52 protein-coding genes and 3 tRNA genes (2 of these 55 cut by a window edge) are annotated in these 55,611 nt (G+C 72.2%); 30 read left to right on the top strand and 25 right to left on the bottom strand.

All coding sequences use genetic code 11. The annotated features are described in order from the left end of the window. The 5 genes from AC3EO4_RS11985 to AC3EO4_RS11965 all read right to left on the bottom strand — a co-directional run. Positions 1–75 carry the start of an RlpA-like double-psi beta-barrel domain-containing protein gene (locus tag AC3EO4_RS11985; RefSeq protein ID WP_379568260.1) on the bottom strand. The gene continues 375 nt to the left of window position 1, outside the view, so the window shows 75 of its 450 coding nt (coding positions 1–75); it begins with the start codon at positions 73–75; the stop codon falls past the left edge of the window. Positions 76–206: 131 nt separating this feature from the next. Next, positions 207–1,148 (bottom strand): ROK family protein, encoded by a 942-nt coding sequence (locus AC3EO4_RS11980; protein WP_431895380.1) that lies wholly within the window; start codon positions 1,146–1,148, stop codon positions 207–209. Then, a complete protein-coding gene (locus AC3EO4_RS11975; RefSeq protein ID WP_379568264.1) occupies positions 1,145–2,323 on the bottom strand; it encodes a sugar ABC transporter permease in 1,179 nt (392 codons plus the stop codon). Before AC3EO4_RS11975 ends, AC3EO4_RS11980 begins: the two co-directional genes overlap by 4 nt. Next, positions 2,320–3,039, bottom strand: a complete 720-nt coding sequence (locus AC3EO4_RS11970; RefSeq protein WP_379568266.1) for an ATP-binding cassette domain-containing protein — start codon at positions 3,037–3,039, stop codon at positions 2,320–2,322. The genes AC3EO4_RS11975 and AC3EO4_RS11970 overlap by 4 nt, the downstream gene beginning before the upstream one ends. Then, positions 3,040–4,128, bottom strand: coding sequence for a sugar ABC transporter substrate-binding protein (locus AC3EO4_RS11965; protein WP_379568268.1), 1,089 nt, complete (start codon positions 4,126–4,128; stop codon positions 3,040–3,042). A 113-nt stretch (positions 4,129–4,241) separates the two neighbouring features. Here AC3EO4_RS11965 and AC3EO4_RS11960 point away from each other — a divergent pair, with 113 nt between their 5' ends. The 8 genes from AC3EO4_RS11960 (at position 4,242) to AC3EO4_RS11925 (ending at position 12,091) form a co-directional block, all read left to right on the top strand. Further along, positions 4,242–5,405: an ROK family transcriptional regulator gene (locus AC3EO4_RS11960; RefSeq protein ID WP_379568270.1), complete on the top strand. Its 1,164-nt coding sequence runs from the start codon at positions 4,242–4,244 to the stop codon at positions 5,403–5,405. Between the two features lie 143 nt (positions 5,406–5,548). Beyond that, positions 5,549–6,070, top strand: coding sequence for a SigE family RNA polymerase sigma factor (locus tag AC3EO4_RS11955; RefSeq protein WP_379568272.1), 522 nt, complete (start codon positions 5,549–5,551; stop codon positions 6,068–6,070). Further along, on the top strand, positions 6,067–7,293 hold the full coding sequence (locus AC3EO4_RS11950) for a hypothetical protein (protein ID WP_431895377.1): 1,227 nt from the start codon (positions 6,067–6,069) through the stop codon (positions 7,291–7,293). Before AC3EO4_RS11955 ends, AC3EO4_RS11950 begins: the two co-directional genes overlap by 4 nt. Before the next feature lie 114 nt (positions 7,294–7,407). Then, positions 7,408–7,758: a YciI family protein gene (locus tag AC3EO4_RS11945; protein WP_431895375.1), complete on the top strand. Its 351-nt coding sequence runs from the start codon at positions 7,408–7,410 to the stop codon at positions 7,756–7,758. Continuing rightward, positions 7,755–8,096, top strand: coding sequence for a YciI family protein (locus tag AC3EO4_RS11940; RefSeq protein ID WP_431895372.1), 342 nt, complete (start codon positions 7,755–7,757; stop codon positions 8,094–8,096). Before AC3EO4_RS11945 ends, AC3EO4_RS11940 begins: the two co-directional genes overlap by 4 nt. Next, a complete protein-coding gene (locus AC3EO4_RS11935; protein ID WP_431895370.1) occupies positions 8,077–9,270 on the top strand; it encodes an RNA polymerase sigma factor in 1,194 nt (397 codons plus the stop codon). The genes AC3EO4_RS11940 and AC3EO4_RS11935 overlap by 20 nt, the downstream gene beginning before the upstream one ends. Before the next feature lie 498 nt (positions 9,271–9,768). After that, a complete protein-coding gene (locus AC3EO4_RS11930) occupies positions 9,769–10,422 on the top strand; it encodes a lysophospholipid acyltransferase family protein (RefSeq protein WP_379568282.1) in 654 nt (217 codons plus the stop codon). 76 nt (positions 10,423–10,498) lie between these two features. Then, positions 10,499–12,091 (top strand): penicillin-binding transpeptidase domain-containing protein, encoded by a 1,593-nt coding sequence (locus AC3EO4_RS11925; RefSeq protein WP_431895367.1) that lies wholly within the window; start codon positions 10,499–10,501, stop codon positions 12,089–12,091. Here the strand turns inward: AC3EO4_RS11925 and AC3EO4_RS11920 are convergent. Further along, complete coding sequence (locus tag AC3EO4_RS11920; RefSeq protein WP_431895365.1) at positions 11,977–13,074, bottom strand: carboxymuconolactone decarboxylase family protein; 1,098 nt, start codon at positions 13,072–13,074, stop codon at positions 11,977–11,979. The genes AC3EO4_RS11925 and AC3EO4_RS11920 overlap by 115 nt on opposite strands. Positions 13,075–13,476: 402 nt before the next feature. On the opposite strand from AC3EO4_RS11920, the gene abc-f reads away from it, so the two are divergent. Beyond that, positions 13,477–15,060, top strand: coding sequence for a ribosomal protection-like ABC-F family protein (gene abc-f / locus AC3EO4_RS11915; RefSeq protein ID WP_379568287.1), 1,584 nt, complete (start codon positions 13,477–13,479; stop codon positions 15,058–15,060). A 294-nt stretch (positions 15,061–15,354) separates the two neighbouring features. Here abc-f and AC3EO4_RS11910 read toward each other — a convergent pair whose 3' ends face one another. Further along, complete coding sequence (locus AC3EO4_RS11910; RefSeq protein ID WP_431895363.1) at positions 15,355–15,642, bottom strand: DUF3040 domain-containing protein; 288 nt, start codon at positions 15,640–15,642, stop codon at positions 15,355–15,357. A gap of 131 nt (positions 15,643–15,773) precedes the next feature. On the opposite strand from AC3EO4_RS11910, the gene AC3EO4_RS11905 reads away from it, so the two are divergent. The 4 genes from AC3EO4_RS11905 to AC3EO4_RS11890 all read left to right on the top strand — a co-directional run bounded on the left by AC3EO4_RS11905 (position 15,774) and on the right by AC3EO4_RS11890 (position 22,734). Next, on the top strand, positions 15,774–17,873 hold the full coding sequence (locus tag AC3EO4_RS11905) for an intein-containing Rv2578c family radical SAM protein (protein WP_431895361.1): 2,100 nt from the start codon (positions 15,774–15,776) through the stop codon (positions 17,871–17,873). Positions 17,874–17,946: 73 nt separating this feature from the next. Continuing rightward, the gene (locus AC3EO4_RS11900; RefSeq protein WP_379568293.1) at positions 17,947–18,069 is read left to right on the top strand and encodes a hypothetical protein; all 123 of its coding nucleotides are present in this window, start codon (positions 17,947–17,949) and stop codon (positions 18,067–18,069) included. Between the two features lie 75 nt (positions 18,070–18,144). Then, positions 18,145–21,246 carry a S41 family peptidase gene (locus AC3EO4_RS11895; protein ID WP_431895359.1) on the top strand — a complete coding sequence of 1,034 codons (3,102 nt, stop codon included), beginning with the start codon at positions 18,145–18,147 and terminating at the stop codon, positions 21,244–21,246. Between the two features lie 120 nt (positions 21,247–21,366). Next, entirely contained in the window at positions 21,367–22,734 is a 1,368-nt protein-coding gene (locus AC3EO4_RS11890; protein ID WP_431895357.1) for a glycosyltransferase family 4 protein, read from the top strand. On the opposite strand, the gene AC3EO4_RS11885 is transcribed toward AC3EO4_RS11890, so the two are convergent. Both AC3EO4_RS11885 and AC3EO4_RS11880 read right to left on the bottom strand, forming a co-directional pair. Next, on the bottom strand, positions 22,700–23,602 hold the full coding sequence (locus AC3EO4_RS11885) for a S1C family serine protease (protein ID WP_379568299.1): 903 nt from the start codon (positions 23,600–23,602) through the stop codon (positions 22,700–22,702). The two genes, AC3EO4_RS11890 and AC3EO4_RS11885, sit on opposite strands and share 35 nt — an antisense overlap. A 46-nt stretch (positions 23,603–23,648) precedes the next feature. Next, positions 23,649–23,819, bottom strand: a complete 171-nt coding sequence (locus AC3EO4_RS11880; RefSeq protein ID WP_431895356.1) for a hypothetical protein — start codon at positions 23,817–23,819, stop codon at positions 23,649–23,651. Positions 23,820–23,914: 95 nt separating this feature from the next. Here AC3EO4_RS11880 and AC3EO4_RS11875 point away from each other — a divergent pair, with 95 nt between their 5' ends. Continuing rightward, positions 23,915–24,661, top strand: coding sequence for an HNH endonuclease family protein (locus AC3EO4_RS11875; RefSeq protein ID WP_431895355.1), 747 nt, complete (start codon positions 23,915–23,917; stop codon positions 24,659–24,661). Here AC3EO4_RS11875 and AC3EO4_RS11870 read toward each other — a convergent pair. Further along, a complete protein-coding gene (locus AC3EO4_RS11870) occupies positions 24,624–25,442 on the bottom strand; it encodes an SGNH/GDSL hydrolase family protein (RefSeq protein ID WP_431895353.1) in 819 nt (272 codons plus the stop codon). The genes AC3EO4_RS11875 and AC3EO4_RS11870 overlap by 38 nt on opposite strands. 176 nt (positions 25,443–25,618) lie before the next feature. Between AC3EO4_RS11870 and AC3EO4_RS11865 the strand changes: the two genes are divergently transcribed. Then, the gene (locus AC3EO4_RS11865) at positions 25,619–26,836 is read left to right on the top strand and encodes an isochorismate synthase (protein WP_431895352.1); all 1,218 of its coding nucleotides are present in this window, start codon (positions 25,619–25,621) and stop codon (positions 26,834–26,836) included. A gap of 4 nt (positions 26,837–26,840) precedes the next feature. On the opposite strand, the gene AC3EO4_RS11860 is transcribed toward AC3EO4_RS11865, so the two are convergent. Together AC3EO4_RS11860 and AC3EO4_RS11855 are read right to left on the bottom strand one after the other, a co-directional pair. Continuing rightward, on the bottom strand, positions 26,841–27,464 hold the full coding sequence (locus tag AC3EO4_RS11860) for a YigZ family protein (protein ID WP_431895351.1): 624 nt from the start codon (positions 27,462–27,464) through the stop codon (positions 26,841–26,843). A gap of 59 nt (positions 27,465–27,523) precedes the next feature. After that, a complete protein-coding gene (locus AC3EO4_RS11855) occupies positions 27,524–27,847 on the bottom strand; it encodes a cupin domain-containing protein (RefSeq protein WP_379568309.1) in 324 nt (107 codons plus the stop codon). 71 nt (positions 27,848–27,918) lie between these two features. On the opposite strand from AC3EO4_RS11855, the gene AC3EO4_RS11850 reads away from it, so the two are divergent. The 6 genes from AC3EO4_RS11850 (at position 27,919) to AC3EO4_RS11825 (ending at position 32,528) form a co-directional block, all read left to right on the top strand. Beyond that, positions 27,919–28,866, top strand: coding sequence for a helix-turn-helix domain-containing protein (locus AC3EO4_RS11850; RefSeq protein ID WP_379568311.1), 948 nt, complete (start codon positions 27,919–27,921; stop codon positions 28,864–28,866). A gap of 140 nt (positions 28,867–29,006) precedes the next feature. Beyond that, entirely contained in the window at positions 29,007–29,345 is a 339-nt protein-coding gene (locus AC3EO4_RS11845) for a YciI family protein (protein WP_431895350.1), read from the top strand. 7 nt (positions 29,346–29,352) lie between these two features. Beyond that, the gene (locus AC3EO4_RS11840) at positions 29,353–30,564 is read left to right on the top strand and encodes an RNA polymerase sigma factor (protein ID WP_431895349.1); all 1,212 of its coding nucleotides are present in this window, start codon (positions 29,353–29,355) and stop codon (positions 30,562–30,564) included. A gap of 39 nt (positions 30,565–30,603) precedes the next feature. Then, positions 30,604–31,410, top strand: a complete 807-nt coding sequence (locus AC3EO4_RS11835) for an alpha/beta fold hydrolase (protein ID WP_431895347.1) — start codon at positions 30,604–30,606, stop codon at positions 31,408–31,410. A gap of 21 nt (positions 31,411–31,431) precedes the next feature. Further along, positions 31,432–32,001 carry a TetR/AcrR family transcriptional regulator gene (locus tag AC3EO4_RS11830; RefSeq protein ID WP_379568319.1) on the top strand — a complete coding sequence of 190 codons (570 nt, stop codon included), beginning with the start codon at positions 31,432–31,434 and terminating at the stop codon, positions 31,999–32,001. Then, complete coding sequence (locus tag AC3EO4_RS11825; protein ID WP_431895345.1) at positions 31,998–32,528, top strand: hypothetical protein; 531 nt, start codon at positions 31,998–32,000, stop codon at positions 32,526–32,528. Before AC3EO4_RS11830 ends, AC3EO4_RS11825 begins: the two co-directional genes overlap by 4 nt. 90 nt (positions 32,529–32,618) lie before the next feature. Here AC3EO4_RS11825 and AC3EO4_RS11820 read toward each other — a convergent pair whose 3' ends face one another. After that, positions 32,619–33,980: a virginiamycin B lyase family protein gene (locus AC3EO4_RS11820; RefSeq protein WP_431895344.1), complete on the bottom strand. Its 1,362-nt coding sequence runs from the start codon at positions 33,978–33,980 to the stop codon at positions 32,619–32,621. Further along, on the bottom strand, positions 33,977–34,195 hold the full coding sequence (locus AC3EO4_RS11815) for a hypothetical protein (RefSeq protein WP_431895342.1): 219 nt from the start codon (positions 34,193–34,195) through the stop codon (positions 33,977–33,979). The genes AC3EO4_RS11820 and AC3EO4_RS11815 overlap by 4 nt, the downstream gene beginning before the upstream one ends. A 90-nt stretch (positions 34,196–34,285) precedes the next feature. Here AC3EO4_RS11815 and AC3EO4_RS11810 point away from each other — a divergent pair, with 90 nt between their 5' ends. Next, complete coding sequence (locus AC3EO4_RS11810; protein ID WP_431895340.1) at positions 34,286–35,401, top strand: epoxide hydrolase family protein; 1,116 nt, start codon at positions 34,286–34,288, stop codon at positions 35,399–35,401. Between the two features lie 201 nt (positions 35,402–35,602). Beyond that, entirely contained in the window at positions 35,603–38,542 is a 2,940-nt protein-coding gene (locus AC3EO4_RS11805) for an AfsR/SARP family transcriptional regulator (protein WP_431895338.1), read from the top strand. An 84-nt stretch (positions 38,543–38,626) separates the two neighbouring features. On the opposite strand, the gene AC3EO4_RS11800 is transcribed toward AC3EO4_RS11805, so the two are convergent. After that, entirely contained in the window at positions 38,627–39,037 is a 411-nt protein-coding gene (locus AC3EO4_RS11800; RefSeq protein WP_379568331.1) for a MarR family winged helix-turn-helix transcriptional regulator, read from the bottom strand. A gap of 63 nt (positions 39,038–39,100) precedes the next feature. On the opposite strand from AC3EO4_RS11800, the gene AC3EO4_RS11795 reads away from it, so the two are divergent. Next, positions 39,101–39,529: a MarR family winged helix-turn-helix transcriptional regulator gene (locus AC3EO4_RS11795; protein ID WP_379568333.1), complete on the top strand. Its 429-nt coding sequence runs from the start codon at positions 39,101–39,103 to the stop codon at positions 39,527–39,529. On the opposite strand, the gene AC3EO4_RS11790 is transcribed toward AC3EO4_RS11795, so the two are convergent. Continuing rightward, on the bottom strand, positions 39,526–40,431 hold the full coding sequence (locus AC3EO4_RS11790) for an arginase family protein (RefSeq protein WP_379568335.1): 906 nt from the start codon (positions 40,429–40,431) through the stop codon (positions 39,526–39,528). The two genes, AC3EO4_RS11795 and AC3EO4_RS11790, sit on opposite strands and share 4 nt — an antisense overlap. Positions 40,432–40,583: 152 nt before the next feature. Continuing rightward, positions 40,584–40,928: a MerR family transcriptional regulator gene (locus AC3EO4_RS11785; protein WP_379568337.1), complete on the bottom strand. Its 345-nt coding sequence runs from the start codon at positions 40,926–40,928 to the stop codon at positions 40,584–40,586. Positions 40,929–41,081: 153 nt separating this feature from the next. Between AC3EO4_RS11785 and AC3EO4_RS11780 the strand changes: the two genes are divergently transcribed. Further along, complete coding sequence (locus AC3EO4_RS11780) at positions 41,082–42,488, top strand: MFS transporter (RefSeq protein WP_431895335.1); 1,407 nt, start codon at positions 41,082–41,084, stop codon at positions 42,486–42,488. Between the two features lie 21 nt (positions 42,489–42,509). Here AC3EO4_RS11780 and AC3EO4_RS11775 read toward each other — a convergent pair whose 3' ends face one another. Continuing rightward, positions 42,510–43,115, bottom strand: a complete 606-nt coding sequence (locus tag AC3EO4_RS11775; RefSeq protein WP_379568341.1) for a TetR/AcrR family transcriptional regulator — start codon at positions 43,113–43,115, stop codon at positions 42,510–42,512. An 80-nt stretch (positions 43,116–43,195) separates the two neighbouring features. On the opposite strand from AC3EO4_RS11775, the gene AC3EO4_RS11770 reads away from it, so the two are divergent. Then, the gene (locus AC3EO4_RS11770; protein WP_431895563.1) at positions 43,196–43,603 is read left to right on the top strand and encodes a VOC family protein; all 408 of its coding nucleotides are present in this window, start codon (positions 43,196–43,198) and stop codon (positions 43,601–43,603) included. On the opposite strand, the gene AC3EO4_RS11765 is transcribed toward AC3EO4_RS11770, so the two are convergent. Together AC3EO4_RS11765 and AC3EO4_RS11760 are read right to left on the bottom strand one after the other, a co-directional pair. After that, a complete protein-coding gene (locus tag AC3EO4_RS11765; protein WP_431895333.1) occupies positions 43,596–44,453 on the bottom strand; it encodes an aldo/keto reductase in 858 nt (285 codons plus the stop codon). The two genes, AC3EO4_RS11770 and AC3EO4_RS11765, sit on opposite strands and share 8 nt — an antisense overlap. Further along, complete coding sequence (locus AC3EO4_RS11760; protein WP_431895331.1) at positions 44,438–45,280, bottom strand: NAD-dependent epimerase/dehydratase family protein; 843 nt, start codon at positions 45,278–45,280, stop codon at positions 44,438–44,440. Before AC3EO4_RS11760 ends, AC3EO4_RS11765 begins: the two co-directional genes overlap by 16 nt. Positions 45,281–45,360: 80 nt before the next feature. Between AC3EO4_RS11760 and AC3EO4_RS11755 the strand changes: the two genes are divergently transcribed. Then, positions 45,361–46,245 carry a LysR family transcriptional regulator gene (locus AC3EO4_RS11755; RefSeq protein ID WP_379569172.1) on the top strand — a complete coding sequence of 295 codons (885 nt, stop codon included), beginning with the start codon at positions 45,361–45,363 and terminating at the stop codon, positions 46,243–46,245. A 108-nt stretch (positions 46,246–46,353) separates the two neighbouring features. Here AC3EO4_RS11755 and AC3EO4_RS11750 read toward each other — a convergent pair. The 3 genes from AC3EO4_RS11750 to AC3EO4_RS11740 all read right to left on the bottom strand — a co-directional run bounded on the left by AC3EO4_RS11750 (position 46,354) and on the right by AC3EO4_RS11740 (position 46,605). Continuing rightward, a tRNA-His gene (locus AC3EO4_RS11750) sits at positions 46,354–46,425 on the bottom strand. 2 nt (positions 46,426–46,427) lie between these two features. After that, positions 46,428–46,501, bottom strand: a tRNA-Leu gene (locus AC3EO4_RS11745). A gap of 33 nt (positions 46,502–46,534) precedes the next feature. Further along, positions 46,535–46,605, bottom strand: a tRNA-Ala gene (locus AC3EO4_RS11740). 495 nt (positions 46,606–47,100) lie between these two features. Between AC3EO4_RS11740 and AC3EO4_RS11735 the strand changes: the two genes are divergently transcribed. Both AC3EO4_RS11735 and AC3EO4_RS11730 read left to right on the top strand, forming a co-directional pair. Next, a complete protein-coding gene (locus AC3EO4_RS11735) occupies positions 47,101–49,122 on the top strand; it encodes a hydantoinase/oxoprolinase family protein (protein ID WP_379568347.1) in 2,022 nt (673 codons plus the stop codon). Beyond that, entirely contained in the window at positions 49,119–50,747 is a 1,629-nt protein-coding gene (locus tag AC3EO4_RS11730) for a hydantoinase B/oxoprolinase family protein (protein WP_431895328.1), read from the top strand. Before AC3EO4_RS11735 ends, AC3EO4_RS11730 begins: the two co-directional genes overlap by 4 nt. A 47-nt stretch (positions 50,748–50,794) precedes the next feature. On the opposite strand, the gene AC3EO4_RS11725 is transcribed toward AC3EO4_RS11730, so the two are convergent. After that, the gene (locus AC3EO4_RS11725) at positions 50,795–51,637 is read right to left on the bottom strand and encodes an NAD(P)-dependent oxidoreductase (RefSeq protein WP_431895327.1); all 843 of its coding nucleotides are present in this window, start codon (positions 51,635–51,637) and stop codon (positions 50,795–50,797) included. Between the two features lie 53 nt (positions 51,638–51,690). Between AC3EO4_RS11725 and AC3EO4_RS11720 the strand changes: the two genes are divergently transcribed. After that, positions 51,691–54,600: an AfsR/SARP family transcriptional regulator gene (locus AC3EO4_RS11720; RefSeq protein ID WP_431895325.1), complete on the top strand. Its 2,910-nt coding sequence runs from the start codon at positions 51,691–51,693 to the stop codon at positions 54,598–54,600. On the opposite strand, the gene AC3EO4_RS11715 is transcribed toward AC3EO4_RS11720, so the two are convergent. Beyond that, positions 54,597–55,611, bottom strand: the 3' portion of a protein-coding gene (locus AC3EO4_RS11715; protein WP_431895323.1) for a PucR family transcriptional regulator. It continues 827 nt past the right edge of the window; the window shows 1,015 of its 1,842 coding nt (coding positions 828–1,842); its start codon lies off the right edge, out of view; it ends in the stop codon at positions 54,597–54,599. The two genes, AC3EO4_RS11720 and AC3EO4_RS11715, sit on opposite strands and share 4 nt — an antisense overlap.

The following is a 55,611-nucleotide window of genomic DNA, read 5'->3' as shown; positions in this document are numbered from 1 at the left end:
GCAGAACCACGAGACTTCCCCTAGAACGGGGCCGAGTAAGTCGATGGGCGGGTCGGTGGGCTTGCTGCGCGCCATGCGCGTCCTCCTTGGGTGGGCTTCTGACGGTCCCCCGATGAAGGTGCAGCTGGTGTCTGAAACTTTCCGACTCGATCTATGAGTACCATGTAAGTAAGTTTCGTCAATGCCCAAATCCGGCCGCCCGACGATCACGCGTGCCGTACGGGATGCGGCTCCGCCGCGGCGCGGGCCAGCGCGAAGGCGCCGAGCAGCGGGGCGTCGTCGGCGAACCTGGCCGGCCTCACCTCGGGCGGGAAGGGCACCACCCTGCGCAGCTCGGCCACCAGGCGGGGCATGATGCGGTCGGCCGCGCCCATCATGCCGCCGCCGACCACCAGGCGTTCGGGGTCGAGGGCGACGCAGAGGTTGGCGACGCTCATGGCGAGGGTGGCGAGCATCTCCTCCACCAGCTCGGCCGCGCCGAGCCGTTCGGCCGGCTCGGCGTCACGGACGGGCGCCGGGTGGCCGGCCAGCCCGAAAAGACCCGCCGCAGTGACGGGCCGGCCCAGCTCGGCCGAGCCCCTGCCGGCCAGTCCACCGCCGGAGACGCGTTCCTCCAGCGGCGCGCGGCCTTCTGCGAAGGCGGGCTCGCCGGGGGCCACCAGCTGGTAGCCGATCTCGCCCGCCGCGCCGTGCGCGCCCGCGACGACCCGCCCGCCGACCACCAGCGCGGCCGCCAGCCCGGTGCCGAGGTTCAGGTAGACGCCGGTGGAGACGCCGCGCAGCGCACCCCATCGCAGCTCCGCCGCTGCGGCGGCGTTGACGTCGTTGTCGATCGCCACCGGCGTTCCGCCGTAGGCGCGGCCCAGCAGCCTGGGCAGCTCCAGACCGTCCCAGCCCGGCACGTTCGGTGCCAGCCGTACCCGGCCCTCCCTGATCACGCCGCAGGTCGAGAAGCCCACCGCGGTGGGCGAGCCGATCAGGTCCCGCGCGGTCGCGAGCACCCGCTCAAGCAGGTGGGCGCCGGGCGGCGAGCCGTTGAGCGTGTCGATCTCCAGGCGGACCCGCTCGGTGATCTCCGGGCCGTCAGACTCGGACAGGCCGATGGCGACCTTGGTGCCGCCCACGTCGATGCCGAGGACGCGGGTCACCGGGCGTTGCCCCTGCGTGCCATGGAGTCGATCGCCACGGCCAGCGCCAGCACACCGGCCGTCACCATGAACCGCACCGAGGAGTCCACGTTCAGCAGCAGCATCCCGTTGGTGATCGACTGGATGACCAGGATGCCGAGCAGGGCCGCGTACGGCCGCCCGCGCCCGCCGAACAGCGACGTGCCGCCGATCACCGCCGCCGCGATCGCCATCAGCAGGATGTCGCTCCCGCCGGAGGCCTGGTTGACCGCCGACAGCCTGCTGGCCGCGAGGATGCCGCCGAACCCGGCCAGCACCGAGGCGAGCACGAACGCCAGCACCCTGATGCGCGTCACGCTGATGCCCGCCCGCCTGGCCGCTTCGGCGTTGCCGCCCACGGCGTAGATCCACCGGCCGAACACCGTGTGCCTGAGCACGAGGTCGAGCGCGACGACCAGGGCGCCGAAGATGACCAGCAGAAGCGGCACGCCGCGATCGGCGGACAGCACCGCGACGGCCGCCGCGAGCGCCACGCCCAGTCCGGCGATCTTCACCAGCGTCCAGGGGAGCGGCGCGGCCGGCAGCGCGGCCGCCGTGCGGGCACGCCTGGCGATCAGGCCCGCGGCCGCGTAGGCGCCTACGAGCACCGCCACCAGCGCCCAGGCCATCGCCGGAGGCAGCCACGTGTCGCTCAGCCGGGAGACGAACCCGTCGAACGGCAGGTTGATGGTCCCGCCCCTGCCGAGCAGGTACAGCAGCAGGCCCTGCCAGCCGATCAGCCCTGCCAGCGTCACCACGAACGAGGGCATCCTGAGCTTGGTGTGCATGAGCCCGTGCAGGAGCCCGATCGCGAGCGCGGCCGCCAGCGCCACCGCGATGGCCGCCATCGGATGCCAGCCCTGCTTGACGTACAGGATCGTCATCACGACCGCGCACAGGCCGCTGACCGAGCCGGCCGACAGGTCGATCTCGCCCAGCAGCAGCACCATGATGATGCCGAGGGAGATCGTGCCCGTGGCCGCGAGCTGCAGCGCCAGGTTGGTGAGGTTCTCCGCCGACAGGAAGTGCTCGTTGAGCGTCCCGAAGACGATGGCGATCGCGAGCAGCCCGCCCACGACGGGCCACGCCCCCAGATCGCCCCTGCGCAGCAGCCCACCGGCCGTGTACGGCTTGCGGGCCAGCGTGTCGGTGCTCATGCGGACGCTCCCGTGATCGCGGCGACGATGTCCTCCTGTGTCGCCTCGGCCGTGACGAACTCGCCGGCGTTACGGCCGAGCCGCAGCACCACCACCCGGTCGCTCACCGCGCACACGTCGGCCAGGTTGTGCGAGATGACCAGGACCGCGAGCCCGCGGTCCCGCAGCCGCCTGATCAGGGACAGCACCTGCGCGGTCTGCTCCACGCCGAGCGCGGCGGTCGGCTCGTCCAGGATGACCAGGCGTGGCTCGCCGACGAGCGCCCTGGCGATCGCCACCGACTGCCGCTGGCCGCCCGACAGGGCGGCGACCTGCACCCTGATGTCCTTGATCCGCACGTCGAGCGAGGTCAGCAGGTCGCGCGCGGCACGTTCCATCTTCAGGTGGCTGAGTACCGACCAGCGGCGCCGCTCGGCGCCGAGGAACAGGTTGGCGACCACGTCGAGGTTCTCGCAGAGCGCGAGGTCCTGGTAGACGGTCGACACGCCGAGCGCCTGGGCGTCGCGCGGGGTGGCGACGCGGACGGGGCGGCCGTCCACGGTGATCGTGCCCGCATCCGGGGTGACGACCCCGGCGATGGCCTTGACCAGCGTGGACTTGCCCGCCCCGTTGTCGCCCATGAGCGCGACGACCTCACCGGGACGCAGGTCGAGGTGCACGCCGTCGAGCGCCTGGACCGCGCCGTAGGCCTTGGAGATACCGGTGGCGGTGAGCATCTACTGGATTCCCGCCTTCGCGCAGGCGTCCTTGACCTCGCCGGTGCAGATCTCCTCGGCCTTGTAGAACCCGTCCTTCACGATCGTGTCCTTGATCTTGTCCTTGGTGACGGGGATCGGGTCGAGCAGGAAGGCCGGGATGTCGGCGGTGCCGTTGTTCACCTTGGCCGGTGCGGCCGGTCTCTGACCCTTGGTGAGCGCGACGGCCAGCTCGGCGGACTTCTCCGCCTCCGCCCTGATGTCCAGGTAGATGGTCATGTACTGCTCACCGGTGAGGATGCGCTGGACGGCGGCCAGCTCGGCGTCCTGGCCGGTGATCGGCGGCAGTTCGGTGTAGCCCGCGCGCTTCATCGCCGCGATCGCGCCGCCGGCCATGCCGTCGTTGGCCGACAGCACTCCCACGATCTTGTCCCTGCCGAGGGCGGTGATCGCCTGCTCCATCTCCTGCTGGGCCTTGTCGGGGCTCCAGTCGGGGGTGTCGAACTCGCGGCCCACCGTCACCTTGCCGTCGAGGACGTTGTGCGCGCCCTTCTTGTAGTCGGCGGAGCTCGGGTCGGTGGTCGCGCCGTGGATCATCACGATCTCGCCCTTGCCGGCCGTACCCTTGGCGGTGAGCGCGTCGAGCAGCGCCTGGCCCTGCATCTCGCCGACCCGCACGTTGTTGAAGGAGACGTAGTAGTCGTAGCCGATGCCGGAGATCAGCCGGTCGTAGGCGATGACCGGCACCTTCTTCTGCTTGGCCTGGTTCACCAGCGGGGCCACCGCGCCCGCGTCGACCGCATCGAGCACCAGCACGTCGGCGCCCTGGGTGAGCGCGGCCTCGACCTGCTGCTGCTGTTTGGCCGCGTCCTGGTCGGCGTTGCTGTACAGGACCTTGCAGGTGGCGCAGAGCTCCTTGACCTTGGCCTCGAACAGGGGCCGGTCGAAGGCTTCGTATCTGGTGGTCTTCGATTCGGGCAGGAAGAGCGCTATCGTCGCCGCTTCCTCGGCCTTCGGGGCGGCCGCTGCGGCACCGCTCCCCGTATTCCCGCCGCAGGCGGCGGCCAGCAGGGCCGCCGCGACAGGGATCGCTCGCCATGATCGGTGCATTGGTCATCGTCCTCTCGGTGTTCCCCGAGGTGTGTCCCTAGTAAGAAAGGTTATTTACTACCATGGGAGTTGGCTAGCCTTTGTCGGAGATCACTGAAGAGGAGGGCCGGAATTTGCGGCGCGATCTGGGCAACCCGCGGCTGCTGCGGGTGATGAACGAGCGCACGCTGCTCGGCCGGTTGCACGATCACGGGCCCGCCTCGCGAGCCGAGCTGGCCAAGGTGACCGGACTGTCCAAGCCCACCGTGTCGGCCGCGCTCGCGGGCCTGGAGGAGGACGGGCTGGTCCACCTGGTCGGCGAGGTGTCGGGCAGGCCCGGCCCCGTGACCTCCCTCTACGACATGAACGCGAGATCGGCGTACGTCGCGGGCGTCGACATCGGCCGCGACTGGATCAGGGTGGCCGTCGCCGACCTGCGCGGCTCCTTCGTCGGCCGGCGCGACGGCCGCAACCTGGCCAGGAGCACCGCCGATCTGGCGCTGCAGGTCCGCGAGCTCGCGCTGGCCGCCGCCGCCGACGCGGAGGTGTACTGGCCGCAGGTCACCTGCGTGGTCGTCGGCAGCCCCGGCGTCTACGACCCGGCCGGCGGGCGGCTGGACTTCGCGCCGAACCTGCCGGGCGCCGACCTGGTGGCCCGGCTCAGAGCGGCGCTGGAGCTCGACCCGGTCATCGAGAACGACATCAACCTGGCCACGGTCGGCGAGCACGACTACGGCATGGGCAAGGGCAAGGCGAACTTCGCGCTCGTCTCGATCGGCACCGGCGTGGGCATGGGCATCGTGGTCAACGGCGAGCTGTACGTCGGGGCGCGCGGCGCGGCCGGAGAGGTGTCCTACCTGCCCGTCGCCGAGGACGTCGGATCCGACAGGGAGGCGTTCGAACACGGCTCGACCGAGTCGGTGGCGTCCGCGCCGGGCGTGGTGCGGGCCGCCCGGCTCGCGGGACTCCGCATGGACACGGCCAAGGACATCTTCGCGGCGGCGGCGCGCGGCGACGTGGTGGCGCACGGGGTGGTGGAAGCCGAAGGGCGGCGCATCGGCGGGCTGATCGTCACCGTGGCCGCGATCCTCGACCCCGAGATCATCGTGCTGACCGGCGGCGTGGGGCGCAACCTCGAACTGCTCGGGAAGGCCATCGAGCGGCGGATCGGGGAGCTGGGGCCGCTGCGTCCCCAGGTCGTGGCGAGCACGCTGGGCGACAGCGGTGTCCTGCTCGGCGCCGTGGCCCGCGCGCGCCACAGGGCCTGGGACCTGATCTTCGAGGCCCGGCGCGGCTAGCGGTCTCGGCTGCTCCCGAACCCCTCCACCGCGCCGGCCGTGAGCACGAGCGCGGAGGATCGGGAAACCCGATCCAGAAGGCAGGCATAGCACCGACACCCGGTGAGCGTCTCCAGGACGACAACCGAACTGTGGAGGTGATCGTGGACGCCGCAGCAGAGCGACGTTTCCGCGACTTCGTGGCGGCGCGCTCCCCCGCGCTGATGCGCCTGGCCTTCCTACTGGCGGGAGGGGACCAGCACGCGGCCGAGGACCTGCTCCAGAGCGCGCTGGCCAAGACGGTCGCCAGGTGGCACGCGGTGGAGGAGCCTGAGGCTTACGTGCGCCGGGTGATGTACCGCCAGCAGGTCTCCTTGTGGCGGCGGGCCGGCGGCAGGAGGGAGACCGCGGTCGCGCGACCGCCGGACAGGGCCGTCCAGGACGCCACACCCGCCGTCGACGTGCAGATCGTCGTACGGCGGGCGCTTGCCAGGCTCACCAGGCGGCAGCGCGCCGTGCTGGTCCTGCGCTACTTCGAGGATCTCCCGGAGGCGGAGGTGGCGGCGGTCCTCGGCTGCTCGGTGGGGACCGTGCGCAGCACCACTCACAGGTCGCTGGCCAGGCTCAGGACTCTCGCGCCCGAGCTGGCCGAGCCGTACAACATGATCGGGGAGGCGCTGGCATGACGATCGACGATGTCGTGAAGGAGACCCTCGGCCGCTGGGCGGACGAGGCGCAGGTCCCTCAGGGGCTCGCCGACCGGGCGCTCGGCGGACGCAGGCGGGGCCGGATCAGGACGTTCGCGGTGATCGCAGGGGCCACCGCGGCCGTCGTCGCGGCCGCGGTGACTGTTCCCGCCACGATCCAGGACACCACCGGCACCCAGATCGTCCTCGCGAGGACGGGCCTGCTCGCCGACGGCCCCGCCATCGCGCTGCCCGAGCTCACGGAGGTGTCGGCCGATCCTGACGCCTCCCCGCCCACCAGGTTGGTGTCGACCCCCGAGGTCGCCCTGTACGCCTACTACGTCTGGGACCACGAGAAGATCTCCGACAAGCGGCAGATCCTCAAGCGGACCTGGTACCTCTACAACCCGGCCACGGCGGCCTACGAGAAGACCCCGTGGGCCATGGTCGACGTCGCCCCCGGCGGGTACGTCGCGGTGCTGGAGGAGCAGCAGGCTCGCAGGGTCGGCGTGCTGAGTCCTGACGGACAGGCGCGGTGGGTCGACCTGGAGCGGCCGGCCTCCACTGTCCAGTGGTCTCCCGACGGCGGCAGGCTGCTGCTGACCAGCTACGCCGCCAATCCCGACGAGCAGGGCCGTGAGGACGAGAACGGATCGGCGGAGATCGTCCGGGTCGCCCGGACCGGATTCTCCGTCGTGGACGTGGCGACCGGTCAGGCCGCCTTCCGCCCCCTGGCCTCGGACGAGGACATGTACGAGCAGGACCTGCGATGGAGCGACGACGGGACGCTGATCTGGGAGCCGGGCGGCGCTCAGCCGCCCTCGAGGCGCTTCTACGACCTGGAGGGCAGGCCGCACGAGGCCCCGCCGAAGGCGGTGACGACCCACCAGAAGGCGGGGCTGTCGCCGGGGGGCAGGACGCTGGCCACCGACAGTCCCGACAAGGGCGCGGTCGTCGGGCTGGCCGACGTGGCCACGGGAAGGGTCACGGCGCTCAAGCCCGTCGCCGGCCACTGGATCGAGCAGGCCCTCGCCTGGTCGGGCGAGGACAGGCTGGTCACCTGGGCCTGCGAGCTGGAGGGCACGGACGGCTGCCGGATCAGCGAGTTCCGCAACCGCCTGCTGCTGGTCGACGCCGACGGAGGCGGGGCGGTCCCGCTCACCGGGTTCAGGGAGAACAGCCAGCAGCCCGGCTCGTGGGAGCCGCTCTTCGCCCGCCGCTGATCGGCCCTGCCGTACCCGCGCGAGATTTCTCCCTCCGTTTGGTCGAACCCGTTTGTCGAAACGCGGACCGGTCGCGCGTCATGGGAGTGAAAGCATCACCGCGGAGGGACAGTCATGAAATATCTGTTGCTGGTGACCGGGGACGAACGGTCATGGGCCGAGGCGGGCCCCGAGGAGCGCAAGGCCGTCTACGAGCAGTGGGGCGCCTTCACCACGATGCTCGAGGAGCGTGGCGCCAACAGGGGAGGACAGGAGCTCGCCCACTCCTCCACCGCCACCACGATCAGGAAGGAGGGCGACAAGGTACTGGTCACCGACGGGCCCTACGCCGAGACGGTGGAGCAGATCTCCGGCTACGTGCTGGTCGAGGCACGGGACATCGACGAGGCGGTCGAGCTCGCACTCGCGCTGCCGTCCGACGGCGTCGAGATCCACCCGGTCGTGGCGCAGGAGGTGCGGCCGTGAAGTACGCGCTGCTCCTCTACGGGAACCAGGAGACCTGGAGTAACGCCACGCCCGAGCAGAGACAGGAGACCATCGCCGCGCACGGCCGCTTCATCGAGCTGCTCAACGAACGCGGCGCCTTCCTCGACGGCGAGGAGCTCGGCACGGGGGCAGCGGTGAGCCTGCGCAAGAAGGACGGCCAGGTGCTGCGCACCGACGGACCGTTCGTGGAGACCGTCGAGCACCTGGGCGGCTACTACGTGGTCGAGGCCAGGGACCTCGACGAGGCCATCGAGTACGCCAAGGCGTGCCCCGAGCGGATCGTCGAAGTGCGGCCCGTTGTCGAATACCGGGAATGACGCGGTCGAGCAGGCGTACAGGGAGCACTGGGCGCGCCTGCTCGCCCTCCTCACCGCCGAGCTGCGCGACCTGGACCTGGCCGAGGAGTCGCTGCAGGACGCCTTCGCCAGGGCCGTCTCGGCGTGGCCGCCGATCCCAGGCAACCCTGCGGCGTGGCTGCTGACCGCGGCTCGCCGCAGGGCCGTCGACCGGCTCCGCCGTACGGCGGTGGCGGCCCGCAAGCTGCCGCTGCTCATGGTCGAGGAGGAACCCGTCCAGGACGACCGGCTGCGGCTGATCTTCACCTGCTGCCATCCCGCGCTGTCGATGGAGGCGCGGGTGGCGCTGACGCTGCGGTGCGTGGGCGGGCTGACCACGCGGCAGATCGCCAGGATGTTCCTGGTCAGCGAGCCGACCATGGCCGCCAGGATCACCAGGGCCAAGAAGAAGATCAGCCAGGCGGGCATCCCGTACCGGGTGCCCGCCCGCACCGAGCTGGCCGAGCGGCTGGACGGGGTGCTGGCGGTGCTCTACCTGATCTTCACCGAGGGCTACGCGGCGACCGAGGGGTCCACGCTGATCAGGGACGAGCTGGCGGTGGAGGCGATCGCGCTGGCCAGGATGCTGGTCTCGCTGCTGCCCGACAGCGGCGAGGCGCGGGCGCTGCAGGCGCTCATGATGCTGCACCACGCCCGCAGGCACGCCCGCGTCGACGCGGCGGGCCAGCTGGTCACCTTGGCCGAGCAGGACCGCTCGCTGTGGGAGCGGGCCGAGATCGAGGAGGCGCTCGGCCTGCTGGTCCCCGGCCCGCCGGGCCCCTACCTGCTGCAGGCCGCGATCGCGGCCGAGCACACCTCGGTGGCCAGGGCCGAGGACACCGACTGGGCGGCCATCGCCACCCTGTACGGCCTGCTGGAGGAGCTCACGGGCTCGGCCGTCGTACGGCTGAACCGCGCGGTCGCCGTCGCCGAGGCGACGGGCCCCGCCGAGGGGCTGGCCCTGCTCGAAGGGCTGGAGACGGCACTGCCCCACCACCACCTGCTGCCCGCCACCCGCGCCGAGCTGCTGCGCAGGCTGGGGCGGCTGGAGGAGGCGGTAGGCGAGTACGGCAGGGCGCTGGCGCTGGTCGGGACCGCGCAGGAGCGGGAGTTCCTGCTGACCAGGCGCACCGAGACCGAACGCCTGCTGTCCTGACCGTCCCCGGGCGGGGCGCCCCCGCATCGCGGACGCGGGCACGCCGAGGCCGCGCGAAGGTCGGTGAAGATCGATGACGTGGTCGTCACCGTGCCCGGCGGCAGGCGGGCCACCTGCGGTCAGCACTGATTTCCCCTCTGGTTATGCCAAAGCCGTCTGTGCCGCCGTGACCTGCGCGTTCACCGCCCCGCGGTGCCGTCCGGCGGTGGATGATGACTCGCTCTTGGGGCTGGATGGAATAGCGACCACCGGATGTCCGTTAGAGTCGACAAGGCCGCTGTGGTCTGTGTCCCCCGGGCCGCAAATTACCGCCTTCACGGAATACCGTTCGGCTGGAGCCGTGTTGTGCATCTCGCCGAGGAGGCGACCGCCACAGCGGCCTTGATCGTCGCGACGGCGCTCCACCCACCGGGTGGGGCGCCGTCGTCGTGTAGGGACGTGGCGCGGCACGCGGCGCATTAGGGTTGGCTTCGCCGTCCCCACGATCCAGGAGAGCCGTTGCTGTACGAGATGGTGAAGTTCGTCGCCGCGCCGATGGCGCACGTGATGTGGCGCCCGCACATCTCCGGTGCCTACCACGTTCCCGCCAAGGGCCCCGCCATCCTGGCGGCCAACCACCTGGCGGTGATCGACTCCTTCCTGCTGCCCGCTCTCCTGCCGCGCCATGTGACCTTCGCGGCCAAGAGCGAGTACTTCTCCGGCAACCCCGTCTCGCAGTGGTTCATGCGCCTGGGCGGCAGCCTGCCGACCGACAGGGAGACGGCCACCGCCGCGCAGGCCATGCTCGACGGCGCGGCCGAGCTGCTGGAGCGGGGCGAGCTGTTCGGCATCCACCCCGAGGGCACCCGCTCCCCCGACGGGCGCCTCTACCGCGGCAAGATCGGTGTCGCGTGGCTGGCGCTGAAGACGGGCGCGCCGGTGCTGCCCGTGGCGCTGTCCGGCACGGAGAAGGTCCTGCCGGCCGGAGCCAAGGTGCCGCGCTTCGCCAAGATCGGCATCAAGATCGGCGCTCCGATGACCTTCAAGGGCGACTACAAGAACGCCCGCGACCGGCGCAGGGTCACCGACGAGATCATGGTGGAGATCCAGAAGCTGTCGGGGCAGGAGTACGTCGCGGCCTACGCCGCGAGCGTCAAGGCTGGCATGTCCTGAATTCCCGCCGCTAAGCTCGTGAGCCAATCGAGGACATGGGGGATGACTCGTGGCGCGTGGCCGTACGATCGCGATCGTGTCGGGAGTCACCGTGCTGGCGGTGGGGGCCGCCGCGGGCGGCGCCTACTGGCTGCTGCACACCCGCGGCTCCCCTGAGGAGACCGCCCGGCGCTTCGCGGCGGCCTGGCAGTCCGACGACTCGTTGAAGATGCTGGCCGAGCTGGCCGCGCCGCAGTCACTGGCGGCCTACGACCAGCAGCGCAAGGGCCTCAACGTGGAGCGCGCGACGATCACCCTCGGGAAGGTCGTCGACCACGGCGACGACACCGCCACGGCCGACTACACCGCCACGCTCGCGCTGAAGAACATCGGCGACTGGTCCTACACCGGGCAGATCGACCTCAAGGTCGCCGATCGCGCGTGGAAGGTCGACTGGTCGCCCAAGGCGGTGCACCCGTCCATGACCGGCACCGCCGCCTTCAAGCTGAAGACCGACTGGCCCCAGCGGGGCGCCATCACCGACTCCTCCGGCGAGCGCATCGACACGGGCTCGGTCGGCGGCTCGGTGCAGCAGCTGGTCGGATTCCTCGACAAGGCCACCGCCAAGGACGTCGCCAAGCTCGGCCCCTCCTACAAGGAGGGCGACGCGATCGGCCGCGGCGGCCTGCAGGAGAACTTCCAGAAGCGGCTGGCCGGCACGCCCGCCACCGAGATCATGCTCGGTGACAAGGTCCTGGCCACGATCAAGGGCGCCGAAGGCAAGCCGCTGGAGACGACGCTCGACCCCCAGGTACAGGCCGCGGCCGTCGCCGCCGTCCGGGACCTGCCCAAACCCACCTCCCTGGTCGCGGTACGGCACGGCACGGGCGAGATCCTCGCCGTCGTCAACAACCGCGGCGGCTTCAACAGGGCGCTCGACGGGCGTTACCCGCCCGGCTCGACGTTCAAGGCCGTCACCGCGATCGGCCTGCTGTCCGAGGGCGTCTCCCCAGGCGAGCAGGTGACCTGCCCCAAGTTCGCCACCATCGGCGGCCTGAAGGTGCGCAACTCCGAGCACGCCGAGTACGGCTCGCTCACCTTCTCCGACTCCTTCGCCTACTCCTGCAACACCACCATCGCCCCGATGGCCGCCGACCGGCTCGGACCCGACAAGCTGCTGAAGGCAGCGGAGATGGTGGGCTTCAACCAGCCCCTCTCCATCGGCGTCCCCGCCGCCAAGGCCAGCTTCCCCAAGGCCCAGTCCGACGCCGAGCTCGCCGCCGAGTCCTTCGGCCAGGCGAGGATCACCGCCAGCCCGCTGGTCATGGCCTCGGTCGCGGCCGCGCTGGCCGACGGCACCTGGAGGCCGCCGACGCTGGTGCCCGGCCTGAAGCAGAAGGCTGCGGAGGTGAAGCTGCCTGACGGCGTGGCCGACGACCTGCGCGCGATGATGGAGGCCGTGGTGACCAAGGGCACCGCCAAGGCGGCGGGCCTGCCGGAGGGCACCCGCGGCAAGACCGGCACCGCCGAGTACGGCACCGGCCCCGAGCTTCCCTCCCACGCGTGGTTCATGGGCTACAGGGGTGAGGTGGCCTTCGCGGTGGTCGTGGAGGGCGGTGGCGGCGGCGGCAAGGTCGCCGCGCCCGTCGCCGCGTCCTTCCTGCGTGGGCTGGCCTCCTCGCTGCCCTGATCCGCGAGGTCCGACGCGATGTGCGAGACGGCGGTCATGGAGCCGTAGGACAGCAGCATCACGGCGCAGTGGTCGCTGTGGTGGGCGTTGGTGGCCTTCCAGGCGGCCACGTCCTCGTCGGTGAGGTCGGAGGGGGCCAGGCCCGCCATGATCGCCACCTTGGCGCCGAGCCGTTCGTCGTCCGTCAGGCCGCCTCCGTCGAACAGGCCGGCGCCGTGGGGCTGGATCCTGCCGCGGTGCGCGCCGATGACCTGCCGTACCACCGCCTGTGCGGCCTCGGTCAGCAGCCCCGCCCCCTGCGCCGCGGTCGCCTCCAGAGCGGCGTAGGCGGGGCCGATCGCGGTCCGCCCCGCCCACGCGGGCGCCGGCCCCGTAGGGCAGCGTTCCAGCAGGGAAGCGGTCGCGCCGGGTTCGAGTTCGCCCTTCAGGCCCCGCAGGACGGGCGCGCCGTCGAACGGCGGCTCGTCGCCGGGGTCCATGCTGCCGGGCGTCAGCCCCGCGGGCAGCATGGCGGCGACCAGCCGGTTGGTGAAGTGGGTGAACAGGGCGGTGCCGAGGAACTCGGGAGCCGTCGCCGCGGCGAACGGCGCGGGCTGGAGCCGGCCTGCGCCAGTCGCCCTCGCCCACGCCAGCACCGCGGCGAGCTCGGGATCGGCGGGCAGGCCGCCGTCCTCGGCCGCGGCCGCCAGATGGGCGGATCCGGTCAGCCGCAGGACGGCCAGCCAGGCGGCGCTGTCGTAGCCGCAGCGGTTGACCTGGGACACGCCCAGGGCGACCAGGCTCTTGTGCAGGGCCGGGGCCTGGCCGGCCAGCTGCGACTCGCGGGCCAGCGCCCAGCCGGAGGCCAGGATCTCGGGGGCGGGAGAGGTCATCGTCACCGCGGGGCCGATGCTGGAGAAGTCGGCCTCGACCTGGCGGTAGACCTCGGCGACCAGGCCTCTGGCCCGCTGCGGGGAAACGGGTCTGACATGACGGACCACCATGGGGCGACCTTTCGTGGAGGGCGGGGACCTCGATGATCGCCATTCCACGGGGCTCCGGTCGTCGTACCCGCGAAGGCACTACCCGCTACGCCCTGGGCCGTACGGCGTCGCCGGATCCACTCCCCTCGCGGTAGCGGGGCTTGGCGGGCCAGGGGTATCGAGCCGCCGAGCACGGCCATTCGCAGGGCGCGCCACCCGAGCGCCGGCACCGGACGGGGCGGATAATTCGGTCGACCCGATTCCCCGACGTCGCTACGGTTGCGGCCATGGGTTCATGTTCAGGGATGCCGAACAGGCTGGAGTTCGTCTGACCTCCACGCGGTGACGACTCTCGGCCACGGCCGATCGAGTCGCCCCTTTCGCGTCCCCTGAACCATCTTCCATGAATCCGGAGGCTCTCCCATGAGCCAACTCACACTCCGTGACGTCTTCAAGGCCTACGGCGAGCACGCCGTACTCGACCAGGTCTCCTTCACCGTCCGCACCGGCGAGAAGGTCGGCGTGATCGGCGAGAACGGGTCGGGCAAGTCCACCCTGCTCCGCCTGATCGCCGGTGTCGACCGGCCGGACGGCGGCGAGGTCACCGTCGTCGCGCAGGGCGTCGGGCACCTGGGCCAGACGCTCGACCTGCCCTCCGACCACACCGTGCAGGACGCCGTCGACGCCGCCCTGACCGACCTGCGCGACCTGGAGCGGCGCATGCTGGCCGCCGCCGAGGCCGAGGACATGCAGGCGTACGGCGAGCTGTACGGCCTCTTCGAGGCCCGCGGCGGGTACGAGGCCGACGCACGGGTCGAGGCCGCCATGCACGGCCTCGGCCTCGCCGGCGTCACCATGGGCAGGACGCTCGGCAGCCTGTCGGGCGGCGAGCGGTCCCGCCTCGCACTGGCCTGCGTGCTGGCCGCCGCCCCCGAGCTGCTCCTGCTCGACGAGCCAACCAACCACCTCGACCAGCAGGCCGTGACCTGGCTGGAAAACCACCTGCGGGCGCACAGGGGCACGGTCGTGGCCGTCACCCACGACAGGTCCTTCCTCGGCCGGTTCTCGACCGCCATCCTCGAGGTCGACCGCGACCTGCGCGCCGTCACCCGCTACGGCGACGGCTGGGACGGCTACCTGACCGCCAAGGCGGCCGACAGGCGCCGACGGCGGCAGGAGTACGACGAGTGGCTGGCAGAGATCGACCGGCAGTCCAGGCTGGCCGCGTCCGGCATCGAACGGCTCGGCGCGGGCGAGCGCTCCTCCGACAGGCCCCGTACGGCAGGCCATCGCCGGTCGCACGAGGCGGGGCTGTCCGGCGTGGTCCGCAACGCGAGGGAGCGGCTGCGGCGGCTGGAGGACAACCCGGTGCCGAAGCCGCCCGACCCCCTACGATTCGCCGCGCGCCTCGAAGGCGGCCATGGCGAGAGGACTTCCGCGACGATGGAGGAGGTCACCGTCGGCGACCGGCTACGGGTGGACCGCCTCGGCGTCGCCCCGGGCGAACGCGTGCTGGTGACCGGCCCGAACGGGGCCGGCAAGACGACGCTGCTGCGCGTGCTGGCCGGTGACCTGACCCCCGACTCGGGCCGGGTCAGCCGTCCGCGCAGGATCGGCTACCTGCCGCAGGAGGTCCCTCCGGTGCCGCCCCGGCGGTCGGTGCTCGCCGCCTTCGCCGAGGGGCTGCCGGGCCCCGTCGACGAGCACGCCGACACGCTGCTGTCGCTGGGACTGTTCGCCAAGGCGGACGTGCTGCGCCCTGCCGCCACGCTGTCGGTCGGCCAGCGGCGCAGGCTGGAACTGGCCCGTCTGGTGAGCAGGCCCGCCGACCTGCTGATCCTGGACGAACCGACCAACCACCTGTCACTGACGTTGATCGAGGAACTGGAGGAGGCACTCGGGAGGTACGAGGGCGCGCTCGTCGTGGTGTCGCACGATCGCAGCTTCCGCGAGAACTTCGAGGGCACCAGAGTGACGCTCCGCGACGGACGACTGCACCAGCGGTAGGTTCCCACGCTCGGGATGATGACGCACAACGGACGGCCGCTCCAGTGGTATACCCCGGGCTCGGGATGACGGCGCGCAGCGGACGGCCGCTCCAGTGGTACACCCCGGGCCCGGGATGACGGCGCGCAGCGGATGACTGCTCCGGCGGCGCGGGGTGATCTTGCGTGACGGGGGTGGTCGCGTCGGCGGCACGCCCCCGGCCTGGCGTGGTGGCGCGCGAGAGGTGGCTGCCACGGCGGTATGCCGCCGCCCCGGCTGGTCGGATGCCCCACCGGCCGGGGCGGCGGGCACACGCTAGAAGGCCAGTGCGGCGGCCTCGTGGCGCAGGACCAGCACGAGCAGCGTCGCCACCAGGGTGGCGATCAGCAGCCAGCTGATCACGATGATGACGGTCGAGCGGCGCGGACGGCGGTTGGGCGGCTGCTCGCCGTCAGCCTTGGCCGCGCGACGGCGCTCGGACTCCTCGCTGCGCCGTACGCGCTCGTTGAACGACTCCAGCCGCGCGACGAGTCGCGGATCCTCGTCGACGAGGTGGCGCTCGATCTGCGCGAGCATCCGCTCCTCGTCCTGCGACCAGGCCATAGTGCACCTCCGAACGCAAGCTCCGTGCACCGTTTCTGCCCAACCGTGAAGATCATTATCCGTTTCCAGGGCAGTGAATTACAGGCTCTTTCCAGTTGCGATCATTCTCGAACCTGCGTTCTAATCATGTCATGCGCTGGGACAACCTGCGTCTGACGGACGCCGACGGCGACGAGTCCGCCGTGCCGCTGTTCGCTCGCGGCGCGGTGGCCCGCACTTTCGACACCCCCGAGTTCAAGGGGATGACCTTCTACGAGATCCAGGCGAGATCCATCATCAACAAGGTCCCCGCGGCCAGCCGGGTCCCCTTCTCGTACACCATCAACCCCTACAGGGGATGCAGCCACTCGTGCACGTACTGCCTGGTGGGCGACACGCCGGTGCTCATGGCCGACGGAAGCCTCAAGCCCATCGCCGACCTGCGCCCCGGCGACCCGATCATCGGAACGGAGGTGACCGGCGAGGGCCGGCGCTACGTCGTCACCGAGGTCCTCGACCACTGGCGGACGGTCAAGCCCGCCTACCGGGTCACCCTCGCTGACGGCACGACCCTGGTGACCAGCGGCGACCACCGGTTCCTCGCCACCGGAGGCCGGGGCTGGCGCCACGTGGCCGCCGCCTGCCCGGCACAGGCGGAGGCGAACGGCCCGGCGCAGGCGACCGCGCACCCCTCGGCCCAGGAGATGTCCGCCGACGTCCCGGAGGAGGGGAACGGCCCGGCGCAGGCGAACGGCCCGGGACAGGTGGCCGCGGACGGCGGGCGGCCGGTCCTGACCGTCGACGACACCCTCGTGGGGCTTGGGCGCTTCGTCGAGGCGCCCAAGCGGGACGACGACTATGTGCGCGGCCACCTGGCGGCGACGGCACGTCATGCGCGGGCGACCGCGTGCATCGGCGACGCCGCGACGAGCTACGAGAAGGCTGCGGCGAAAGGCGATGAGGGCCCGGACGCCTCCGGGATGGTGGAGAGCACGCGGACCGCCAAGAGCATGCGGACCACCGAGGGTGCGGTGACCACCGAGGGTGCGGTGACCGCCAAGAGCACGCGGACCACCGAGAGCACGCGGACCCCCAAGGGTGCGGCGACCGCCGAGAGCGCGCAGATCCCTTCGCCTGAATGGGCGAAGGGGTTTCTCGCGGGCGCGTTCGACAGGCACGGGCCTGGGCTCGGGTTCAGCGGCGGCGACGAAGACCTGGTCGGGTGGTGTCTGGACGAGCTCGGCCTCGTCCCGCCCGCCCTCGCCGGCGGCCCCGGCGAGCGGTTGCGCTTCCTCCACACCGTCGGCCCCGCGACCGCGTGGGAGCCGGATGTCGAGGGCGCCGAGGTGACGAGCACGGCCGGCCTGCGGGTGGTGTCGATCGAGCCGTTGGGCGTCGATCTGCCGATGTTCGACATCAAGACAGGCACCGGCGACTTCGTCGCCGACGGGGTCGTCTCGCACAACTGCTTCGCCCGCAAGACCCACGAGTACCTCGACCTCGACGCGGGCCACGACTTCGACTCCAAGATCGTGGTGAAGGTCAACGCCGCGGAGCTGGCCCGCAAGGAGCTGGCCGCGCCGCGCTGGGGCGGCGAGCACGTGGCGATGGGCACCAACGTCGACTGCTACCAGCGGGCCGAGGGCCGCTACCAGCTGATGCCCGGCATTCTGCGAGCACTGGGCGAGGCGGCCAACCCCTTCTCCGTCCTCACCAAGGGCACGCTGATCCTGCGCGACCTCCCGCTGCTGGTGGAGGCGGCGCGGGTGACCGAGGTGAGCGCGGCGGTGTCGGTGGGTTTCCTCGACGAAGGTCTCTGGCGGGCGGTGGAGCCGGGAACGCCGAACCCGAGGCGACGGCTGGAGGTGTGCAGGCGGCTGAACGACAGCGGCATCGCCTGCGGCGTGCTGATGGCGCCGATCCTGCCCTACCTGTCCGACGCGCCGGAGCAGTTGGAGGAGACGGTCGGGCAGATCGCGGCGGCGGGCGCCACCCACGTCGCGCCGATCGTGCTGCACCTGCGCCCGGGTGCGCGCGAGTGGTTCCTCGGCTGGCTCTCCCGTGAGCACCCGCGGCTGGTGCCGCGCTATCTGGAGCTGTACGGCCGGGGCGCCTACGCGCCGAAGGCCTACCAGGACCGGGTGACGGAGCACGTGAGGCGACTGGCCGGGCATTTCGGGATCGGACGCTCACCTTCATGGCGGATAAAACCCGACAAAGCGCCACAGTCCGAGCAGTTGTCGCTTTTGTGAGTTTAAGTAGCCGTTTGGGTATTAACGCCGTTGATGCCCGAATGACGGGCCCACACGTCGGGGGTTAAGAGCTATGGCAGAACCACGGAAGAAACCCGCCACCAAGACCGGCAAGGCCAAGAAGGCCAGCATCAAGGCCACCAGAGCGTCGAAGAACGCCAAACGCGAGGCCAACAAGAAGTCGGAAGGCGAGTAGCCAGCGCACACCGCGACGGTGCGATCATGATCAGGCAGCCGGACGCCCGTCCGGCTGCCTGATCACGGAGCGACCATGACGGCCTACCTGCGATTCCCAGCGATCTTCAAAGACGTCGTCGTCTTCGCCGCCGAGGACGACCTCTGGATGGTCCCCGCCCAGGGCGGCCGGGCCTTCCGGCTGACGGCTGGGCTGGCCGAGGCCGGATACCCCCGTTTCTCGCCGCGCGGCGACCAGCTCGCCTTCGTCGGCAGGGAGGAGGGCCCCGAGGAGGTCTACGTCATGCCCGCGGGCGGCGGCGCGGCCAGGCGCGTCACCTTCCACGGCGCCCGCTGCACGGTCACCGGCTGGGACTCGCACGACAGGGTGCTGTACGCCAGCGACGGCCAGCAGCCGTTCGAGGGCCAGAATTGGCTGCACAGGGTACGGCCCGGCGGGACGCCGGAGCGCCTGCCGTACGGGCCCGCCACCAGCATCAGCCACGGACCGCGGGACATGATCGTGCTGGGGCGCAACACCGCCGACCCCGCCCGGTGGAAGCGCTACAGGGGCGGCACGGTCGGCGACCTGTGGATCGACCCGACGGGTCAGGGCGACTGGCGGCGGCTGATCAGCCTGCCGGGCAACCTGGCCTCGCCGTGCTGGAGCGGCGAACGGGTCTGCTTCCTGTCCGACCACGAGGGCACCGGCAACGTCTACTCCTGCGCGCCCGACGGCTCCGACCTGCGCAAGCACACCGACCACCGCGACTACTACGCGCGCAACCTGTCCAGCGACGGCCACACGCTCGTCTACCACGCGGCGGGCGACCTCTACGTGCTGGAGCCGGAGGGAGAGACCAGGCGAGTGGAGGTGCTGCTGGCCAGCTCGCGCACCCAGCGCAACCGGCGCTTCGTCGATGCCGCCGAGTACCTCGACAGCGCCCATCCGAGCCCGGACGGCAGCGCGCTGGCGATCACCACCCGCGGCAAGGCCTACACCTTCGCCGGCTGGGAGGGGCCCGTCCACCAGCACGGGGAGGTCGACGGCGCCCGATACCGCTTCCTCACCTGGACCAGCGGGGGCGGCCTGGTCGCCGCCGTCAGCGACGACGGCGACCGCGAGGTGCTCGTCCTGCTGGACGGCAGGAACCAGACCCGCCTCGACCACCTGGACACCGGACGCGTCACCGACCTGGTGGCCGCGCCCGCCGGCGAGCTGATCGCGCTGACCAATCACCGCCACGAGCTTCACGTGGTCGACCTCGCCCAGCGCACCGCCACCCTCGTCGAGGCCAACCCGCACGCCGCCGTCGAGGACCCCGCCTGGTCGCCCGACGGCCGCTGGCTCGCCTACGCCTCGCCCACCAGCGCCCAGCACACCGCGATCAGGATGCACCACGTGTCCACGGGCCGCACGGTGACCGCGACGCACCCGGTGCTCAAGGACTTCGGGCCCGCCTTCGACCCCTCGGGGGACTACCTCTACTTCATCGGCCAGCGCGTCTTCAGTCCCGTCTACGACGCGCTGCAGTTCGACCTCGGCTTCCCGCTCGGCACCAAGCCCTACGCCATCGCCCTGCGCGACGACGTGCCCTCACCGTTCGTGCCCCGGCCGCGGCCGCTCACCGCCAAGGACGACGAGGACGACGAGGACGACGAGGACGACGATGAAGGTGAGGAGGGCGAGGGCGAGGAGTCCGGCGGGCTGGTCGTCGACGTGGAGCGCCTGCCGTACCGGATCACCGCGTTCCCGTTGCCCGAGGGCCGGTACGAGCGGCTGGCGGGGCTCAAGGGCAAGGTGCTGATCCTGTCCAGCCCGATCGAGGCGGACGACGGCGCGCTGCACCTGTTCGACTTCGACAAGCAGAAGAACGAGTCCTTCGCCGACGACGTCAGCGACTTCGTGCTGGCCGCCGACCACAAGAGCCTGCTGTACCGCGCGGGCGACAGGCTGCGGCTGCTGAAGGCCACCGAGGTCCCCGACGACGACGAGGGACACACCAGGCAGAGCGGGTGGATCGACCTGTCCCGGGTCAAGGTCTCCCTCAGCCCCGAGGCCGAGTGGCGGCAGATGTTCCGCGAGGCCTGGCGGCTGCAGTGGGAGAACTTCTGGTCGGCCGACATGGCGGGCCTCGACTGGCAGGCCGTCTACGACCGCTACCTGCCGCTGCTCGACCGCGTCACCACCCGAGGCGAGTTCTCCGACCTGCTGTGGGAGCTGCAGGGCGAGCTCGGCACCAGCCACGCCTACGAGAGCGGCGGTGAGTACCGGCCAGGCCCCGACTACGCCCAGGGCAAGCTCGGCGTGGACTGGGAGTATCGTGACGGCGCCTACGTCATCGGCCGCATCGTCCAGGGCGACCCGTGGGATCCGGCGGCCACCTCGCCGCTCAACAGGCTCGGTGTCGACGTACGGCAGGGCGACGCGCTCCTGGCCGTCAACGGCATCCCCGTCGGCGAGAACACGACCCCCAACCAGGCGCTGGTCAACCAGGCGGGCCAGGAGGTGGAGCTCACGCTGTCCAGGCAGGGCAGGACCTTCGCCGCGACCGTTCGCGCCATCGCCGACGAGCAGCCCGCCCGCTACCGCGACTGGGTCAACCTCAACCGCGCCCGCTGCCATCACCGCAGTGCGGGCCGCGTGGGATACGTCCACATCCCCGACATGGGCACCACGGGCTTCGGCGAGTTCCATCGCGGCTACCTGGCCGAGTACGACCGCGACGCCCTCATCGTGGACGTCAGGTTCAACACCGGAGGCAACATCTCCGCGCTTCTGCTCGACAAGCTCGCCCGCCGCCGCGTCGGATACGAGCATCCGCGCCGCGGCGACGCCGAGCCCTACCCGCCGGAGTCCCCGCGCGGCCCGCTGGTGGCCATCACCAACGAGTGGGCCGGCTCGGACGGCGACATCTTCAGCCACACGTTCAAGCTGCTCGGCCTCGGCCCGCTCATCGGCAAGCGCACCTGGGGCGGGGTCATCGGCATCTGGCCCCGGCACCGCCTGGCCGACGGCACGCTCACCACCCAGCCGGAGTATTCCTTCACCTTTATCGAAGGAGACAGGAGGGTGGAGAATTACGGAACAGATCCGGACCTAGAGGTCGATATCACACCGCAGGACTATGCCCGGGGCATCGACACACAACTGGAGAAAGCCATCGATCTCTCAATGGAACGGATCTTTCACAGCTGACGTTCAGACTTTGCAACCTTCTCCACCATTGGAGCGTCTAAAGGGCGAAAGCGGGGGAACGCGCCACGGGGACAGTCAAGCGCGTGAGCCCGGAAGCTGACGAGAAGGGGACTCCCACAGGTGCGTGCACTGGCAGGCAAGGGCAAGGCGGCCGTCTACCGGCTGTTCGAGGCCAACAACCGCAGGCGCGAACGCGCCGCGCCACCACCGTCCACGCATCAGATCAGGATCCTGCTCCTGCACGCGTACGGCATGGGCGGCACTATCAGAACGGTCTTCAATCTGGCCAGTTACCTGGCCTCCACCGGGCGCGACGTGGAGATCGTCTCGATCCTCAAGGAGGCGGAGGAGCCGTTCTTCCCCGTCGACCCGAGGGTGAGGTTCCACTTCCTCGACGACCGGCTCGCGCCGCGGACCGGCCTGCGCGGCAGGCTGTCGAAGATGCCGAGCAAGCTCATCCCGCCGCAGGAGGCGGCCTACCACCGCTTCAACCTGTGGACCGACCTGCAGCTGGCCAGATGGATCCGCTCGGTCGACACCGGCGTCATCATGGCCACCAGGCCGGGTCTCAACCTGGCGCTGGCCCAGCTGGCCCTGCCGAGCGTCATCACCATCGGTCAGGAGCACGTGGCCCTGCAGGGCCAGCCGGAGGAGGTGCAGGAGCTGATCAAGCGCCGGTACCGCACCTTCGACGCGCTGGTCACCCTCACCAAGGCCGACATGCGCGACTATCGCGAGACGCTGCGGCGCAAGCCCAGGAAGCTGGCCCGCATCCCCAACGCGGTGCCGCCGATGACGGGCGAGATCTCCAAGCTGGAGAACAAGGTCGTGGTCGCGGTCGGCAGGATGACCAAGCTCAAGGGCTTCCACCGCCTGATCACCGCGTGGGAGACGGTGGCCGCCGCCCACCCCGACTGGACCCTGCGGATCTTCGGCGCGGGGCCTCAGGAGGACAATCTGCGCGCCCAGGTCGCCGAGGCCGGACTGCAGGACAAGATCGAGCTGCCGGGACCCACCACGGACGTGGGCGCGGAGCTGGAGAGAGCCTCGATCTTCGCGCTCAGCTCCCGCCACGAGGGCTTCCCCATGACGATCCTGGAGGCGATGGCCAAGGGGCTGGCGATCGTCAGCTTCAACAGCCCTCACGGCCCCAAGGAGATGATCACCCACGAGGTCGACGGGCTGCTGGTCAAGCCGCGTACCAACGCCAACCTCGCCGCCTCCCTCATCCGCGTCATCGAGGACGAGGAACTGCGGCATCGGCTGGCCCAGGGGGCTCTGGCCACCGCCGCCACCTACGACGTGGAATCCGTCGGCGGCCAGTGGGACGCCCTGCTGGAGGAGCTGCTGGCCCGCCGTAACGGCACCTACGTCAAGCCTGCTCCCGCCGCGGCCGCGCCTGCTCCCGCACCGCAACCTGCGGCCTCGCCCTCCGGCGAGCCGGCCTCCGCCGTCACACCGTCTCCAGCTCGACCGGCTCAGCGATGACGTCGACCAGCGCGCCGTTGCGGAACACCGTGATCGGCAACGGCCGCCCGATCGCCTCGGCGAACATCAGCCGCTGAAGGCTCTGCGCGTCGCCCACGGGGCTGCGTCCCGCGCTCAACACCAGATCGCCAGGCCGCAGCCCCGCCCGCGCCGCGGGCGAGCCCGACACGACCTCCATCACCCGCAGCGCCTGCCGCTGCCCCGTCCGCGCCCGCAGCGCCTCGGGCAGCGGCGCGGGCGAGGTCACCAGCCCGAGGAAGGCCCGCCGCACCCTGCCGTCGCTGATCAGCGCGGCGATGATCGACCGTGTGGTGGAGTTCATGGGTACGGCCAGGCCCACGCCGACCCCCGCCACGGCCGTGTTGATACCCACCACCCTGGCCTGCGAGTCGGCCAGCGCTCCGCCGGAGTTGCCGGGATTGAGCGCGGCGTCGGTCTGGATGACGTCCTCGATGAGCCGCCCACCCACCGGCAGCGACCGGCCGAGCCCCGAGACCACTCCCGCGGTCACCGAACCCGCCAGGCCCAGCGGGTTGCCCACCGCCACCACGAGCTGGCCCACCACCAGGCCGTCGCTGTCGCCGAGGACGGCGGGCGGCGGCGTCGTCCCCTGCGCTCTGATCACCGCCAGATCCGACAGCGGGTCGCGGCCCACGAGGACGAAATCACCGGCGGAACCGTCGCCGAAGGCCACGGTCCCCGACCGGGACGAACCCACCACGTGCGCGTTCGTCAGCAGGAACCCGTCGGCGGTGAACACCACGGCCGAGCCGCTGCCCCTGCCCGCGCGCACGCTGGCCACCTTGGGCATCAGCTCGGCGGCGACGGAGGAGACGGTGCGGGAGTAGGCGTCGAGGGGATCGGACATACGAGACCTCCCGAGTCAATTACACGATTACACAGTAACTCGCGCTTCACCCGATGGCGATCGCCATCGCGCCACCGACCCCGGCGGCCCCCAGCCCCGCCGGCACGCTGACGGCCACGTCGGCCACCGCATGAGGCCACATCCCCGCCAGGACCGCCGACGGCGCCGCGAGGACCGTGGCCACCAGATACGCCAGGCGCCCTGGCCACTCCTCCATCACCCATCAGCCCCCGAGACGGCCGTCACCGTGTCAAATCCCGGCTAAGCGGGAATTCATTGAGTCTGTGCCCATGGATGGCCGGGAGGAGCCACTTGAGCACTCGGGACGCGGTCGCCGTGCTGGCCGCCGCCGTACTCCTCGCGGCGCTTTTGGGCAGGCACCCCGGCCAACCCGGTCAGCCCGCCACCGCCGCCGCCACCCCGCTCGACAACCCCGACGGAACCCGCCCAGGGCTGGCCCCCATCACCAGCGCGGACGACAGGACAGACGCCCGAAACCTCATCAGCCGGTTACGCGTCAGGGGCATGGGCCCCAAGACCGGCTACACCCGCGAGCGCTACGGCGCCAACTGGGCCGACACCGCCACCGACCTGCCCTACGCCGGCAACGGCTGCCGCACCCGCGACGACCTGCTCGCCCGCGACGGCCACGACCTGTCCTACCGCAAGGGCTCCTCCTGCGACGTCGTCGCGCTCAACCTCGACGACCCCTACACCGGGCGCACCATCGTCTGGCGCAAGAAGCGCGCCGACGACATCCAGGTCGACCACGTCGTCCCGCTGTCCTACGCCTGGCGCATGGGCGCCACGCGCTGGCCACCCGCCAAACGCCTGCGCTTCGCCAACGACCCCCTCAACCTGCTGCCCGTCGACGGCGACACCAACGAGGCCAAGGGCGGCTCGGGGCCCGCCGCGTGGCTGCCGCCCCAGCGCCGCGTTCGCTGCGCCTACGCCGTCCGCTTCGCCCAGGTCGTGCTGAGATACGGCCTCGCCGTCACCAGAGCCGACAAGGCGACCATGCTCAGAGAGTGTCGTCCGACCAGTCGAACCCGTTCTTGAACGTGATGTCGGCCAGCACCCGCTGCCCGTCGGCGTTCGGGTGGAAGTAGTCCCACCTGCTCACCAGATCCAGCGTGAAGGGATAGGAGAACACCGCTCCCCCGTCCGTACGGCACTGCGGGCCGTACGCCGCGCACGCCCGCGCCCACTCCTCGTTGAACTCCATCACCCTGGCCCGCACCCGCGCCCGCCGCTGCACGTCGGCGCGCTTGGTCGACGTCGGGTTGACCAGCATCGTCTGGCAGATCCTGCCCAGCCCCCAGAAGGTCCGCGCGATCGCGCTGTCCTTGCCCACCCTCCACAACCGGCGCAGGTCAGGGATGCTCGCCACGAACACCCGCGCCTGCGGCAGTTCCGCGCGCAGCCTGCCCATCGCCGCCCGTACCCGCTGCCTGAACACGGGAACGGGCGTCATCGTCTCCTCCGTGCGCACGCAGGCGTCCTGCGCGCCCAGCAGGATCGTCACGTACTCCGCCTTGGCCGCGACGGCCTTGTCCACCTGGCCCATCAGGTCGGCGCTCGTCGATCCCGGCGAGGCGAAGTTGCGATTGTGGCCCTGCAACCCGGGACCCCGCTCGGCCAGCCGCAGGTAGTGGCTGCGCACCTGCGCGTTGTCGCCCGCCGACCACGAGCGCGACGTGCACGAGACGTACCAGCCGCAGGCGTTGAACCCCGCGCTCACCGAATCGCCCAACGCCGCCATCACCCCGGGCACCGGCTCCACCGCGGCGGGTCCGGATCCGGAGACCAGAATCACAGCGGCGAGGACGCGAAGGATCATGGCCACCAAGGTAGGGACCGCCGCCAGGCCAGGCCACGACCCGGACCCACTTCCTATCGAGCCTTGACACAAGCAGGTTGAGCCCTATACCACTGGGTGTCCGAATTTTCCCCTAAGGTAGGGCATGACGGGGGGCCTGAATCGAACACGTTCAGTTCCGGCATAGCATGTCTTGAGTGAGTGTCGCGCTCGGAATAACCCGCCCTCTGCCGGTTCGCACCATCCCGATCGGGGACCCCGGCAATCTGCTCTCCAGCCTGCCCTCCACCGCACCCTACGCGTGGATCAGGCACGGCGAGGGTCTCGCCGGATGGGGCGAAGCCGCCAAGGTCACGGTGCCTCCAGGCCCCGACCGCTTCGCATGGGCACGCAAGTGGCTCGCCTCCGTCTTCGGCGACGCCCACACCCACGGCGGCATCGGGCCCGTCGCCTTCGGCACGTTCACCTTCGACGAGAACTCACCAGGCTCCACCCTCGTCATCCCCCGCACGGTGCTGGCCCGCCGCGGCGGGCAGGCCTGGATCACCACCATCGGCGACCCGGCGCCCGCCGAGCCGCCCACCCCCATCACCGACCCCGGACGCATCAGCTACGGCGACGGCAGCCTCACCGCCCCGGCGTGGGAGACGATCGTCGCCCGCGCCTCCCGGCGCATCCGCGAAGGCGAACTCGAGAAGGTCGTACTGGCTCGCGACCTGACCGCCACCGCGCAGCACCCCATCGACGTCCGCCTGCTGCTCACCCGCCTGGCCGACCGCTACCCCGACTGTTACACCTTCTCCGTCGCCGGGCTGGTCGGCGCCACACCCGAACTGCTCATTCGCCGCACCGGCCAGCAGATCGAATCCCTCGTCCTGGCCGGCACCACCACTCGCGGCACCAACCCCGCCGACGACATCGCCCGCGGCGCGGCCCTGTTCGCCTCCACCAAGGACCGCCACGAACACGAATGCGCCATCGCCTCCGTCCGCGAGGCGCTCACCCCGCTGGCCGCCAGGCTCAACGTGCCCGACGAGCCCGAACTGCTCGTCCTGCCCAACCTCCAGCACCTGGCCAGCCACGTCACCGGGACCCTCGCCGACGGCGCCTCCGTCCTCGACGTCGTCGCCGCCCTGCACCCCACCGCGGCCGTCGGCGGCACCCCCACCCCCACCGCCATCAGGCTCATCCGCGAACTCGAAGGCATGGACAGGGCCGGCTACGCGGGACCCGTCGGGTGGATCGACGCCCACGGCGACGGCGAATGGGGCATCGCCCTGCGCTCGGGCATCGTCGAAGGCCACCGCGCCCGCCTGTTCGCCGGCTGCGGCATCATGGGCACCTCCGATCCCGCCAGCGAGCTCGCCGAGGCGCAGACGAAGTTCCGCGTCATGCAGTACGCGCTGGAGGGCTGAGCCCTCACGTCTCGGGGACGTGGATCGCCGCTTCCACCGCGACCACGGCCCTGCCCGCGGTCAGCGTGGCCACCCAGTCGGTGAAAGCGGCCACCTGATCCTCCCCGACGGCCACCGAGAACGACACCTCGGCACCGTAGCCGACCTCGCGCACCGGGTACGCCGACGCGCGAAGGTCGTTCTCCAGCCGCCCGGCCTGCTCGTGCCCCACCGACACCCGCACGAGCCTGGCCGGCACCATCCGCACGGGATCCACCCTGTCGAGGGTCTCGGTGACCGCCGAGCCGTACGCCCTGACCAGGCCGCCGGCGCCGAGCAGCACGCCGCCGAAGTAGCGCGTCACCACGGCGACCACGTCGTTGAACCCCCGCCCCACCAGCGCCTGGACCATCGGCGTGCCCGCGGTGCCGCCGGGCTCGCCGTCGTCGTCACCCTTCTGCAGCCGCTGGCCGATGACGTAGGCGGTGCAGTTGTGGGTGGCACCGGGGTGCAGCTTGCGCCGTTCGGCGATGAACTCGGCGGCGGCTTCCACGCTCGGCGCCGGCGCCATCGCGCAGATGAACCGTGACCTCTTGACCTCGGTCTCGTGCTCGGTGCGGGTTGCCAGGGTGAGGTAGGGAAGGGCCACCGACCCAGGCTAGCGCCTTTACAAAGTAGATTATTTTCGGCCTGGTGGCGGGCGGCGGGTCAGCCTGGCGGGATGCTGATGCCGAGCATGCGGGCGCCGGTCTCCGTGCGCGGGCGGTGCGTGCTGCCCGGCCCGAACACCACGTAGCTGCCGGGGCCGAGCCGGTGCCCGTTGTCGATGAACTCGCCCGAGACCACGTAGTAGCGCTCCTCCCCCTCGTGCAGGTCCACCTCAGGCCATTCGGTCCCAGGCGCGAAGTCGTACATCCAGCCGCGAGCCCGTTCGGTGGCCGGCAACCGCCGCCTCACGATCCCCGGGACGACCTCCACGGCCTCCACCTCGTCCACGTGCAGCACGCGCATGTCGTTGTCCTTGTGATCCATGGCGACCATCCTCGGCGGCCCCACTCCCCCGGCCCAGTGTCTGGATTGACATCTTGCGGTACTTTCCTGCCATGAGCGTTCACCAGGTCGTCGCGCTCGTCCTGCCACCGCAGTCCACCTTCGAGCTGGCCTGCGCCGCCGAGGTCTTCGGCGTGCGCCGGCCGGGGCTGGACGTCCGCTACGACTTCGGCGTCTGCGCCGAGCATCCCGGGCCCGTGCCGACCCTGGCCGGCTACGACATGCACGTGGCCGCGGGCCTGGAGGCGCTGGACGGCGCGGACACCGTCGTCGTCCCCGGCTGGCAGCGGCCCGGCGAGCCCGCCTCCACGGCCGTCGTCGACGCACTCCTGCGGGCCCACGGTCGAGGGGCGCGCCTCGTCTCCATCTGCTCGGGCGCCTTCCTGCTGGCCCAGACGGGACTGCTCGACCACCGCAGGGCCACCACCCACTGGCGGATGGCCGCCGAGCTCGCGGCCCGCTTCCCGCTGGTCGAGGTCGACGCCGACATCCTGTACGCCGACCTGGGAGACGTCGCCACGAGCGCGGGCACCGCCGCGGGCATCGACCTGTGCCTGCAACTGGTCCGCGCCGACCACGGGGCCGCCTACGCCGCGCAGGTGGCCAGGCACATGATCATGCCGCCGCACAGGGAGGGCGGCCAGTTGCAGTACGCCGCGACGCCCGTCACCGGCAGGGTCTCCGACTCGCTGGCCCCCGTCCTCGACTGGGCGGCGGAACGGTTGCACGAGCCGCTCACGGTGGACGACCTCGCGGCCAGGGCGGGGATGTCCCCGCGCACACTGGCCAGGAGGTTCGCCGAGCAACTCGGCGCCAGCCCCGGCAGGTGGCTGCTCGTGCGGCGCGTCGCGGCGGCGCAGGCGCTTCTGGAGGAGACCGACCTGCCGGTCGAGACGATCGCGGCGCGGGTCGGGCTGTCGTCGGCGACCAATCTGCGCAGGCGCTTCCACGACGCCCTGCGCACCACGCCCGCCGCCTACCGCCGCTCCTTCCGCCGGTGAACGGCCGCGCCTGGCAGGCGCGGGTGACGGCCGGAATCGCCATGGCGCCGTTCGGCCTGCGGGGACGGCCGAAGTCGCCGGGCGCGACCTGCGCTGAGCGGCACCCGACGAGGCCGGCCCCTGACAGTAGGCTCGGCATCGTGAAGTACGTACTGATGATCGGCTTCGACGCCTCGGCGCCGCCCCAGGTCCTGCAAGACCAGCAGGAGGCGGGCTGCGGCGGCTGGAGCGAGGAGATGGAGGCGCGGGGCGTGGTACGCGGCGGGGCGGGGCTGCGGCCCAGCTCCGAGGCCACCACCGTGCGCGTCAGGCAGGGCCGCGTGCTGCGGTCGGACGGGCCGTTCGCGGAGACCAAGGACCAGATCGGCGGCTTCGTCATCATCGAGTGCGCCGATCTGGACGAGGCCATCGAGATCGCCGCCAAGCACCCGTCGGCCCGCTTCGGGCAGATCGAGATCAGGCCCGTCTGGGAGCCATGACAGCGCCATGACCGGAACGGACGCCGCGGCACGGCAGCAGGCCATGATCGAAGCGGTCTTCCGCGCCGAATGGGGGCAGGTCGTCGCCACCCTCATCCGCGTGACGGGCGACTGGGACCTGGCCGAGGAGTGCGCCCAGGACGCCTTCGCCACGGCCATGGAGCGCTGGCCGAGGCAGGGAGTCCCCGACCGGCCCGGCGCGTGGCTGACCGTGACCGCCCGCAACAGGGCCACCGACCGGCTGCGCAGGCGGGCCGTGGGCGCCGCCAAGCTCCGCGAGCTCGCCGCGACGGAGCAGGGGCCGCAGCCCGAGGTGGACGACTTCCCCGACGACAGGCTGCGGCTGATGTTCACCTGCTGCCATCCGGCGCTGCCGTTCGAGGCGCAGGTCGCCCTCACCCTGCGCAGTCTCGCCGGGCTCGGCACCGAGGAGATCGCCCGCGCCTTCCTGGTGCCGGAGTCCACGATGTCGCAACGGCTCGTCAGGGCCAGGCGCCGGATCCGCGAGGCGGCGATCCCGTTCGCCGTGCCGCCTCCCGACCTGCTGCCCGAGCGACTCGACGCCGTCCTGGGCGTGCTGTACCTGCTGTTCAACCAGGGGTACACCGCGCACGGCCTGTGCGACGAGGCCATCAGGCTGGCCAGGCTGCTGGCCGGGCTCATGCCAGGGGAGCCCGAGGCGGGCGGGCTGCTGGCGCTGATGCTGCTGCACGACGCGAGACGGGCGGCCAGGCTCGACGGCGAGGGCGTGCTCGTCACGCTCGACCGCCAGGACCGCGGCCTGTGGGACCGTGCCCAGATCGAGGAGGGCGTCACCGTCCTCGACGCGTGCCTGGCGCGCGGGCGCCCCGGGCCGTACCAGCTGCAGGCCGCCATCGCGGCCTGCCACGCCACCGCGGCGAGCGCCGGCGAGACAGACTGGCGGCAGATCCTCCTGCTGTACGGCACGCTGGCGCGCCTGCTTCCCTCCCCCGTCGTGGAGCTCAACAGGGCGGTGGCGCTCGCCATGGTCGAAGGCCCGCAGGCGGGTCTCGACCTGATCGAGACGCTGACCGGCCTGGACGGCTATCACCTGCTGCCCGCCACCCGCGCCGATCTGCTGCGCCGCCTCGACCGGCGGGCCGAGGCGGCGCAGGCCTACCGGCAGGCGATCGAGCTGGCGGGCGAGGAGGCCGACCGCCGGTACCTGCGTGGACGGCTGGCGGAGATCTCCGGCTGACGGTTGTCTGTCCGCGGCCACCCCGTTCGTCGGTGGGGCATGAACACGATGAATGTGGAAGTCAACGGCGTCAGGCTGGCCGTGGAGACCTTCGGCGAGCCTGCCGACCCTGCCGTCCTGCTGGTCGGCCCCAGTCTGCTGTCGTGGCCGGAGGAGTTCTGCCGCGCCCTCGGCCGGTTCGTCATCAGGTACGACCCGCGCGACTCCGGCCTGTCGACCGGCTACCCGGCGCAGGCCCCGCCGTACACGCTGCGGGACCTCGTCTCCGACGCGGCGGCGCTGCCGGCGGTGTTCGGCGCGAGCAGGGCGCACGTGGTCGGCCTCTCCACGGGAGGCTGGATTGCCCAGTTGCTCGCCCTGGACCACCCCGCGCTCGTCGCCTCCCTCACGCTGGTCGCCACCAGGCCGACCGCTCCGGGGCCCGCCGACCCCGACCTGCCCGAGCACGCCGAGCGGGTCATGAAAGCCGTCATGAACGGCCCTGACTGGTCGGATCGCCCGGCGGTGATCGAGCACCTGGTCGGCTTCGAGCGGATCATGGCGGGCGAGGGCGCCTTCGACGAGGCGGCGGCCAGGCGACGCGCCGAGCGCCATCGCGATCCGCACGCCTCCACCGTCAACCTCGCCTTCATCGACCACGGCGAGCGCTGGCGCGAGCGGCTGGGCGGGATCCGGGTGCCCACGCTGGTCGTTCACGGCGGTGCGGACCCGTTCTTCCCGCTGGGCAACGGCGAGGCGCTGGCCAGAGAGATCCCGTCGGCTCGCCTGCTGACCGTGGAGGGCGCGGGTCACGAGCTGCCCCGTGAGGCGTGGAAGGAGATCACCGCACACATTGATAATGACTGACCGGTCATTCATAATACGGGCATGCCCAAGAGAGTGGACCGCGCCGCGCGCCGCGAGGAGATCCTGGCGGCCGCGATGCGGGTGTTCGCGCGCAAGGGGTTCGCCGCGTCCCGCATCGACGACGTCGCGGCCGAGGCGGGCATCGCCAAGGGCAGCGTCTACCTGTACTTCGACAGCAGGGACGCCCTGCTGCGGGCCGCCTTCGAGTCCTACGCCGCCCTGTCCGCCGACGTGCTCGCAGGCCTGGGCCCCGGTCCCGCGCTCGACCGGCTCGCGACGCTGGTACGGCGGGTCGTGGCGATGCTGGCCGCCCACCCCGACCACGCCCGCGTCCTGGTGGACCTGTGGGCGTCGGGGCCGCCGCTCGACATGGCCGCCGTCTACCGCGACCACCGCGCGGTGATCGAGGACCTGCTGCGGCAGGCGGCCGGAGAAGGAGCCCTTCGCGCGGGCATCGGCCCTGAGCACGCGGTGGTCGTCGTCGCCGCCATCGAGGGCTGCCTGCTGCAGTGGCTCGTCGACCCCGCGCTGCCACTCGCCGAGCTGGCCGGGCCCGTCATCGACGTCTGCGTGGAAGGAATCAGAGCTTGACGCTCACCGAACGCCTGATCGCCCCCGGCGCCACGAGGGGCGAGGCGGTGCTGTCGTTCGGCACCGCCTTCGCGGGCGGCGCCCTGGCGGTCGCGCTGGCCTCGACCGCGGGCCTGCCGCCGCTCGCACTCGTGGTGATCGCGGTCGTCGCCTTCGACCTGTACGGCGGAGCCGTCGTCAACGCCACCCGCGCCGCCAAGCTCTGGTTCCACCGGCAGGGCCGTACGAGAGTGCACCACGTGGGTTTCGTGGCGATCCACGTGCAGCCGTTCGTCCTGGCGTGGGCGGTGCCGGGATTCACCTGGACGGCCGCGGCCGCGATCTACGCCTCCGCCCTGGTGGCGGCGCTGGCGGTGACGGCGGTCCCGCTTCCGCTGCGCAGGCCCGCCGCCTTCGCCGCCACGGCGCTCGCGCTCGTCTGGACCACGGCGATGGTGGCGGTGCCCGGCGTGCTCGCCTGGGTCGCCCCCCTCCTGCTGATCAAGCTCCTGCTCGCGCACCTGCTGCCCGAGGAGGCGGCCGGGTGAACGCCGTCGCTCCGCTCGAACACCCCCTGGACGCGGCCAGGTGAACGCACTCCGCCCGAGTACCCCCAGGACGCGGCCGGGTCAACGCCGTCACGCCTCCTCGGGCACCTCGATCCTTGCCAGGTGGCCGGTCTCCAGGGCGGCCCACAGGAAGCCGTCGGCTCCCACGGCGATGCCGTGCGGCTCCGACGCGGGGGTGGGCAGGTCGTAGGTGGTGATGCGCCCATCGGGCGTGACCCGGCCGACGCGGTTGCCGCCCCACTCGGTGAACCAGCAGGCGCCGTCGGGGCCCAGAGTGATCGCGTGCGGGCGGGCCGTCCTGTCCGGCAGCGGGAACTCGGTGATGTCGCCGTCGACGGTGATCCGGCCGATCTGGCCCGCGCCGATCTCGACGAACCACAGCGCGCCGTCGCCGCCTGCGGTGATCCCCACCGGCGCGGCGCCCTCGGTGGGCAGTGGGTGGACCTCGATCCGGCCGTCCATCGTGATGCGGCCGACGGCGTGGGCCTGGTTCATGGCGAACCACATCGCGCCGTCGGGGCCGGCGACGATCGCCGAGGGGAAGGCGCCCTGCACCGGCAGCGGGTATTCGGTGACCTGGCCGTCGGTGGTGATCCGTCCGACCAGGGCCGCGTTGGTCCCGGTGAACCAGAGCGCGCCGTCGGGCCCCTGCGCGATGCCGAACGGCCCTGCTCCGGCGGTCGGCAGCGCGAAGGACCTGGCCTCGCCTTCGACGGTGATCCTGCCGATCGCGTGCCCCTGGTACTCGGTGAACCACAGCGCCCCGTCGGGCCCCTGCGTGATCACGGTCGGTCCCGCCCCGACCGGGTAGGTAGCGACCGCCCCGTCGGCCGCCCTGCGGCCGATCGCCCCCTGGCCGACGAGCGTGAACCACAGCGCGTCGTCGGGTCCCGCGGTGACCGCGTACGGCCCCGCGGCGGGCACCGCGAACTCCCTGACGGGGTCGGCGATCCACGCGGCGGCCCTGGCCGTACGGGACGCCCGGTCCGGGTGAGACTCCACACGGACGCTTCCCCCCGCTCTCGTGACCGCCGCCACCAGGCCGTCGACGGCCCCGGCATCCTCGGCGGCGACATCCGCGGAGGCGGCATCCGTGAGGATCAGCAGCGGCGGCAGGACGGGCGGCGGGGTGACCTCGGCCGGTGCGAGCAGGATCACGCCCGCAGGCGGCGGGCCGAGCAGCGAAAGGGCCTCCAGCGCGAGCGCGGCCCCCGAGCCCTCGCCCGCCAGCGTGATCCGCGAGGCGGGCGTGCCCTCGTCGAGCAGCGCCTGGTAGGCGGCGGCCACGTCCTTCGGCGCGGCGGGGCGGACCTCCACCACGCGGCAGCCGAGACCGGCCGCTTCCCGCTCGTCGTGGCCGTGGACGTAGAGGACGGTTCGCGTGCTCTCCGTCGTGGTGGGCACGTGGACGTGGTCGGCGGTGGTGTTCACTGCTTCTCCATTGTGAACTGGTACGCGTGGGTGCGCCGGTGGGCGACGAATCCCAGGCGCTCGTTGACCGCGAGCATGTGCGCCCTGCGGCTCTCCCCCGCCCTGGCGAAGCCGGGCCGCACGAGGGAATCATCGCCGGTCGAGGCGGTGACGACGGCGTACCGGGCGGCCGGCTGCTCGGCCGACACCGTGCCGGCGGGGATGACATGGATCATGGCGTTCACCCTACGCGGGGGTACCGGCCGGTTGTGCCATCCAACCGTATGGTGTACGGTACAGCGTACCGAACATCGGAGGAGAACGTCTTGCGACAGAACGACATCCGGCCCTTCCGTCTCGACATCGCCCAGACCGCATTGGACGACCTGCGCGAGCGGCTCGACAGGGTCCGCTGGCCCGACGAGGTCCCCGGGCTCGGCTGGCAGTACGGCGTGCCCCTCGACCATCTGCGCGACCTCGTCGAGCACTGGCGCACCGGCTACTCCTGGCGCGCCGCCGAGGCGGAGCTGAACGCGCACCCCCAGTTCACCACCGAGATCGATGGGCAGAACGTCCATTTCCTGCACCTACGATCCGCCAATCCCAACGCGCTGCCCCTCCTGATCACGCATGGCTGGCCGAGCTCCCCCGTGGAGTACCTGGACGTGATCGAGCGCCTGTCGGCCGACTTCACGCTGGTGATCCCGTCGCTGCCCGGCTACGGCCTCTCCGGCCGGACCAGCGAGATCGGCTGGGGCTCCACCCGCATCGCCCGCGCATGGCTCGAGCTGATGACCAGGCTCGGATACGACCGCTTCGGCGTGCAGGGCGGCGACTGGGGCACCTGGATCTCCCGCGAGGTCGGCGTGCTGGCCCCCGAACGCGTGGTCGGCATGCACGGCAACGGCATCATCTGCTTCCCCCTGGGCCTGCCGGGCGAGCTCGACGGGCTCACCGAGGTCGAGCAGGAGCGGATGGCCTTCCGCGAGCGGTACATGACCGAGCAGTACGGCTACAAGCTGATCCAGTCCGCCCGCCCGCAGACCTTCGCGTACGGCATGGCCGACTCCCCCGTCGCCCTGCTGGCCTGGTTCACCGGCGTCTTCCACGAGTGGAGCGACGGCGGGATCCCGCGCGACCGGCTGCTGACGACCGTGATGCTGTACTGGCTGACGAACACGGCGGGCTCGGCGGCCCGCTCGTTCGTGGAGACACCCGACACCTCGGAGGACACCTCGGTGGAGTGGGAGCTCAAGCCGGCCACGGTGCCCACGGGCGTCTCGGTGTTCCCGAAGGACATCCTGCGCCCGATCCGCCGCTTCGCCGAGCGGGACAACAACGTGGTGAGCTGGGTGGAGCACGAGCGGGGCGGCACGTTCGCCGCCCTGGAGCAGCCGGACCTCTTCGCCGAGGACGTCCTCGCCTTCTTCCACCGGCTCTGACCTCGCCGGCCTTTCGCACAGCTCCCTCGCCGAGCCTCCACCGACTCCCCGTGCCGGGCCCGGCCTCTCACGCGAGGTCGGGCCCGGCACGGACTCCCGGTGCCCGCGTCGAGGCGGAGGACGGCGCGATCGACCGCCTGCTCTCGGCCGCGGCCACGGGAGCGTCGAATCGGCGGTGCCGGCTGGGGGTAGCGTGACCTGGTGCGATTTGGAGTGCTTGGTCCCCTTGCCGTGTGGGCCGACGACGGGCGGCCGGTGCGGGTCCCCGAGGTGAAGGTCCGCGCGCTGCTGGCCGACCTGCTGGTCCACGAGGGCAGGCCGGTGCCGGCCGACCGGCTCCTGGACGACCTGTGGGGCGAGGAACTGCCCGGCAACCCGGCCAACACCCTGCAGACCAAGGTCTCCCAGCTGCGCCGCGCCCTGGGGCGGGACGGCCGCGACCTGGTGGTCTTCCAGCCGGCGGGCTACGTGCTGCGCGCCGCCGAGGTGGACGCGCTGACGTTCGCGGGCCTGCTCGACCGCGCCCGCGCGACCGCCGACCCCCGCGCGAAGGCGGACCTGCTGTCCGACGCGCTCGCGCTGTGGCGCGGGCCCGCCTTCGCCGAGTTCCGCGACGAGGAGTTCACCCGCGCCGCCGCCACCCGCCTGGAGGAGCAGCGGCTGACCGCGGTGGAGGAGCAGGCCGAGGTACGGCTGGCGCTCGGCGAGCACAGCAGGCTGGCCGACGAGCTCGGGGAGGTGGTGGCCGAGCACCCGCTGCGCGAACGCCTGCGCGCGACCCACCTGCGCGCGCTTTACCGGTCGGGACGGCAGAGCGAAGCGCTGGCCGGCTACACCGAGCTGCGCGAGCGGCTGGCCGACGAGCTCGGCCTCGATCCCGGCCCCGAACTGGCCGCGCTGTACCAGGCGATCCTGCGGCAGGATCAGGGGCTCGCCCCCGTGCCCACGCCCGCCACCTCGGCCGCGCGTCCCCGCACGAACCTGCCCGCCCAGCTGACCGGCCTGATCGGAAGGCAGGAGGCGGTCGCCCGGGTACGGGCCCTGCTCGACTCCTCCAGGCTGGTCACGCTGACGGGACCCGGCGGGGTCGGCAAGACCAGGCTGGCCTTGGCCGCCGCCGCCGACCCCACGTACCCCGGCGGCGTGTGGCTGGTCGAGCTCGCGGGCGCCGCGGGCGAGCTGGCCGAGAGGGTGGCCGCCGAGCTGGGCATCAGGGACGAGACCGCGTCGGGCTCCCGGCCGAGGATGCCCCCCGCGGCCCTGGCGCACCGGCTGGCCGACGCCCTGCGCGGGCAGGAGCTGCTGCTGGTGCTGGACAACTGCGAGCACCTGGTGGAGCAGGTCGCCGAGCTGACGACCCTGCTGCTGAGGACCGCGCCGGGGCTGCGCGTGCTGGCCACCAGCCAGGAGTCGCTGGCCGTTCCCGGCGAGTCGCTGTACACGGTGGCCCCGCTCGGCCTTGCCGACGCGGTCGAGCTGTTCGCCGCCCGCGCGGCGCCCGGCTTCACCATGGACGCCGAGAGCGCGCCGTGGGTCGAGGCGATCTGCGCGCGGCTGGACGGCCTGCCGCTGGCGCTGGAGCTGGCCGCCGCCCGGGTGCGCGCGCTGGGCGTCCGCGGGGTGGCCGAGCGGCTCGACGACCGCTTCCGCCTGCTGGCCGCCGGAGGCAGGGGGCGTCCCGCCCGGCAGCAGACCCTGCGGGCGGTGATCGACTGGAGCTGGGATCAGCTCACCGAACCTCAGCGGGCGGCGCTGTGCGCGCTGGCGGCACACCCCGGCGGCTGCACGGCGGAGGCGGCCGAGGCCTCCGGCGTGGACCTGGATCTGCTGGACCAACTGGTCAACAGGTCCATGGTGGTCGCCGACCCGCCGAGGTACCGCCTCATGGAGAGCATCGCCGCCTACTGCCTCGCCCTCCTCGACGAGGACGATCCCGTGTTCGCGCGCAGGGACGCCTACTACGTCGAGCTGGCCGAGCGGGCGCGGCCGCACCTGCAGGGACCCACCCAGCGCGAGTGGCTGCGGCGGCTCGACGACGAGGTGCTCAACCTGCTGGCCGTCACCGGCTCCAGGCGGCTGGCACACGCTCTGGCCTGGTACCGGTACCTGCGCGGCAGGCACGGTGAGGCGCACCGCCATCTGGCCGCGACGGACGCGGGGTCGGCTCTCGAGGTCGGGTTCGCCATGCTGGTGGGCGCAGGCAGGGCCGAGGTGAAGGAGTATCCCGACGCCAGGTCCCGCTGGTTCGTCGCGCACGCCTACCTGCATCTCGGCGACGTGGCCGCGGCCGGGCCGCTGCTCGGCGAGGCGCTGGCCGGCTTCCGCGCCCTCGACGACCGGTGGGGCGCCGCGGCCGCGCTTGCCGGCCTGGCCAAGCTGGCGACGTTCCAGGGCGACTTCGCGGCCGCGGAGCGGAGCGGCACGGAGAGCATGGCGCTCTTCGGAGAGCTCGGTGACAGGTGGGGGCAGTCGCAGGCCGCCGACCAGCTCGGCTACCTGGCCGAGATCGCCGGCGACTACGAGCGGGCCGGCCGCCTGCACCGCGAGGGGCTGCGCGTGGCCGAGGACCTGCGGTTGTGGACCGACGTGTCGTACCGGCTGTCCAGCCTCGGCAGGATCGCGCTGTTGACCGGTGACCTGGCCGCGTCCCGGGAGTTCCACGAACGCGGCATGCGGCTGGCCGCCGAGCAGTCGAACCGGTTCGCCGAGGAGTTCGCCCGCGTGGGGCTGGGCCTCGTGGCTCGCCGCTCGGGCGACCTCGACACCGCCGAGCGGCTCTTCCGCGAGTCGCTGGAGTGGAACAGGCGGCTGGAGGCCGACTACGGCGTGCCGTTCTACGGGGTGACGCTGATCCTGGCCGAGCTCGGTTTCGTGGCCGAGCGGCGCGGCGACGCCGTACAGGCCAGGGCGCTGCACCTGGAGGGGCTCGCCGCCGCGCACGAGATCGGCGATCCGCGATCCGTCGCGCTGGCCCAGGAGGGGCTGGCGGGCGTCGCGGCCCTCGAAGGAGCGGCGGAGGAGGGGCTGCGCCTGCTGGAGGAGGCGAGTGCGCTGCGGGCGTCGGTCGGCGCGCCGCTGCCGCCCGCCGAGCGCGGCGACGTCGACCGCATCAGGTCCGCGCTGGAAGGCGTCGCGCGCTGAGCTCCGGCGCCGCCCGCGCGGAGCAGGGACGGGCGCGGGCGGCCCGAGACCGGCGGGCGGGTCGTCCTCGGCCTGTGACCGGCCTCAGCCGCCCAGGTTGGCCGACATCCTGGTCAGGACATCGATGGTGGACCGGTACTCCTCGGGGCTGATCCCGTCCGTCACCTTCGCGCGGGTGGCCGAGACCTGCTCCAGCAGGGCCGCGTGCGCCCGCCGTCCCTCCTCGGTGAGGTCGACCGGCTCGGCCGGCGTCAGCCAGCCCTTCCCGCGCAGCGCCTCGACGTACGGCCTCAGCGACGGCTCCTCCTCGCTGAGGAAGGGACCGAGTTCGGCGTCGAGGTCGGCCACGCTGCGCGGCCGCTTGAACAGGACGTTCATCACCTGCCAGTGGCGGCGCGTCACCCCCTGCCCCGCGAGCAGGTCGTCGAGCGAGCCCTCGACCAGAGCGTGCAGGTGCTTGATCCAGTAGCCGATGGGCTTGTCCATGTTCTCCATGTGTCCTCCATAGGTGCATGTCTTATGACAACTATATGTACAACTACATGTAGAATGGCAAGCATGGATGAACCGGTCGCCGCCGTCGAGCGGGCCATGGTGGAGATCCGCCGCCGTCAGAGCCGTCGCAGCCTGCACAGACTCGGCGGCGGCGGCCTCGATCCCGCGCTGTTCGGGGTGGTCGACGCGGTGGAGGAGGAGCCCGGCGCCACCGTCACCTCGATCGCCGACCGGCTGGGCGTCGATCAGCCGCGGGCCAGCCGCCTGGTCGCCAGGGCCGTCGAGGAGGGGTTGCTGCGCAGGGTCGCCGACCCGTCCGACGGCAGGCGTAGCACGCTGGAGCTCACCGAGCGGGGTGTGGAGCAGGCCGAACACGTGCACAGGCTGCGCCGCCAGGTGTTCGGCGACGCGATGAGCGCGTGGCCGGAGCGGGACCGCCGCGAGTTCGCCCGCCTGCTCACCGCCTTCGTCACCGCGCTGCGCCCCGGCTAGCGGGGTGGCAGGGCGTCGGCGTGCGCGAACGCGTCGAGCAGGCAGCCGGTGAGGTTGCGCTGCGCGACACGGCCGGGGTCGAGCGCGGGGTTGTAGATCGTCACGTCGAGACCCCTGATCCGCTCGTCGGCCAGCAGCGTCCCTGCCACGACGGCGAACTCCCGCCGGCTGAACCCGCCCGGCAGGCGGTAGTCGACCGCCGGCATCAGGACGTCGTCGAGCACGTCCGCGTCGATGTGGAGGAGGAAGCCCTCGACGCCCGCGCCGTCCAGATGGGCGAGCGCCCGCCTCGCCGTGTCCTCCGCTCCCGCCTCCCGCATCTCGGCGAGGGAGATGACGAGAGCGTCGGTGGCGCGCAGCGCGGCTCCGGTCTCCCGCTGCTCGTCCAGGTCGCGGTGGCCGATGACGGCGGCGGCGCGGCTCGGCACGAGCGGCCGGGAGCCGTCCAGGCCGGCGATCAGGTCCGTGCCGAGCCCGAACGCGAGGTACAGCTCGGAGTCCGACGCCTCACCGGTCGGCGAGTCCTCGGGCGGGTAGAAGTCGGTGTGCGCGTCGAGGAACACCAGGCCGTAGGCGCCTCTGCGGCGCAGCGCGAGCAGGCTGCCGAAGATGACGCTGTCGTCCCCGCCGAGCACGACGGGGAAAGCGCCCGCGTCGAGCACGCCGGCCACGGCCCCGGCCTGGCGCAGCGCCACGTCGGCGATGGCGTCGGCGTTGAGCAGCCGGCTCGGGTGGGTGCGGTCGGGCGAGTACGGCGGCGCCTCCACGACGGGGCCGAGGCTCGCGCCGAGCGCCTCGGCGAGCCCCGCGTCGAGCAGCGCGCCGCCGAGCCGCTCGACGCCCGGGACCAGGCCGAGGTTGGTCCGCACGTGGATGATCACAGGACGGTCAGGTCGCGGCATGCCGCCTCCTCTCCCCCCGCCACCTACCCAGGCCCTGCGGCCCGACGCGGGCCGCCCGGGCGATCGCACGCCGATGCAGTCGTGTCGAGGGTGCCCGCGAATGCCCGGACGCCCACGGCCCGCATACGTCAGGAACGGGACGACCCGCGCGGTCAGGGCTGGGACAGGTAGCCGGCCAGGGCGCCCCGGCTGCGCTGGAGGTCGTCGATGCGCTCGTCCATGGCCGCCAGTTCCCTGTCCATGATCGCCCGCAGGTCCGCGCACCAGTCGAACTCCGGTTCGCCGCCCCGGGTGCACGGCAGGACGACGCGGATCACCTCGGTGGACAGGCCCGCGTTCAGCAGCGCGCGCACCTTCCGCACGGTGATCACCGAGTCCTCGTCGAAGCTGCGGTAGCCGTTGAAGTCGCGCCGGGCGGTGATCAGTCCCTGCGCCTCGTAATACCGCAACAGCCTCGAGCTGACCCCCGTACGACGGGACAACTCCCCGATCAACATGCGACCACCCTGCCTGGCGTTGACCTTCCAACCGATGTCAAGCCTTAACGTCGCGCCCTGAGCAAACATTTCGCGCACGTCAGGCCAGGCAGCGAGCTCCCAGCCGGTGGCCCGTGCGCGGAAGCCGTACACCGTCCCGGAGGGTGGTAGGACATGTCAACCGGCTTGACCTCAGACGGCGGTGCCGTCGCGACGCCGGCTGCGGGGAAGGACTCTCCGCGCTGGCCGGCCAGATGGTGGATCGCGCTGCTCATCAGCAGCGGAGTGATCCTGTTGGACGGTCTCGACATCTCGATGATCGCTGTGGCCATACCCGAGATCCAGGAGGAGTTCGGGATGAGCGCGGCCGGCGCGCAGTGGCTGGCGAGCGCCTACATCCTGGCGTTCGGCGGATTCCTGTTGCTGGGCGGGCGGTGCGCTGACCTGTTCGGCCGGCGGCGGGTGCTGGTGGCCGCGATGGCCGTGTTCGCGATCGTGTCGCTGTTCGGGGCGCTCGCCGAGGACGGCGTTCTCCTGATCGTCTCCCGCTTCGTCAAGGGCATGGCCGCGGCGTTCACCGCGCCGGCGGCCATGTCGGTGCTGACCACGACCTTCCCCGAGGGCCCGCACCGGAACAGGGCTTTCGGCATCTTCAACGTCTTCGAGGCGTCGGGGTACTCGTCCGGCCTGCTGGTGGGCGGTCTGCTCGCGGCGCTGAACTGGCGGGCCATCTTCCTGCTGCCGATCCCGATCGCCGTGCTGATCCTGGTGGCCGCGCTGCGGTACCTCCCGGCGGACCCGCCGCGCACCGAGCAGTCACGGCTCGACGTCGGCGGCGCCGTGACGCTGCCGGCCGCGATGCTGCTGCTGGTCTTCACGGTGTCGGCCGCGACGGACGCCGGTTGGACGTCGCCGCGGACGATGGGCGGGTTCGCGCTCTCGGCTCTGCTGCTCGCCGCGTTCGTGGTGATCGAGCGCGGAGTGAGGGAGCCGCTGATCCGCCTGGGCATCTTCCGTGACCGCGGCCTGGTCGCCGCGAACCTCAGCGCGGCCCTGCTGTACGGCGGCGCCATGGGATTCCAGTTCCTGCTCGCCCTGTACCTGCAGAACCTGCACGGGTGGCAGCCGTGGCAGATGGCGCTGGTGCTGCTGCCCGCGGGGCTCATGGTGGTCGTCATGGGGCCGAAGCTCGGGGCGCTGATGAACCGTTTCGGCGTCACCAGGGTGCTGATGGCCGGGCTTCTCGCGTTCATCCCGTCGTACCTGCTGATGCTGGGCATCGGCCCGGAGCCTGACCTGTGGATCCTGCTGCCCATGTCCTTCCTCTGGGGGCTGGGCTTCGCGCTCAGCATCTCGGCGTTGATGGTCGCGGGCACCAGCGGGGTGGCCGACCACGAGCAGGGGCTCGCAGCCGGGCTGCTCAACAGCTCGCTGCAGGTAGGCGGCGCCTTCGGCCTCGCGGTCGTCACCGCGGCGATCGTGCCGGGCACCCGGCTGGACATGCTCTATCCCGGGGTGCTGGCCATCCTGGCGTTCGCGGTGCTGACGCCGCTGGCACAGCTGCTCCGCCGACCGAGGTGACCACGGCGCGGCCGTGCGCGATCAGGTCGAGCCGGAGGTGCGGCGCAGCGAGTCCAGCAGCCGCGACAGCGCGGCCTGGGTGTCGGCGAGGTCGCCCGGGTCGGCGGTGGAGGCCAGCCAGAGCGCCGCCTCGTTCATCGCCCCCGACAGCAGCCTGGTCAGCGGCGCGACCGGCTGCTCGACGATCACCCCCGCCGCCATCAGCTCGGTCAGCGCCTCGGCCAGGTGGCGGGCCGAGGCGGCCTCGTCCAGCGCCCGCCATTCGGTCCAGCCGAGGACGGCGGGCCCGTCGATGAGCATGATCTGCTGCACGTCGGGGTCGGCGCTGGCGGCGAGGAAGGCCTGACAGCCGGCCACGAGCTGCCTCCACGGGTCGTCCTCGGCGTCGGCGGTGGCGGCCACGCGCTCGCCCACCTCGTGCTGCACCTGCTCGAGCACGGCGCGGAACAGCTCGGTCTTGCTGTCGAAGTGATGGTAGAGGGCGCCCTTGGTGACGCCCGCGGCACGCACGATCTCCGACAGGCCGACGTCGGCGTAGCCGCGGGAGGCGAACAGCCGCCGGCTCTCGTGGAGCAGGGTCCGCCTGGTCTGCTCGCGCTGCGCCGCCCTGATGTTCTGCGTCGTCATCGTCTGGAGCCCCTTTGACATACCGCCGGTACGCGAACTAGGGTACTTCACATACTAACGGTATGCGAAAGGACGGCACCGTGAAGGTCAGCAGCTTCTACCCGGTCATCTGCACCGACCGCCTGCAGGACTCGCGTGACTTCTACACCGGCCGGTTCGGCTTCGAGATCACCTTCGAGGCCGACTGGTACATCAGCCTGCGACGCGAGGAGCACGAGCTGGCCCTGCTCGACCCGGCCCACCCGACCATCCCGGCCGGCTTCCGCGACAGGGTCGCGCAGGGCCTGCTGCTCAACATCGAGGTCGACGACGTCGACGCCGAGTGGGAGCGCCTCGTGGTGCGGGGCGGGCTGCGCGCCGAGCTGGAGCTGCGCACCGAGGACTTCGGCCAGCGCCACTTCATCGTCGCCGACCCCAACGGCGTGCTCATCGACGTGATCACCAACATCCCGCCCGTGGGCGAGTACGTCGAGCAGTACGTCAGCTGAGCCCCGGCAGCATGGCGAGCTCGTCGGCTTCGAGCTCCAGACCGGCGGCCGCCGCCGAGTCGCGGATGGAGCCGGGACGGCTGGCCCCGGGAATCGGGACGACCAGCGGCGACAGGGAAAGGTGCCAGGCCAGGCACACCTGCTGGGGGCTGACCCCGCGCTCCTTCGCGATGGTGTGGAAGGGCGTCTCGCCCGCGGGCCCCTCCTCGTCCAGCGCGCTGCGCGAGATGCCGCCCAGCGGGCTCCACGGCAGGAAGGCGATGCCGAGCTCGGCGCACAGGCGCAGCTCGCGCGCGCTCTGCCGTACGGCGGGCGAGAACCGGTTCTGGACGGAGACCAGGCCCGCTCCGAGCTCGCGGCGCGCCAGCAGGATCTGGTCCGCGTCGACGTTGGAGATCCCGGCCATCCGGATCTTGCCCTCGTCCAGCAGATCGCGCAGCGCGCCCACGGAATCGGCGAAGGGCACCCGGGGATCGGGCTTGTGCAGCTGGTAGAGGCCGATGGCCTCCACGCCGAGCCGCTCCAGCGACGCCTCGCACGCCCGCCTGAGGTGGCGGGGATCGCCGTCGACGGTCCACGAGCCGTCGCCGGGCCGGCCGCGTCCGCCCTTGGTGGCGATCAGCACGTCGCGCCCGCGGGTGGCACGGGTCAGCAGGCGCTCGTTGTGGCCGACCTCGTCGGCGTGCCAGTGGTAGGAGTCGGCGGTGTCGATGAGCGTGACCCCCGCGTCGATGGCGGCGTGGACGGTGGCGATCGCGCGGGCCTCGTCGGGTCGCCCCTCGATGGACAGCGGCATCGCGCCCATGCCGACGGCCCCGACCTCCACGGTGCCGATCAGGCGGCGGCGCATGCCCTCACCTCCTCGACGACGCCAGGCAGCCAGTCGCCGACCTGGGAGAAGGCGAAGCCCAGGCTGGTCGCGCGGCTGGTGTCCATGGTGAAGGCCCATTCGAAGGAGTACGGCGAGACCTCCTCGCCCGTGGCGTAGCGCGCCTCGCCGATGGCGGCGCACAGGCTCCGCACGTCCAGCTCGCCGTGCGAGGCGGCGTTGACGGGGCCGGTGAAGTCGGCCAGCGCGGCCCAGGCGAGGAAGCGGGCGATCTCCGGCTCGTGGATGAACGACGAGGGCCCTGGATTCTCGTGCACGATCACCGGCAGGCCCTCGGCGATCCGCCTGACGTAGTGCTCCAGCCGGCCGGTGAAGTCGGCGCCGCCGAGCACATGACCGCTGCGCACGCTGGCGAAGCCGAAGTCCCGCTGGGCCGCCAGCACCGCCTCGGCCTGGCGCTTGGCACCGCCGTAGCTCTCGTCCGGCGACCCCTGCGGGGTGAGGTCGACCACGCCCTCGGTGAACGGCGCGCCGTCGAGACCCGCGTAGACCTCGATCGTGGAGGTCATCACGTACCGCGCCGTCCTTCCCTCGAAGACCCGCGCGGCGATCGCCGCCTGCCGCGGCGTGTAGCAGATCTGGTCGACGACCGCGTCGAAGCTCCTGCCCGCCACCGCGCGGCGCAGCGCCTCCTCGTCGTCCCTGTCGGCCACCAGGTGGGTCACACCCTCGGGCGCGGGCGCCGACCCTCTGTTGATCACTGTGACGGCCGTCCCCTGGTCCCTGAGGTTCTCGACCATCCGTCTGCCGAAGTACCTGCTGCCGCCGATGACGCACAACTCGCTCATGCAGGCCAGCGTGCCGCCCTATAGTCATCAGCGGTAGTAGTGACCTACTTAACCAGTCATAAGGAGGGCTGTTGATCGACGTGCATCGGCTCGGCATCCTGCGCGAGGTGGCGGGCCATGGCAGTTTCAACCGTGCCGCGACCGCCCTGCGTCTGACGCCCTCGGCCGTCTCCCAGCAGATCGCCGCGCTCGAACGCACCCTCGGCACCCCGGTGGTCGAGCGGAGCACCCGCGGCGTCACCCTCACCGAGCCGGGCCGCCTGCTGGTGGAGGCGGCGGAGGCGATCGCCGCCGAGCTGAGCGACGCCCAGGAGCGCATCGACCGGCTGGCCGCGGGCCGCGCCCAGCTGACGATCGCCTCCTTCGCCAGCGGCGGACGCCCGTTGCTGCCGCCCGCGCTGGAGCGCTTCGTCGCCGACCACCCCTCCGTCGAGCTGACCATCCTCGAGCGGGAACCGGAGGACAGCCTGCCCCTGCTCCGGCAGGGCCGCGCCGACCTGGCCCTCGCCTACCACTTCGACGGGCCTGCCCCCGCCAGGCCCGGCGACCGTTCGGGCATGGACTGGAGGCCGCTCAGGGACGATCCGTTCCGCGTCGTCGTCCCGCGCGCCCACCGGCTGGCGGACCGTGCCGCCGTGCACCTGGCCGAGCTGGCGGGCGAGCGCTGGGTGCTCGGCTGCCTGAAGACCGTGGACCTGCTCCGGCACTACACGGAGCTGGCCGGCTTCGAGCTGCGGGTCTCCTGCAGCGCCACCGACTACTTCTTCGCCCAGTCGCTGGTCACGGCGGGGGTCGGCGTCGCCCTGATCCCCCAGATCGCGCTGCTGCGCTCGCCCGACCTGGTCGCCATCCCCCTGGAGGCTCCCAGCCCGTCCCGCTTCATCGGCATCGCCACCTCTCGGCGTCATCGGGGGGAGTCGCAGCAGTACGTCGACATCCTCGTCAAGCTCCTGACGACCGCCTGACGGCCCGGCACGTCGCGACATCCTCCGCACACGGCCACAGGGACGCGCCGGTCATCGTGCCCGTCGACCCGACCGGGGGCGGCGCCGCCGCCCGCCGTACGGGGAAAGGGTGATCGGCCGGATTCGAACCGGCCCCGCCCAGAGTCACAGTCTGGAGTGCTGCCGCTACACCACGATCACCGTACCGCCCCAGGGATTCGAACCCTGACTGTCCGCGCCCTGAACGCGGTGCCTCCTACCGTTGGGCTAGAGCGGCTCCCGAGCGGGTCGCCCCTTACTCGGTTCGTCGTGGACCGACGGGATCTCGAAACCCGAATTCCTGCTTGCAAGGCAGGTGTGATGCCTTTTCACCATCAGCCCGTGAAATGCCCGTCGCGGCGCCCGCTCGACAGCGGGGCGGCCCACGGGCTCTGCCGATGCCGCCGCGTGGCCGGCGAGCGCTGGCAGCCATCGGACGGCTCAGGAAACGGCAGATGCCGCCACCGCCCGGCCCCGAAACCCCGCGCGCCCACTCACCGGGCACGGGGGTTCGCCGAAAGCCTCTATGAAGTTCTCGTCGACGCAAAAGAAAAGCCGCCGGGGTTCTTCCCTGGCGGCCGTCGGGTTCGCTCAACCCTCGCGGGTCACCCGATATGCCGCCAGAACAGGTGGGCGAGGCCGCCTGCGATCAGCTTGGCGTGAATCACGGCTCGTCCTTTCCTGAAACATCCGGCTTCTTACTAGGACTGAGATTAGGCGGGACATTTCCTGGCCGCCACTCATTTAACCGGCGGGGGGTGCGGAACGCACGGAAACGGCGGGACGGCCGTGCACCCCGCACACCCGCAGGAGGCCCGGACCGCATACGGTGCCACCATGACTTTTCGCGTCGCCATGGACATCGGCGGCACCTTCACCGACGTGGTCTGCTACGACGAACAGACCGGTGCCGTGCTGGCCTCGAAGGCGCCGACCACCCCTGGAGACCTCGCCGAAGGCGTCTTCGCCGCTCTCGGCCGCGTGGTCGACGACCCGTCCCTGATCTCCTTCTTCGTGCACGGCACCACCCAGGGCCTCAACGCCCTCCTCGAACGCAAGGGCGCCAAGGTGCTGCTGCTGACCAGCGGCGGCGCGCGTGACATCTACCAGATCGCCCGCGGCAACCGCGACCGGATGTTCGACCTGCGCTATCGCAAACCGACCCCGCTGGTGCCCCGCCACGACGTCATGGAGGCGGCCGGCAGGCTCGACTGGCGCGGCGAGGAGCTCCAGCCGCTCGACGAGCAGGCCGTACGGCGGGCCGCCCACCGCGCGAAGGCCGAGGGCTTCGACGCCATCGCGGTCACGCTGCTGTTCTCCTACGCCGATCCGGCCCACGAGATCCGCGCCGGCGAGATCCTCAGGCAGGAGCTCGGCGACGACGTCCTGGTCGTGCTCAGCCACGAGGTGGCCAGGGAGTGGCGCGAGTACGAGCGGACCTCCTCGGCCGTTCTCGAGGCCTACACGGGACCGGTCGTGCGCGGCTATCTGTCGCGGATCGAGCAGCGCTTCGCCGAGCGCGGCCTGGCCGTGCCCGTGCACGTGATGCAGTCGTCCGGCGGACTGGTCAACGCCGGCTACGCGATGCGCCGCCCCCTGCAGACCCTGCTGTCGGGCCCCGTCGGCGGCACGATGGGCGGGGTGGCCGCGGCCCGCCTCCTCGGCCGCGGGAACGCCATCTGCGTCGACATGGGCGGCACCTCCTTCGACGTCTCCCTCGTCGTCAACGGCCGTCCTGACGTCAGCGCCGAGGCGCACATCGAGGGCTTTCCCGTGCTGATGCCGATCGTGAACCTGCACACCATCGGGGCGGGCGGCGGCTCCATCGCCTACGCCGAGGCGGGGGCGCTGCGCGTCGGCCCGGAGTCGGCGGGAGCCGTACCGGGGCCCGCCTGCTACGGCAGGGGCGGCGAGCAGCCGACCGTGACCGACGCCAACGTCGTGCTGGGCCGCGTCGATCCCGCCTGGTTCGCCGGCGGCCTGATGGAGCTGGACGTCGAGGCGGCGGGGACGGCCGTCGCCACGCTCGCCGAGACGCTCGACATGGACCCGCTCCAACTCGCCGAGGGCATCTGCGACGTCGCCAACGCCAAGATGGCTCAGGCCATCCGCACGCTCACGGTCGAGCACGGCGTGGAGCCGCGCGAGTTCGCCCTGGTGGCCTTCGGCGGCGCGGGCGCCATGCACGCCGTCTTCATCGCCCGCGAGCTCGGCATCGGCGAGGTGGTCGTGCCGCGCTTCCCCGGCGCCTTCTCCGCGTGGGGAATGCTGGAGGCCGACGTGCGGCGCGACCTCACCCACCCGTACTTCCGACCGCAGGACGACCTGGACGGCGAGGACCTGGCCGCGCGGCTGGCCGAGCTCGAACGCGACGCCCTGGCCGCGCTCGACGGCCAGGGGGTGCCGGCCGGCAGGAGGCGGGTCGAGCACGCGGTGGACATGCGCTACGAGGGCCAGGACTACACGCTCACGATCCCGCTCGCGGACGCCCGCGAGCCCGCGGGTCCCGGCTTCCTCCAGACGATCGCCGAGCGCTACGCCGAGGCCCACACCAGCCGGTACGGCCACGCCACCCCCGAGGCGCCGGTCGAGTTCGTCATGCTGCGCAGCACCGGCTTCGGCGCCTTCCCCAAGGCCGCCACCGCGGCGCCGACCAGCGAGACGCACCCGCCCGCCGTGCGCGACGTGATCTTCGACGGCCGGACGCACCGCACGCCCGTGCTGCGCAGAAACGCCCTGGACAGCGAGTTCGAGGGCCCCGCCATCGTGGTGGAGGAGACGGCCACCACGGTCATCCCGCCCGGCTGCCTGGCGACCCTCGACGCCAACGGATTCCTGATCATCAAGGTGACATCATGATCGACCCCGTGACCACAGAGATCATCCGCTGCGCGCTCCTTCAGGCGGCGGAGGACATGAACACCACGCTCATCCGCTCCTCCTACACGCCGGTCATCTACGAGGCCAAGGACTGCGCCGTCGCGCTCATGGACCGCGACCACAACGTCCTCGGCCAGTCGAGCGGTCTGCCGATCTTCCTCGGCAACCTGGAGGTGTGCACCCGCGAGACCGAGCGGATGTTCGGCCGCGAGGTCTGGCGGGAGGGCGACGTCTGGGTGCTCAACGACTCCTACATCGGCGGCACCCACCTCAACGACGTCACGGTCTACGGCCCGATCTTCGTCGACGGCGAGCTCGTGGGCTTCGCCGCGTCGCGCGCCCACTGGCTGGACATGGGCTCCAAGGATCCGGGCGGCTCCATGGACTCCACCTCGATCTTCCAGGAGGGCCTGCGGATGGGTCCGATGAAGATCTACGAGAACGGCGCGCCCTGCCGTGACCTGCACGAGGTCATCGCCCGCAACGTGCGCTTCCCCCACGCCACGCTCGGCGACATGCGCGCCCAGGTCGCCTGCGCGATGACAGGACAGCGCCGCCTGGCCGAGATCGTCGGGCGGTGGGGCGTCGAGACCGTCATGGCGGCCCGAGACGAGATCTTCGCGCAGACCGAGCGCCTCGAGCGCCAGGCCATCGCCGCCATCCCCGACGGCACCTACACCGCGGGCGGCTTCCTCGACAACGACGGCATCGACCTGAACACCCCCCTGCCGGTCAACGTCACCGTGACAGTCGCGGGCGAGCACGTCCACGTCGACCTCACCGACTGCGCCGACCAGGCGACGGGGCCGGTCAACTGCGGGGCCGCCCAGGCGGTCGCCGCGGTCCGCGTGGCCTACAAGCTGCTCGTCAGCGCCGACGTGCCGCTCAACGGCGGCTCGTTCCGCCCGCTCGACGTGGCCACCAGGCCCGGCTCCATGCTCGCCGCCCAGTCACCGGCCGCCTGCCAGTACTACTACTCCCACCTCGGCCTGCTCATCGACCTCGTCGTCAAGGCGCTGGCCCCGGCCGTGCCCGGCAGGGCCGCGGCCGCCTCCTACGGCGACTCCCTGATCGTCCAATTCACCGGCACCGACCCGCGCACCGGCAAGCTGTACGTCTCGCAGGAGGCGACCGTCGGCGGCTGGGGCGCGTGGGAGGGCGGCGACGGCGAGACCTGCCTGATCAACAACGTGAACGGGTCGCTGCGCGACATGCCGATCGAGGTGCTGGAAACGCTCTTCCCCGTCCGCGTCACCCGTTACGAGGTCCGCCCCGACACCGGCGGCCAGGGGCAGTGGCGTGGCGGCAACGGTGTCGTCCGCGAGTACGAGTTCATCGGCGACACCTCGCTGTCGCTGTGGTTCGAGCGCTCCGTCACCCCCGCGTGGGGTCTGGCGGGCGGCGCGGCGGGCGCGCCGCCCCGCGTCACGCTCAATCCCGGCACTCCGGAGCGGCGGGAGATGCTCAAGGTCAACGCCCTGCCGGTCAAGGCGGGAGACGTCCTGCGCTGCGAGTCGGGCGGCGGCGGCGGGTACGGCCCGGCCGATCTGCGCACCCCCGAGGCCGTCGCCGACGATCTCGCGCAGGGCATGGTCACCCGGTAGCGCGAGGCACCCCGCCGCGCGGATACCGGCGCGGCGGGGGTCACCCCCTACTCCTTGATCATCTCTACCAGCCTGGTGAGGCTGTCGCCGCCGTGCCCCGCCGCCACCGCCCTGTCGATCAGCCGCTGGATCGGCAGCAGCACGTCGGGCCGCAGTCCCAGCTCCTCACTGGCCTCGACGAAGTTGGGGAAGGCGACCTGGTTCATCGCCAGCGAGGACACCTCGGTCGCGTAGTCGCCTGACACGACCTCACCGGCCGCCTCCGGTGCGCCCGCCATCATGGCCGACAGCCACGCCGTCAGCATCGGCGCGAACTCCCGCACGTCACCTCCCGCCGCGCGCACCATCGCGAACGCGTGGTATATGCCGCCGTACATGCCGTACATGCCGCTGAGCAGCGCCAGGTCGTACAGCGCGGCGGCGCCCGCGTCCTCGCCCATGAACCGCGCCTCGGCCAGCACCTCAAGCGTCGCCCTGTGCTCGGTGAACGCCTTCTCCGAGCCGCTGTAGAGCACCAGCGCGCCGGGGCCCGCGATCATCTGCGGCACCGCCATGATCCCGCCGTCGACGTACCCGCCGCCCAGCTCGGCCACCAGGGCCGCCACCTCGCGCGCCTGGGAGGGCGTGCCGTTGGTCAGGTTCACCAGCACCTTCCCCTCCAGGGAGCCCGCCTGCTCCACCACCTGGCGTACCGCGTCGTTGTTCACCACGCACACCACCACGAGGGGGGAGGCCGCGACCGCCGCCGCGACGTCCGCCGCGTGCCGCGCGCCCTCCACCTTCTTGCCCGCCGTACGGTTCCACACCGTCGTCAGGTGTCCCGCGCGCACGAAGGCGCCCGCGAGCGCCTTCCCCATCAGGCCGAGCCCGATCACCGTCACTGAAGTCATGCCACCACCCTGCGGCGACGCCCTCTCGATCCGCTCTCGATACGGTGTCGACCATGCGCTTCGCGATCCTCGGCCCCGTGGAGGTCCACACCGACGACGGCACGCCCGTCCGTGTCCGCGAGCGCAAGGTCCGCACCCTTCTGGCCGTCCTGCTGGTCCACGAGGGCAGGGTCGTGCCCGCCGACCGCCTCATCGACGACCTGTGGGGCGAAGGGCCGCCCGCCGACGCCCACGCCGCGCTGCAGACCAAGGTGTGGCACCTGCGCCGAGCCCTCGACGGCGCCGAGCCAGGCGCCCGCGACCTCGTCGTCTCCCAGGCACCCGGCTACGTGCTGCACGCCGCCGGCCTCGACGCCTCCAGGTTCCGCGCGCTGGTCGCCGAAGGCCGTCTCGACGAGGCCCTCGCCCTGTGGCGGGGGCCTGCGCTCGCCGACTTCGCCGACGCGCCCTTCGCCGCGGCCGCCGTCGCCCACCTGGAGGAGCTGCGCCTCACCGCGATCGAGGACCAGGCCGAGCAGCGCCTCGCCCTCGGCGGGCACGTGGACCTGGCCGCCCTCGTCGCCGGCCATCCGCTGCGCGAGCGGCTGCGCGCCCTCCACATGCGGGCCCTGTACGGCGCGGGCCGTCAGAGCGAGGCCTTGGACGTCTACGCCCATGGCCGCGCCCTGCTGGCAGACGAGCTCGGCCTCGATCCAGGCCGGGAGCTGACTGCGCTCCACGAGGCCATCCTGCGCCAGGATCCCTCGCTCGACCCGCCGCGCCCGCATCTGCCCGAGGCGCTGACCGGGCTGGTCGGCCGGGAGGCGGCCCTCCGTCATGTCCGCGCGAGCCTGGAGAAGGTCAGGCTCGTCACGCTCACGGGGCCCGGCGGCGTCGGCAAGACCCGTCTGGCCGTCGAGGCGGCACGCGGCCACCCTGGCGCCCACCTGGTCGAGCTCGCCGACAGCGACGACCCCGCCCAAGCCGTCATCGAGGCGCTCGGCCTGCGCGACGAGAGCGATCTGGCCGCCGCGCTCCGCGCCCGGCGAACCTCGCTGCTCGTCCTGGACAACTGCGAGCACCTCATCGAGCCGACCGCCGCCCTCACGGCCGCGTTGCTGCGCGGCGTGCCGGGCCTGCGCGTCCTGGCCACCAGCAGGGAGCCGCTAGCCATCCCCGGCGAGCACGCCTACGCCGTCCCGCCGCTCGACGACGGGGCGGCCACCCTGCTCCTGACCACGCTCGCCCCCGGCCTGGCGGCGGATGAGGCCGCCGCCCTCGTCCCCAGGCTCGACGGCATCCCGCTGGCCATCGAGCTGGCGGCCACCCGGGCGCGGACCCTCGGGATCCACGCTCTGGCCGAACGCCTCGACCAGCACCTGCTCTCGGCCGAGCAGCGCGGCACCCCCTCGCGGCAGCGCACCCTCCGTGCCGTCATCGACTGGAGCTGGGACCTGCTCACCGGGCCGGAACGCACCGTGCTGCGCCGCATCGCCGTACACGCCGACGGGTGCACGTTCGACGCGGCCGCGCACACCTGCGCGGCGCCGGACATCGACCTGGCCGACACGCTGGCCCGGCTCGTGGACCGCTCGCTGCTGACGCCGGGCCCGCGCCACCGGCTCCTGGGGACGGTCAAGACCTACTGTCTCGAACGCCTGGACGAGGCGGGCGAGCTCGCCGCCACCAGGGGGCGTCACGCGGCCTACTACACCGCGCTCGCCGAAACGGCCGACCCTCACCTGCGCGGCCCCGACCAGCGAGCGTGGCTGGCCACCCTCGACGCCGAGGCGGCCAACCTGCGCGCCGCGCTCGAGCACGCGCCCGCCGCCCTCGCCCACCGGCTCGTCGACGCGCTCGCCTGGTACTGGTTCCTGCGCGGCCGCCTCACCGAGGCCCGCCGCCACCTCTCCCACGTCCTCGGTCAGGGCCAGGGGGCGCGCGCCGCCGCGTGGCAGGCCGCCTTCACCCTGCTGTCAGGGGAACCCGCCGACCCCGGCGCCGTGCTCGCCCTCTTCCACGACGACCCCGCCGGTCTGGCCCGCGCCCAGTGGTTCCTCGCCTTCGCCCAGCGCGGGATCGGCGACACCACCCATCTCACCGACACCGCGCTCGCGACCTTCCGCGAGCTCGGCGACCGGTGGGGCGCCGCGGCCGCGCTCAGCACCCGTGCCGCGAAGGCGCTGCTGGCCGGAGACCTCACCAGCCTCCATGACGACGCCCTGACCAGTCTCGACACCTTCCGTACGCTCGGCGACCGCTGGGGCAGGACCCGTGCGGCCGACCATCTGGCCACCCATGCCGAGATCACCGGCGACTACGCCCGCGCGACCGCGCTGCGCACCGAGGGCCTGCGGCTGGTCGAGGAGCTCGGCCTCACCAGCGAGATGTCCTGGCGCCTGTCGGGGCTGGGCCGGCTCGCCCTGCTGACCGGCGACCACGAACGCTCCCGCGCCCTCCACACCCGCGCCAAGCGGCTGGCCGCCGAGCAGGCCAACAGGCCCGCCGAGGAGTTCGCCCAGACCGGCCTCGCGCTCACCGCCCGCCGCCAGGGGCACCTCGACGAGGCCGAGGCCCACCTGCGCACCTGGCTCGACTGGATGCGCCTGCTCGACGCCAGGCCCGGCACCGCCCTCGTCATGGCCGAGCTCGGATTCGTCGCCGAGCAGCGCGGGGAGGCCGCCGCCGCCCTCGACCTTCACCTGCAGGGGCTCGCCGCGGCCCGCGCCAGCGGTGACCCGCGCGCCGTCGCGCTCGCCCTCGAAGGCCTGGCGGGCGCGCACTCGCTGGCCGGGCGGCACGAGCTGGCCGCGCGCCTGCTCGCCTCCGCCGCCGCCACCCGCCAGGCCGTCGGCGCGCCGCTGCCCGCCGCCGAGCGCGGCGACGTCGACAGGATCGGGTCCCGGATACGGCAGGCGCTGGGCGAGAGGCGGGTGGAGGCGCTGCCGCTCGACGAGGCGTTTGCCCTCGCCGAAGAGGTCTAGCCTTCCTTGATCACGTGGCAGGCCAGCTGCAGCGCCAACCGGGTGGCCCGGTCGTCCAGGTCGTAGCCCGCCTCCCTGATCCGGTCGAGACGCGCGGTCACGGTGTTGCGGTGCACGCCCAGTCGTTCGGCCGCCTTGACCGCGCCGCCCTCGCCGAGGACCGCGCCGAGCGTCTCCAGCAGCGTCCCGTCCCTGTCGACGGCCAGCAGCGGCCGGAGCACCACGCCGGCGGGAGCCCTGAGCGCGGTTGCGGGGATGGCGGCCAGCAGTTCGGCCGGGCCCATCCGGTCGGAGCGCGCGACGTCTCCCGGCGCCGCGAGGAAGGCCGCCGCCTCGGCGCCGAGCGACGAGTCCCCCATCGCCCGCAGGTGGGCGACGGGCGCGCCGACGCCCGCCGCGCACGGCCACGGCAGCGCCCGTACGGTGGCGTGGAGCCGTTCGGCCAGCCGGTCGGGTGGCAGCGGCGACCAGCCCGCCCAGCCTTCCGCCCTCCTCATGACCGGTACCTGTCCGAGGGTCGCGACGATCACCGCCCGTACCCGTTCCGCGTCGCCCGGATCCGGTGTCCGTCCCTGGGGCCTGACCATGAACGCCGACACAGGCCCGCGCACCGCCCAGCCCAGCGCCGCCGCCCGCGCCCGCGCTCCCTCCTGTGAGGCGCCGCCCGCGTCCACGGATCCGCTCTCGGAGCCGAGCCGTCCCGCAGAGGCGGGACGCCCTTCGGAAGCAGGGCGCCCTTCGGAAGCGGGGCGCCCCTCGGAAGTGAGGCGTCCCTCCGAGGCGAGGCGTCCCTGTGAGGCGGGTCCCTCAGAAGCGGGGCGGCGTCCCTCCGTGCCCATGTCCTCTTCCGCGCCCGCCCGAACGGCCGGCGCGCCGACACGGGCCGCACCGCCGGACGGCCCCTCCCCCTCTCCTCCGGCCTCGCGGCCACTGGCCGTGACGGCTCGGCCCAGCGTGGCGGGCGCCGTGGGGGGACGGCCCTCGCCCAGGTCCTGCCCCTCGCCCAGGCCC

It is taken from the genome of Nonomuraea sp. bgisy101 (genome assembly GCF_057708945.1).
Note: the sequence above shows the minus strand (reverse complement) of the source record. Positions and strands in the feature narration are given on the sequence as shown.

Excerpts from the sequence above, each read along its gene's own strand:
- AC3EO4_RS11975 (WP_379568264.1), bottom strand. The coding sequence starts at position 2,323 with ATGAGCACCGACACGCTGGCCCGCAAGCCGTACACGGCCGGTGGGCTG.
- AC3EO4_RS11970 (WP_379568266.1), bottom strand. The coding sequence starts at position 3,039 with ATGCTCACCGCCACCGGTATCTCCAAGGCCTACGGCGCGGTCCAGGCG.
- AC3EO4_RS11965 (WP_379568268.1), bottom strand. The coding sequence starts at position 4,128 with ATGCACCGATCATGGCGAGCGATCCCTGTCGCGGCGGCCCTGCTGGCC.
- AC3EO4_RS11950 (WP_431895377.1), top strand. The coding sequence starts at position 6,067 with ATGACGATCGACGATGTCGTGAAGGAGACCCTCGGCCGCTGGGCGGAC.
- AC3EO4_RS11945 (WP_431895375.1), top strand. The coding sequence starts at position 7,408 with ATGAAATATCTGTTGCTGGTGACCGGGGACGAACGGTCATGGGCCGAG.
- AC3EO4_RS11920 (WP_431895365.1), bottom strand. The coding sequence starts at position 13,074 with ATGGTGGTCCGTCATGTCAGACCCGTTTCCCCGCAGCGGGCCAGAGGC.
- abc-f (WP_379568287.1), top strand. The coding sequence starts at position 13,477 with ATGAGCCAACTCACACTCCGTGACGTCTTCAAGGCCTACGGCGAGCAC.
- AC3EO4_RS11910 (WP_431895363.1), bottom strand. The coding sequence starts at position 15,642 with ATGGCCTGGTCGCAGGACGAGGAGCGGATGCTCGCGCAGATCGAGCGC.
- AC3EO4_RS11905 (WP_431895361.1), top strand. The coding sequence starts at position 15,774 with ATGCGCTGGGACAACCTGCGTCTGACGGACGCCGACGGCGACGAGTCC.
- AC3EO4_RS11900 (WP_379568293.1), top strand. The coding sequence starts at position 17,947 with ATGGCAGAACCACGGAAGAAACCCGCCACCAAGACCGGCAAGGCCAAG.
- AC3EO4_RS11895 (WP_431895359.1), top strand. The coding sequence starts at position 18,145 with ATGACGGCCTACCTGCGATTCCCAGCGATCTTCAAAGACGTCGTCGTC.
- AC3EO4_RS11885 (WP_379568299.1), bottom strand. The coding sequence starts at position 23,602 with ATGTCCGATCCCCTCGACGCCTACTCCCGCACCGTCTCCTCCGTCGCC.
- AC3EO4_RS11880 (WP_431895356.1), bottom strand. The coding sequence starts at position 23,819 with ATGGAGGAGTGGCCAGGGCGCCTGGCGTATCTGGTGGCCACGGTCCTC.
- AC3EO4_RS11870 (WP_431895353.1), bottom strand. The coding sequence starts at position 25,442 with ATGATCCTTCGCGTCCTCGCCGCTGTGATTCTGGTCTCCGGATCCGGA.
- AC3EO4_RS11855 (WP_379568309.1), bottom strand. The coding sequence starts at position 27,847 with ATGGATCACAAGGACAACGACATGCGCGTGCTGCACGTGGACGAGGTG.
- AC3EO4_RS11850 (WP_379568311.1), top strand. The coding sequence starts at position 27,919 with ATGAGCGTTCACCAGGTCGTCGCGCTCGTCCTGCCACCGCAGTCCACC.
- AC3EO4_RS11840 (WP_431895349.1), top strand. The coding sequence starts at position 29,353 with ATGACCGGAACGGACGCCGCGGCACGGCAGCAGGCCATGATCGAAGCG.
- AC3EO4_RS11835 (WP_431895347.1), top strand. The coding sequence starts at position 30,604 with ATGAACACGATGAATGTGGAAGTCAACGGCGTCAGGCTGGCCGTGGAG.
- AC3EO4_RS11830 (WP_379568319.1), top strand. The coding sequence starts at position 31,432 with ATGCCCAAGAGAGTGGACCGCGCCGCGCGCCGCGAGGAGATCCTGGCG.
- AC3EO4_RS11815 (WP_431895342.1), bottom strand. The coding sequence starts at position 34,195 with ATGATCCATGTCATCCCCGCCGGCACGGTGTCGGCCGAGCAGCCGGCC.
- AC3EO4_RS11800 (WP_379568331.1), bottom strand. The coding sequence starts at position 39,037 with ATGGAGAACATGGACAAGCCCATCGGCTACTGGATCAAGCACCTGCAC.
- AC3EO4_RS11795 (WP_379568333.1), top strand. The coding sequence starts at position 39,101 with ATGGATGAACCGGTCGCCGCCGTCGAGCGGGCCATGGTGGAGATCCGC.
- AC3EO4_RS11790 (WP_379568335.1), bottom strand. The coding sequence starts at position 40,431 with ATGCCGCGACCTGACCGTCCTGTGATCATCCACGTGCGGACCAACCTC.
- AC3EO4_RS11785 (WP_379568337.1), bottom strand. The coding sequence starts at position 40,928 with ATGTTGATCGGGGAGTTGTCCCGTCGTACGGGGGTCAGCTCGAGGCTG.
- AC3EO4_RS11780 (WP_431895335.1), top strand. The coding sequence starts at position 41,082 with ATGTCAACCGGCTTGACCTCAGACGGCGGTGCCGTCGCGACGCCGGCT.
- AC3EO4_RS11775 (WP_379568341.1), bottom strand. The coding sequence starts at position 43,115 with ATGACGACGCAGAACATCAGGGCGGCGCAGCGCGAGCAGACCAGGCGG.
- AC3EO4_RS11765 (WP_431895333.1), bottom strand. The coding sequence starts at position 44,453 with ATGCGCCGCCGCCTGATCGGCACCGTGGAGGTCGGGGCCGTCGGCATG.
- AC3EO4_RS11760 (WP_431895331.1), bottom strand. The coding sequence starts at position 45,280 with ATGAGCGAGTTGTGCGTCATCGGCGGCAGCAGGTACTTCGGCAGACGG.
- AC3EO4_RS11735 (WP_379568347.1), top strand. The coding sequence starts at position 47,101 with ATGACTTTTCGCGTCGCCATGGACATCGGCGGCACCTTCACCGACGTG.
- AC3EO4_RS11730 (WP_431895328.1), top strand. The coding sequence starts at position 49,119 with ATGATCGACCCCGTGACCACAGAGATCATCCGCTGCGCGCTCCTTCAG.
- AC3EO4_RS11725 (WP_431895327.1), bottom strand. The coding sequence starts at position 51,637 with ATGACTTCAGTGACGGTGATCGGGCTCGGCCTGATGGGGAAGGCGCTC.
- AC3EO4_RS11720 (WP_431895325.1), top strand. The coding sequence starts at position 51,691 with ATGCGCTTCGCGATCCTCGGCCCCGTGGAGGTCCACACCGACGACGGC.